The sequence below is a fragment of the Oryzihumus sp. genome (genome assembly GCF_054325275.1).
Genome location: NZ_JBTCWL010000025.1, coordinates 1 through 49,111 on the forward strand (window position 1 = coordinate 1; position 49,111 = coordinate 49,111).

Below are 49,111 nucleotides of genomic sequence, written 5' to 3' on the forward strand. Positions count from 1 at the left end.
CCGCGATCCGAGCGTCTGCCCGTGCGGGCCAGCCCACCTCACCCACAAGTACTACGTGGGTTGTGGAGCGCTCGTCCAAGCCGTGGAGCGGTGGTGGACCAGCTGGCACCACGCAGCGGACCCGCCCCGACGCCGGTGGCATCGGGACGGGCCCGCTGCGTGGTGCCGGTGGCCACCCCAATTCCCGGCTTGGACGAGCGCGCCGCCCCCGCGCGTAGTACTTGTGGGTGAGGTGGGCCGACCCGCACGGGCAGACGCTCGGATCGCGGGGGCCGGTCGCGACGAAGGAGCGCGGGATGAGCGAGGTCATGAACAACCCCCAGGGCCAGCCCGACGCTGACGCCGAGCGTCTGCAGAACCTGGGCTACACGCAGGAGCTCTCGCGGGTGCTGAGCCTGTTCGACAACTTCAGCGTCGCGTTCTCCTACCTCTCGCCGATGGTCGGGGTGTACTCCCTGTTCGTCCTCGGGCTCGGCTCCGCCGGGCCGCGCTACCTGTGGCTGATGCCGCTGGTCGTGCTCGGGATGCTCATGGTGGCGCTGGTGTTCGGCGAGCTCGGCAGCCACTACCCGGTGGCCGGGGCGATCTACCAGTACGGCAAGTACTCGGTCAGCGCGGGATACGGGTGGTGGGTGGGCTGGCTCTACGGCATGGCCCTGCTCGTCACTGTCGCCAGCGTCGACACCGGCGTGGTGGGCTACGTGACCGCCCTGTCGGACCAGTGGTTCGGCACCAAGATGGACCCGACGAACAGCACGACGATCCTCGTCATCACCATCGTCCTCATCCTCATCCAGACCACGATGAACGCCGTCGGCGCCAAGCTGATGAGCCGGGTGACCGCGCTGGGTGTCTACGTCGAGACGATCGGCACGTTCGGCGTCGCCATCGCCCTGGCCGTCGTGGGCTTCCACCACGGCTTCGGGTTCCTGTTCCAGACCGCCGGCGCGCAGTACGGCCCGACCAACCCGCTCGGCATGAACTTCCACGGCAACTGGCTGACCGGCGCCGCCCTGGTGGCGATCCTCGCCCACGTCTACATCTTCTACGGCTTCGAGTCCGCCGGTGACATCGCCGAGGAGACCAAGGACGCCTCCCGCCAGGTGCCGCGCGCGATGCGCTCGGCCCTCGTCTACGGCGGGGTCGCCTCGTTCGTCCTGGTCGCCGGTCTCATCCTGGCCACCCCGAGCAGCGCCAAGGGGTATGCCTCGGTGTTCGCCGGCGGTGGCGTCCCCGGCATCCTCAGCGAGCTGCCGCAGTGGCTGCAGGACTTCTTCCTCGTGATGGTCATCATCGCGTTCTTCTCCTGCGGCACCGCGGTCCAGGGCGCCGGCGCCCGGCTGGCGTTCTCCTTCGCCCGCGACGGCGCGGTGCCGGCTCACAAGTGGGTGGGCCACATCTCTCCGCGCTTCCACACGCCGGTCAACGCGATCATCATCGGCGCCATCGTCCCGATCGCGTTCTCCCTGATGGTCAACATCAACCCGTCCTCGGACGTCAAGATCCTCTGGTTCACCTACCCCAAGGGGATCAACGCCCTCTTCGTGCTGGTGTCGTTCGGCGTCTCCGGCATCTACCTGTCGTTCATGCTGACCGTCATCGGGTCGATGATCGCCCGGGCCCGGGGTTGGGTCCCCGAGGGCGCGTTCCGGCTCGGGCGGTGGGGCTGGCTGGTCAGCTGGCTGGCGCTGGCGTACCTGGTGGTGATGCTCATCAACATCGTGGCGCCGACGGGGCTGTCCAGCCCACGGGCGTTCTTCAACTACGACTGGATCACGTTCGTGGTCATGGTGGGGATCGCCCTTGTCGGCGGCATCTACTTCGTCATCGCCCGGCCCGACCGTGCGCTGAAGGCGCACCTGCACGACGAGCTCGAGCCGACCGCCGCCGAGCGCGAGTAACCCTCACCCGCCCTCGGCGCTCGCACCCCGACCGGGCGCGACAACCCCTCGACCGAACACGGCTTGACCCGCGTTTCCAGGGCTCCAAGGCCCTCAAACGCGGGCCAAGCCGTGTCCGGTGGGAAGAAGACGAGGGTCAGAGCGGCTCGAAGCCGGTGAGGTGGATGACCGCCTCGCCGAGCTCGTCGGAGGCGGCGAGGTCGACCTCGGCCGTGATCCCCCAGTCGTGGTCGCCCTCGGGGTCGTCGACGACCTGGCGGACCAGCCAGCGCCCGGGCTGCTCCTCCACCTGGAACATCTTCGGCCCGCGGGCATCGCCGTCCGTGCCGATCGAGTCGTGCTCGGCGTAGTAGGTCCCCAACGCCTCCTGCCAGCGGTCGGCGTCCCAGCCCGAGCCGGCGTCGAGCTCGCCGAGGTCGATCCACCGGCGCAACGCCGCCAGCTCGACCCGTCGGAACATCGCGTTGCGCACGAGCACACGAAAGGCCCTGTGGTTCTTGGTGATCGGGCGCGGCTGGTCGCCGACCTCGCCGGGGCGCGGCGCCTGTCCGGGCTCCAGCGACCCGTCGGTCAGCTGCTCCCACTCGTCGAGCAGGCTCGAGTCGGTCTGGCGCACCGTCTCCCCCAGCCACTCGATGAGGTCGGTCAGCTCCTCGGTCTTGAGGCTGTCCGGCACCGTCTGGCGCAGCGCCTTGTAGGCGTCGCTGAGGTAGCGCAGCACCGCCCCCTCCGAGCGGGCCAGGCCGTAGTAGCCGACCAGCTCGGTGAAGTTCATCGCCCGCTCGAACATGTCGCGCACCACCGACTTCGGTGACAGCGCGTCCTCGGACACCCACGGGTGGCCCTTGCGGTACATCGCCATCGCCGACTCCAGCAGCTCCACCAGCGGCTTGGGCCAGGTGACCTCGTCGAGCAGCTCGAGGCGCTCGTCGTACTCGATCCCCTCGGCCTTCATCTCCGCCACGGCCTCGCCGCGGGCCTTGAACTGCTGGGCCAGCAGCACCTGGCGCGGGTCGTCGAGCGTGGCCTCGACCACCGAGACCACGTCCAGGGCGAACGTCGGCGAGTCCTGGTCGAGGAGCTCGAACGCGGCCAGCGCGAAGGTGGACAGCGGCTGGTTGAGCGCGAAGTTGGCCTGCAGGTCGACGGTCAGGCGCACGGTGCGGCCGGTCTCGTCGGGCGGGTCGATCCGCTCGATGACCCCGGCGGTGAGGAGCGCGCGATACATCTGGATGGCGCGGCGGGCCAGGCGCGCCTGGCCGGGCCGCTCCGCGTGGTTGTCGCGCACCAGCTTGCGCATCGCCGCGAACGGGTCGCCGGGGCGGGTGATGACGTTGAGCAGCATCGAGTGGCTGACCCGCATGCGCGAGACCAGCGCCTCCGGGTCGGCGGCGACGAGGCGGTCGAAGGTCTGCTCGCTCCAGGTGACCGTGCCCTCCGGCGGCTTCTTGCGCTGGACCTTGCGCCGCTTCTTGGGGTCGTCGCCGGCCTTGGCCAGGGCGCGCTCGTTCTCGATGACGTGGTCGGGCGCCTGGACCACCACGGTGCCCGAGGTGTCGTAGCCGGCGCGTCCCGCCCGGCCGGCGATCTGGTGGAACTCCCGTGCCTTGAGCACCCGCTGGCGGGACCCGTCGAACTTGGTCAGGCCGGTCAGCACGACGGTGCGGATCGGCACGTTGATCCCCACGCCGAGCGTGTCCGTGCCGCAGATGACCTTCAAGAGGCCGGCCTGCGCGAGCTGCTCGACGAGGCGACGGTACTTCGGCAGCATCCCCGCGTGGTGGACGCCGATCCCGTGGCGCACCAGGCGGGACAGCGTCTTGCCGAAGCCCGCGGCGAAGCGGAACCCGCCGATGAGCTCGGCGATGCGGTCCTTCTCCTCGCGCGTGCACACGTTGAGGCTGAGCAGCGACTGGGCCCGCTCCAGCGCCGCCGCCTGGGTGAAGTGGACGACGTAGACCGGCGCCTGGTGGGTGGTGAGCAGCTCCTCGAGCGTCTCGTGCAGCGGGGTCAGCACGTAGCTGAACGACAGCGGCACGGGGCGCTCGGTGTTGGTGACCAGCGCCGTCGCTCGTCCGGTGCGCCGGGTCAGGTCGTCCTGGAAGCGCGAGACGTCGCCCAGGGTCGCCGACATCAGCAGGAACTGCGCCCGCGGCAGCTCCAGCAGTGGCACCTGCCACGCCCAGCCGCGGTCGGGCTCGGAGTAGAAGTGGAACTCGTCCCTGACGACCTGGCCGATGTCGGCGTGCGACCCCTCGCGCAGCGCGATGTTGGCCAGCACCTCGGCGGTGCAGCAGATGATCGGGGCCTGGGCGTTGACGCTGGCGTCGCCGGTCAGCATGCCGACGTTGGCCGCGCCGAACACCTCGCACAACGCGAAGAACTTCTCCGACACCAGCGCCTTGATCGGGGCGGTGTAGTAGGTGCGCTGCCCCTGGGCCAGGGCCGCGAAGTGGGCTCCGGTGGCGACCAGGCTCTTGCCCGAGCCGGTCGGCGTGGCCAGCACGACGTTGGCGCCACTGACCAGCTCGATCAGTGCCTCCTGCTGCGCCGGGTAGAGCTCGAGGCCCCGCTCACCGGCCCAGTCGGCGAAGGCGTCGAAGAGGGCGTCGGGCTCGGGCGGGGTCGGGATCCGGTCGGCGAGGCTCATGAGGACCCCATCGTCGCGGTTCGGCGGCGCAGAACACCAATCGGTAAGCCGCGCGGCCGGGGCTCCCCGACCGAAGGTCAGATTCGTGCCAATTCCGGACAATATCCCGCGAGTCGTATTTGACTGAATGACACCACTGTCAGCAAAGGCGTGGTCAAGAAAGGGAATTGAATTCCCCGCCCTATTCCACCCCTATTTCCAAACCTGAGTCAGGACTCGTCCAACCACGTCATTTGGAGGAGGCGGGCAGACCTAGCGTCCTCCTCAATCGCGGACCTCCCCGCGGGACCATCCGTCCCAGGAAGGGGCACCCCCCATGCTCGCTCGACTCGTCAAGCTCCAGCTCGCCCTGCAGTCCGACCGCGGCGCCACCGCCGTGGAGTACGGCCTGATGGTCGCGCTCATCGCCATCGTCATCATCGGCGCCGTCACCCTGCTCGGCGGCAACCTGTCGACCCTGTTCAACACCGCGTCCTCGAAGGTCACCGTCACCTCCTGAGGCCAGGACATGAGGCGCACGTCCCCCGGCCGGTCGTCAACCCCCTGCCGGCGGCCCGACCGGGGGCTGCGCCGTCCCATTGCCCGACCAAGCCAATATCGGGTGAAATCGTCCATATTGTCAACAGCTTTCTCATAGCCAAGCGAAACATTCCCCTGCCGGCGCCGAAGAATGCACCCCGAATTCACTTCGCGGCGACATTTCCTGCGGTTCCCCCCCGGTAGGGGAATTCCCTGGAGGAGGTGCCCGTGGCCCGACGGCTGATCGTCGTGCTGGCCGCCGTCGTCGCCGCCCTCGTCGGCTTCGTGGCGGTGGTCCTCTACGCACGGGGCGCCGACCAGCGCGCCCTGGCCGGGCAGAGCACCACCGAGGTCTACATCGCCCAGCAGGTCGTCCCGGCCGGCACCACCGCCGCCGACGCGGTCAGCCAGGGCCTGATCACCCGCACCCGGGTCATGACCGATGGCGTCCCCGCCGGGGCGCTGCAGACCGTCGACGACCGGACCCGCCCCCTCGTGGCCACCACCGACATCGCCGCCGGGGAGTTCGTCCTGGCGAGCCGCTTCGGCGCGATGCCGCTGGCGCAGAAGGCGATCGCCGTGCCCGCCGGGCAGGTGGCGGTCGCGGTGCAGCTGGCCGACCCCGCCAGGGTCGCCACGTTCCTCACGCCCGGCTCCCACGTGGTCCTCTACGACTCCTACGAGCCCGCCTCCGGCCAGCGGGCGACCCGCGTGCTGCTGCCCGACGTCCTCGTCATCGCCGTCGGCGCCAGCGTGCTCGCCCCGGGCAGCACCGCGCCGCCCGGGGGCGCTTCGGGTCCGGTCCCCCTCACTGTCGCCGTACCCCCCGCCTCCGCGCTGCGGCTCGTCCACGCCGTGCAGACCGGCACCCTGTATGCCGGGCTGCTCGGCGTCGACAGCCGCATCGACACCCGCGCCGAGGTCGACAACGCCACGCTCTTCCCCCGCTGACCAGGAGCCCCCTCATGACCGTCCTGTGGAGCACCGACCCCGCCGCCGCCGAGACCTACCACTACGCGATCGGCGGGCAGGTCCACGCCGCCGACGGCGCGCACGCCGTCTGGCGCGCGCTGACCACGACACCGGGCGAGCCGCTCGTCGTCGCCGGTCCGGAGATCGACCTGCTCGCCGTGTGCGAGCTCGCCGAACGGCTGCGCGTGGAGCTGCCCGAGGCCGGGGTGCTGCTGCTGCGCCGGCGCCTGGACATCTCGGTCCTGGCCCAGGCGCTGCGCGCGGGCATCCGGGAGGTCGTCGTGGCCGACGACCTCAGCGCCCTGTCCGTGGCCTGCGGTCGCAGCCTGGAGGTCTCCCGCCGGATGGTCAGCTCCACCGCCGGCCCCCAGTCCCGGCAGGGCACCATCGTCACGGTCTTCGCGGCCAAGGGCGGCTGCGGCAAGACGACCATCGCGACGAACCTCAGCGCCTACCTCGCCTCCCTGGGCCAGCGGGTGCTGATCGTCGACCTCGACCTGGCCTTCGGCGATGTGGCGATCAGCCTGCAGCTCGACCCGGAGCATTCCGCCGCCGACCTCATCGCCATGTCCGGCCACCTCGACCAGGCCGGCATCGCCTCGGTGGTGACCCGGCACGCCAGCGGCCTGGAGGCCATCTGCGCCCCGAGCAGCCCCGCGGACGCCGACCGGGTCCCCGCGACGACGACCTCCGAGCTGCTGCAGGTCGCCCGGCGCTCCTACGACTACGTCATCGTGGACACCCCGCCGGCGTTCACCGAGCACACCCTGGCGGCGTTCGACGTCAGCGACATCGCGATCATGCTGGCCACCCCGGACATCCCCGCAGTCAAGAACCTGCGCCTCGCCCTGAACACCCTGGACCTGCTCGGGCACCCCCAGGAGTCGCGGGTGGTGGTGCTCAACCGGGCGGACGCCAAGGTGGGGCTGCACGTGCCCGACGTGGTCAAGGCGATCCGGGCGCCGGTCGCCACCTCGCTGCCGAGCAGCCCGGCCGTCCCGGCCTCGGTCAACCGCGGCGTGGCCCTGGTGCTGGACGAGCCGAAGCATGAGTTCAGCACGGCCCTGCGGGCCCTGGCCGAGCGGCACGTCGTCACCCGGACCCCGGTGCCTCCGCTCGACGCCCCAGCGGCGATCGACCAGCAGCCCCTGCCCCGGCGCCGCGACCTGCGCCAGCGGCGCCGGAAGGTCCTGCGGTGAACCTCGCCGAGCGGCTCGAACGGCTCGCGCCCCCGGCGCCGGTCGGCCCGGGAGCTGCCGGTGGCTCGGCGCAACAGGTCGTGACCCTCCCGGTCCGGGACCCGTTCGCGGCCGTGAAGGCCAGCGTCCACCGCTCGCTGATGGACTCCCTGGGCCCCCAGCTCTACGACCCGCACCTGGACCAGGCCGAGCTCGACGTCCGCGTGCGGCACACCCTGCAGACCGTCCTGGACGCCGAGCAGACCCCGCTGTCGTCAGCGGACCGGACGCGGATCGCCCAGGAGGTGACCGACGAGATCCTCGGCCACGGGCCGCTGGAGCCGCTGCTGCGCGACAGCGAGATCACCGAGATCATGGTCAACGGCCCCGAGCACATCTTCGTCGAGCGGGCCGGGCACATCCACGCTGTCGAGGCGCAGTTCGTCGACGACGCCCACCTGCGCCGGACCATCGACAAGATCGTCGGTCGCATCGGCCGCCGCGTCGACGAGTCCAGCCCGATGGTCGATGCCCGCCTGGCCGACGGCTCCCGCGTCAACGCCGTCGTGGCCCCGATCGCGCTCGATGGCAGCCTGCTGACGATCCGCAAGTTCTCCCCCGACCCGTTCACCGACCGCGACCTCATCGCCTTCGGGACCATGACCCCGCAGGTGCGGGACTTCCTCGAGGCCTGTGTGCGGGGCCGGCGCAACATCGTCATCAGCGGCGGCACCGGCTCGGGCAAGACGACCCTGCTCAACGTCATGTCCGGCTTCATCCCCGACGACGAGCGCATCCTCACCATCGAGGACGCCGCCGAGCTGCAGCTGCGCCAGCGTCATGTGCTGCGGATGGAGGCCCGTCCGGCCAACGTCGAGGGGCGCGGGCACGTCAGCATCCGCGACCTCGTGCGCAACGCCCTGCGCATGCGCCCGGACCGGATCGTCGTCGGCGAGGTCCGCGACGGTGCGGCGCTGGACATGCTCCAGGCGATGAACACCGGCCACGACGGCTCCATCACCACGGTGCACGCCAACAGTCCCCGCGACAGCCTGTCCCGCCTGGAGACCATGGTGCTCATGGCCGGCGTCGAGCTGCCGGTCCGGGCGATCCGCGACCAGGTGGCCAGCGCGGTCGACCTCATCGTCCAGCAGGCCCGGCTCAAGGACGGCAGCCGCCGCATCACGGCGATCACCGAGGTCGAGGGCATGGAGTCCGACGTCATCACCCTCCAGGACCTGTTCGTCTTCGACTACTCCGCCGGGATGGACGAGACCGGCCGCTTCCGGGGCACCCTGGTCAGCACCGGCCTGCGCCCGAAGTTCGGCGGCCACCTGCAGGACCTCGGCATAGAGCTCAACCCGGCGATGTTCGTCCGGGGCCAGGGGTGAGCACCCCGGACCCCGCGTGGCTGGTCTGGGGCCCACCGGCGTTGGTCGGGTGCGCCCTGGCCGCGACCGTCCTCGCCCTCGGTATGCCGCGTGGCGGGTCCGCGGCGGACCGTCGCCTGCGGTCCATCGACCAGTACGTCCAGGGGACCGGCGGGGCGGCGGCCGCTGCCCGCACCGCGCGTGGCCCGAGCGGTCTGAGCACCGCGCTGGTCGACCTCGGGGACCGGGCCACCACCGGTCGCCCCTCCACCGCTCGCACCGCCGCCCTGCTGGAGCGCGCCGACCTGCCGCTGCGCGCCGGGGAGTGGGCGGTGCTGCGGGCGGTTGCCGTCCTCGCGGGAGCGGCGTTGGGGTTGTTGATGATTCACGGCAGCATCGGCGCGAACCTCATCGGCCTCCTCCTCGGCGGCGGCCTCGGCACGCTTGCTCCGGTGGTGTTCCTGCGGGTCTGCGCGAGCCGCCGGGCGCGGCGGTTCGAAGCCCAGCTGCCCGACGTCCTGACACTCGTGGCGAGCAGCCTGCAGACCGGCTTCTCCCTGCTCCAGGCACTCGACGCGGTCGCCCAGGACGTGGCCGAGCCCACGGCGAAGGAGCTCTCCCGGGCCCTGGCCGAGACGCGGATCGGCGCCGACATCGGCGACGCGCTGGACCGAATGGCCGACCGGATGGACAGCACCAACCTGCGCTGGACGAGCATGGCCATCGGCATCCAGCGCCAGGTCGGCGGCAACCTCGCCGAGACGCTGAAGACCACCGCAGCGACGCTGCGCGACCGCGAGTCACTGCACCGGCACGTGCGGGCGCTGTCCGCGGAGGGCCGGCTGTCGGCATACGTGCTCATCGCGATGCCCGTCGGGATCTTCCTCTACATGACCCGGATCAACTACGACTACGTGTCGCTGCTCTGGACCACCCCGCTCGGGCTGGCCATGTCGGCGGCCGGCGTGGTGATGCTCGGCATCGGGGTCGTGTGGATGCGCAAGGTCGTGGATGTGGAGGTCTAGCCGATGCTGGTCTGGGTCGCCGGGGGCGCGGTCGCGCTGAGCCTGCTGCTGCTCGTGGTGGCGACACAGGTGGGGCGGACGCCGCTGACCGGTATGGCGCGCAGCCTCGCCCTGATCGAGGGTCCGGTGTCCTCCCACGACGTCGCCCGGGCGGAGCTGTCCTTCGGCGACCGGGTGGCCGGGCCGTTCCTGGCCGCGATGCGCGGGCTGGCGCTGCGGCTGTCGCCCTCGGGGACGGCGGCCCGCCTCAACCGGCTGCTCGACGTGGCCGGCAACCCGCCGGCGTGGAGCCTGGAGCGCCTGCTCGCGGTCAAGGGCGCGGCGCTGCTCGTCGGGGCCGGCGCGGGGCTGCTGCTCGGCGGGATCGGGCCGCGCGGCGTGGTGTTCCTGCTCGCCGCCGGCGCCGCCGCCTTCCACCTGCCCGACCTGTTGCTCTACAACGCCGGCCTGCACCGGCAGGACGAGCTGCGCCGCGGGCTGGCCGACGCCCTCGACATGCTCACGGTCTGCGTCGAGGCCGGGCAGGGCTTCGACAGCGCGCTGAGCCAGGTCGCCCGCTCCGTCACCGGCCCGGTGGCCGGAGAGTTCGCCCGGGTGCTGCAGGAGATCCAGATCGGGCGGTCCCGCCCGCAGGCGTTCGCCTCGCTCGGCGAGCGCAGCACCGTGCCTGAGGTCAAGACGTTCGTCAGCACGCTGGTGCTGGCCGACCGGCTCGGCCTGCCCATCGGCGGGGTGCTGCGCGAGCAGGCCCACCAGATGCGACTGGTCCGGCGGCAGCGCGCGGAGGAGAAGGCGCAGAAGGTGCCGGTGAAGATCCTCTTCCCGATGCTGCTGGGCATCTTCCCCGCGCTGTTCATCGTCATCATCGGGCCGGGCGCGATCAAGATGATCGCGACGTTCAGCGGCCTGGGCGGCTGAGCCTTCACAGGCCCCGGGTCACTCGACCAGCCTGGTCGGGTCGCCCTCGATGCTGGCGGTCCACGAGGTCACGTCCGTCGGCTTCGACGACGTGCCGTAGGCGTAGGTGAGCCGCACCCAGCACGCGGTCGGGTCTGAGTCGGCACAGCGGTACGACGTTGGGATCGGCACAGACACCGTCTGCCACTTGCCGTTGAAGCTCGAGTCGGCCGTGAGGGAGCAACTCGGCATGCTGCCGGCCACCGGCCCGGCCCCGACGCAGCCGCTGAAGGTGGCGCCCGAGTCCGGCGGGGCGGAGATGGTGATGGTCCCCGACGTCGTGGAGTCGCCGATGTCATAGAGGCGGACGTTGAGCACCTCACCGGCCGCGCTGCTCGGCACCCGCGCCAGGTAGAACTCCGTGGTGGCACCGGGGGCGTTGGAGTAGATCCCCATCTTCTCCCGGCCGGAGATGGAGATCGCGCTGGTCGCGGTGGGGTCCGCGGAGGACCACGCCCGGATGCCGAACCGGTTGCCGTCATTGGCCGCATCGGTGCCCAGGCCGTTGGTGCGCACCTGGACGAGGTAGTCCCCCACGGCCGGGTTGGTGATCGAGCACAGCGTGGACCACCGGCGGAACGACGCGGCCAGGTCCGGGCGGTACGTGGGGGTCGAGGCCTTGTTGAGGGCCGCGTACAGAGAGCCGTCGTACCCGGCATACGTCCTGTCGCACCCGGTGTGGACCGGGAAGGTGGCCGGGTCCCACGGCGTCGTGCTGGGGTCGCGGACGGTGAACCGTGTGCTCATCACGGTCGCACCGCCGTAGGAGTTGTCACCGGTGCAGTAGGGGCTCGACGCCCCCGAGGCGTAGCGGGTCGCCGGGTCGCTGACCTGGTCGTTGACCGCCTTCGTGGCGGCGGTGCTGCCACTCCCGAACACCGACGTGACCGACGGACAGGTCAGCCCGACGTTGACCCACGCCGGGTCGAACAGCTGGATCGTGAGGTTGGCCATCGGCCGCGTGACCGAGACGGTGTAGTAGTAGCCGTCGGCGGTCCAGTCGGCGTTCGTCCCCGAGGCGCAACCGTCGGGCACAGGCGAACCCGAGAGCGTGCAGCCTTGCGACTGGTAGGCGTCGCCGTTGCCCTTGAACGAGCTCGGGGAGTTGACGCTGGCCCAGAACTGGCCGTTGACGCCGTTGCAGGTCGTGCCCTTGTAGCCCGTGGAGTCGGACGCGGGGTCGTTGCCGAACTCGTTGCAGGGGCTGCCCATCGGGACCGGGCCGGCGTAGTCGGCAACGGCGGTGCGGCTGACCGTCGTCGTCGGCAGTCCCAGGACCGGGCCGAAGATGTTGGCGACGGTGCGGCTCACCGTGACCCGGAGGCGGGTGGGCCGGCTGTCCACGCCGGCGACGACCGTCGTGCTCGCGACGCCGTTCTCGAAGCCGTTGACCTTGGCGAACTTCTGCGCGGTGCTGAACGCGGTCGCGGTGTCCGCCGGGAGGCTGGAGACGCCAGCGAGGGCGGCGGCGTCGGCGGCGCGCTGCTCTCGCTGGCCGACGAGGTACCAGTTGCCGACGTCGACCGCGAAGGCCGCGACGGCGAGGAAGACCACCAGGAGGAACGCCGTGAGCAGGGCGACGTATCCGCGGTCGCCCGAGCTCCGCAGGCGCGCCAGGCGGCTCACTTGCAGCCCGCCGAGAGGGGGACGGGCTCGAGGTTCATCACCGTGTGGTCGCGGATGTCGGTGCTACGGAAGAACATCCCGGTGATCGCCTGGTGCCGCACGGCGAGGTAGACGCCGACGCTGTCGTGCAGCGGGTCACCGACACAGGCGTTCTGGGACAACGCGCTCCACGTCGAGGACGTCTGCGTGAAGCCGGTCCCGTTCCACGTGAACTTCACGCACGCCGAGCAGGTGGAGAAGGTGGCGTCACCACCGACTGGCGTCCCGTCCGGCTGGGCCTTGTAGACCCACAGCGCCTCGAAGCCGCTCATGTCGAGGGCAGCCGCGCCGCGGGCGACCTGGCTCGCGGCGTCGGTGGCGAACGTCCCCCGCCGTGGCTCGGCAGAGGCCATGCGCACCCCGCCACGGATGGCGGAGCTGACCGACAGGGAGTCCTTGAAGACCAGGCCGAACTCGAGGACGGCGAAGACGAAGGCGATGAGGACGGGGGTGATGATCGCGGCCTCGACGGCCACGGCCCCCCGGTCGCGGGATCGCCCTGTGGCGCAACGGGATCGACGCGTCATCGCACGCCTCCTCCGGGTCAGGGCGGGGAGGGCACGCCTCCACTCTCGAGGGTAGGAACGCGAAGAGCCTCAGTGACGAGGGCTTACCAAAGGCTTGCCATGTCCGGCACGACCCCTGAACTGCAGATATGGACAAAGGCTGATCTGTCGGACATCCGGCCTCCGGACAGCGCAGAGCCCCACGGGACCACCCGTGGGGCTCTGCGGCATCCGGTCAAGCCGGGTCAGGACATGTAGGCCTTGGAGTAGGCGTAACCGTTCTCGAAGCCGACGGTGATGATGGCGCCCCGGGCACACGCCGTGTACCGGCGGAACTCGATGACCTGGTTGCCGAAGTCGTCGTAGGAGGTGCGGCTGCCCGCACTCTGCAGGATCTGCGTGACCGAGGCCCGGCTCGAGCCGTAGGTCTCGGGGTTGGCGAAGTCCGCCTTGACCCGCTGGAACTCGGCGTAGGTGGCGCAGCCCCGCGGCTTGGGTCGGGACTTGATGACCAGCCTCTGGGTGCGCTTCACCGTCCGGCTCCGGCCGTAGTGACGGGTCGAGACACGGACCGAGCGGGTGGTGGTCCTGGTCAGGTCGTGGTCGGTCATGACCTCGTCCGAGAACGTCGTCCCGACCAGCGTCATCACGTCGCTGCTGCTCGTCTCCACCGCGGTGGCCCCGAGCATCAGGGAGCCGCTCCACCCGCCGTCCCCGCTGGGCGTGACGTAGCCGTTGGAGCTGAAGCTGCCGTCGAAACCCTGCCCGGAGCACACCGCGGTGAAGTACGACACGTAGCTGTCGGGCTGGACGGAGTCGACCCGGCAGGTCACCGGGAGCGAGGTGTAGGCAGGAACGGTCGTCCTCTGCGTCACGTGCTTGGTGGAGTAGCTCAGCGTGAACGGGCGGTAGACCACGGCGGTCTGGACAGAGTAGGTACCAGCGGACAGCCGCGCCGAGGCACGGTTGCGGGCCACCACGTTCGCGCCACGCTTCACCGTGAAGCGCACCGAGCTGATGGTGGCGTTGCCCTGGACCCGCCCGATCGGACGGACGGTGGTGGAGCCCTTCCAGGGCACGGTCACGGACGCAATCGTCCCGATCGTCGCCGAGCCGGTGGCTGCCTCGGCCGTGCCCGCCGGGACGAGGCCCACGAGGCTGGTGGCGAGCATGGCAATGAGCACGCTGACGCGCTTGTTCTTCAACGGTTCCCCTGTGTCTTCACCCGCGGCCCTCCCGCGGTGCAGCGCAACGCTAGGACTGGGGTCTGACCGGCGTCCGGCGAACCGGGCGAATGCGACGTAGGTCTCAAATCGCCGTTCAGTCCGGGGTGATGCGCAGCAGGACCCGTCGGGCCTCGCCGGACCGGACCAGGCGCTCGACCGCCATGACCAGGCGGAACTCCAGCCCGTACTTGCTGCGGATGAGGTCCGTCAGCCGGCCCGTGGTCGCCTCGTCGGTGATGATCGCGGCGGTGCCCGTGACCGGCCGGGCCCCGGCGTCGACGCGGCCGCGGCGGTTGCAGGGCCGCAGCTCGACCCGCGCGTCGTGGCGCAGCCGCTTGACCTTGCCGCTGCCCTCCGGGGTGGTCACGACCAGCGCGTCACCGTCGCGGGCCACCCACACCGGGGTGGGCACGCCCACGCCCGAGCGGCGGAAGGTGGTCAGGGAGACGAACCGCTGGTCGCCCAGCCCGGCGAAGGTGGTGTCGGTCGGCATGGGGCGACGCTACCCGCGCACCGGCACGACGGCGCGCAGTCAGACCCCGGCCGTATCGCGGTCGCGCACCTCGGCGACCGGAGCGTCCACGTGCGTCGCGGCCAGGTAGCCGACGACGCCGGCGATGAGGACCGCCAGCGCCAGGGTGACCGGGCCGGTGCCCCAGCCCAGGCCCTGCCTCCAGGCCGGCACGCCCATCCAGTCGGCGAAGGACGCCCCCAGAGGCCGGGTCACGATGTAGGCGAACCAGAATGCGCTGACCGCACCGAGCCCGAGCTTCCAGTGCGCGAGTGCCGGCACGGCGATGACGACGGCGAACAGCACGCCGGAGGCCAGGTAGCCCAGGTGCAGCGTCGTGGCCGTCAGGTCGCCCGCGGCGGTGCCCAGCGCGAAGGTCGTCAGCACGGTGGTCCAGTAGAAGAGCTCGCGGCGGCGCGTGGTGATGGAGTGGATGGACAGCGTGCCCTCGGTCCGGCGCCACACGGCGAACACCGCGGCCAGGGTGAGGACGAACGCCACGGTCGACACGGCATACGGGATGCCGAGGATCACGTGGACCACGTCCGCCGCCATGGTGCCGAAGACGCTGACCATGGCCACGGCCAGCCAGTACACCCACGGGACGTAGCGGCGCGCGCGCAGCTGCAGCGCGAGCGCGGCCACCAGGCCGACCGCGCCCAGCCCGCCGGCCACGACCGGGTCGAGGTGGTGGGCGAGGAAGTCCGAGGCGGTCTCCCCCATCCCGGTGGTGAGCACCTTGGCCACCCAGAACAGGACCGTGACCTCGGGCACGGTGCTCAGGGCGGTGCGGGACTTCTCGGCGGCAGCGGTGGTTGTCGACACGGGGCGGGAGTGTGCCGAGGCAACCTGAGAGGTTGGTGAACAGCCCGCCGGCCGTGTGGCCGGTCAGGGGAGGTCGAGCTCGAGGCGCCAGATCGGCGTCCCCGGCTCCAGGAGCCAGAGCCGCTGGGCGTTGGCCCGGACCAGCCGGAGCGTGCCCAGGACCAGGAGGATGGCCAGGGGCAGCTCGAGCAGGAGGGCGGTGGCGATCGACTCCGGCAGGTCCGCACGCCTCGCGGTCAGCACGTCGAACCACGCGTCGCACACGAGCAGCACGCCGGAGGCGAACGACGTCAGGATGAGCAGCTGCCGCCGCAGCAGCGCGAACACCACGGTGGCGGCGAGCATCGCGGCCAGGAGCAGGTCGAAGCCGGCCCAGGTCAGGTCCCAGTGCCGCGCGTCGTAGCGGTTGGGCAGCACCACGGCCAGGTAGCCGATCCACGGCAGCATGACGATCACCGCAGCCGCCAGCAGCACCACCCGGCTCCGCCCCCGGAGCAGCCCACCGCGCTGGGGGCGTTCCGGGGCGGGCCGACTCAGCCGCCGGATCAGGTCCCGGCGTTCGGCCGGCGTCATGGTGCGGATCTGCTCGTCGGTCAGTCCTGGCTCGCCGTTCATGGCGCTCCGTCCTGTTGGGGGCATCGCACACCCACCCCAGCCCTCGACCCGGCGGGCGCAGGTGCCCTCGGGGCGTGGGGCGATGGTACGGACGGCACCTGTGGGCGGCCATCCCGACCGAGTCGCCCCGGTGGCGGTGGCGGCCGGTGCGGTCAGCCGACGTTCTCGGCGGCGGTGCCGGGCACCGGCTCGACCGGCGTCGGCTCGAGGGGCTGGGGTACGACCGGTCCCACCTGCCCCGGAGTCGGCTCGACCGACTGCGAAGTGATCTGACCCACGCGGTAGTCGCGGGGGTCCACGGCGTGCGTCTCGTCCCCGTCGACGTTCTCGAGCAGCAGCACGGCGAGGTCGTCGGTGAACCGGCCGCCCGGCACGTGCTCGCGCACGGCCCCCAGCACCCTGTCGAGCGCGTCCTCGACGGTGGACGTCCGAAGCATGGAGGCGAGCGGGAGCACCGGGAGGAACTCACCGCGCGCGTCCCGGGCCTCGCTGAGCCCGTCGGTGTAGAGCAGCACGCGGTCGCCGGGGGTCCACGGCACGGTGACCGCCTCGAAGGAGCGGCCGAGGCCGAGCGGCAGGCCGGACGGCAGGTCCACGAGGGTCGCTCCGTCGTGACAGGTGATGAGCAGTGGGTGCGGGTGCCCGCAGTTGACGAGCGTGATGTGGCCACGGTCGGTGACCTGCAGCAGCAGCGCGGTGACGAACTCCTCGTCGTCCAGGAACGGGTCGATGTAGGCGCTCATCTCGGCGGCGACGGTGGCCAGGTCTCCCCCGCCGGCGGCGGACTGGCGGAAGGCCCGGATGACCCGCGCCGCCTGCTCGACGGCGCTCACCCCCTTGCCGCGGACGTCCCCCACGATGAAGCAGACGCGGTGGTCGGAGTGGAACCAGTCATACAGGTCGCCACCGACCAGCGCGTCCTCCGCGGCAGACAGGTATCGCGCGCCGGCCGCCACCGTTCCCACGTGCGTGGGGACAAGGGGCAGCATGGCGCGCTGGGCCACCTCGGCGATGCGCACGATGCGGTCCAGCTGCGCCTCCCGACCGACACGCACCACGGCCAGGGCCACCGCGGCAAGGCTGACCATGGCGACGTCGGCGACCCGCAGCCACATCTGCGCCGTGCCCCACGTGCCGTTCCACACGCTGGTCAGCCCCACGAGCCCCACCGCGACCACGCCAAAACCAGCAGTGGGCAGCGGGTCCAGCACGGCACAGGCGATGAGGGGGCCGAGCGCGAACAGGATCGACGGGACGAAAGCGGGCTTCCCGGCCGAGAGCTCGGCAATGAGGACGACGAGGAACCACAGCGTCGCAAGCCCGGCGCCGACCAGCTCACCTCGGCGGTCGACCTTCATCACCTCATCCTCACCCTTTCAACGCCGTAAGTCCTCATCCCCACGGGTGGGAGTCTCCACCCGAACGGCCCTTCCGGTGCCCGGACGCGCGGCAGCTCCGTGAGCGGAGCCGCGCCGTAACGCGGCACGACGGACGTCGTTGCCCGGGTAGCCGTTCGCAGGAGCACCCGTCGCACGATCCGCCGAACCCGTGGAGCCCGACATGTCCCGCACGCTCGCCGTCGTCCTCGCCGCCGCTGCCGTCCTGGGCGGCACCGTGGCCTCCGCCCTTCCCTCGACCGCCGCGACCAGCCCGCTGCGCTACGTCGCCCTGGGCGACTCCTACAGCGCCGCGTCCGGCGTTCTGCCGCCCGACCCCACCGCCCCGCCGTCCTGCCTGCGGTCGACCAGGAACTACCCGCACGTCATCGCCGGCGCGACCCACGCCCAGCTCACCGACGTCACCTGCGGCGCCGCCCAGACCAAGGACTACGCCGGCGCGCAGTACCCGGGGGTCGCGCCCCAGCTGGACGCGGTCCGCCCGGACACCCAGCTGGTCACCATGACCATCGGCGGGAACGACAACAACACGTTCATCAACGCCATCACCCGTTGCGGGGCCGCGGGCCTCTCGACGCTGGGCACGGGCAGCCCGTGCCGGGACCGCTACGGCTCCTCGTTCGTCGACGACATCCGCACCAGCACCTACCCCGCCCTCGTCCGGGCGCTGTCGGCGGTGCGGGCAAAGGCGCCCGGGGCGCGGGTCGCGATCCTGGGCTATCCATGGATCCTGCCCGAGCGTCAGGGCTGCTTCGACCGGATGCCGATCGCCACCGGTGACGTGCCCTACCTGCGCGGGATCGAGGCGACCCTGAACGACGCCGTACGACGCGCGGCGGCGGCCACCGGCGTGACCTACGTCGACCTGAGCGCGGTCTCCGAGGGCCACGACGCCTGCCAGGCGATCGGGGTGCGCTGGGTGGAGCCGGTCCTCCAGGGCACCAACCCGGTCATCGTGCACCCCAACGCCCTGGGCGAGTCCCGGATGGCGATGCAGACGATGCGGGTGCTCGGGCTGGGCTGAGCGGCGGCTGACCGGCGGCGCCGTCCCACGGCGAGGACAGCCGACACGTTCACCCGCCGTGGGTGATGCCGCCGACGCGCGCGGACCGCATCGTGGAGCTGCGAGCGCAGGGCCTGTCGCGCGGCGGCGAGGGCCCGGCGCCCGCCCGTCCGCCGAGTGCGAGGAGCTGACGCCATGGGCCTCCCATCCACCCGGCGGAACGCACTGCAGCCGACGACAGTGGCGCGCCGATGAGCACGCCCGCCACGCCGGTTGACCCGCTGGAGCACTTCCGCAGCCGTCGCTACCTGGGGCTGCTCGTCCTGGCCGCGGTGCTGGGCGCACCGATCGCGGCGCTGGCCTACGGCTTCCTCAGCCTGACCTCCTCCCTCCAGCGATGGGTGTTCACGGATCTTCCGTCGGCGCTGGGCATCGACCCGACTGCTCTCTGGTGGCCGCTGGTCCCACTCCCTGTGGCCGGCCTGGTGGTGGGCCTGACCATCCGCTACCTGCCCGGCAAGGGCGGTGAGTCACCGGCCGACGGGATGCACACCGGTGGCGTGGCCCATCCTGCGGCGTTGCCGGGCATCGCGATCGCCGCGATCGCGAGCGTCGGCCTGGGAGCCGTGGTCGGACCCGAGGCCCCGCTGATCGCCCTGGGTGGCGGCCTGTCCTACCTCGCGGTGTGGTTGCGCCGGCGCGACCTGCCCGCGCAGACCGCCGCGGTCATCGCCGTCATCGGCAGCTTCGCCGCGGTCAGCACCCTGCTCGGCTCACCGCTGACGGGGGCGTTCCTGCTCATGGAGGCGGCCGGCCTGGGCGGCGTCACCGCCTCGCTGGTCCTGGTGCCCGGCCTGCTCGGCGCCGGCGTGGGCGCCCTCATCTTCGTCGGCCTGGGTTCGCTGACCGGGCACGGCACCTTCTCGCTGGCCATCCCCGACATCCCTGGCACGTCGGCCCCCACCGCCGCCGAGCTCGTGTGGGCCGTCGCGGTGGGCCTCGTCGCCGCCCCGTGCTGCCTCGCGATCCGCTGGCTGGCCCTCCGGACCCGGGCCCTCGTCTCCCCCCGCGTCGTCCTGCTCACCCCGGTGGCCGGCCTCGCCGTCGCCGCGCTGGCCGTCCTCTTCGCGTGGTCCACGGGCAAGCCGGCCAGCGACGTGCTCTTCTCCGGCCAGAGCGCCCTGCCCCAGCTCGTGGACCACAACGCGGCATACACGGTCGGGGCCCTGCTCCTGCTGATCGCGTGCAAGGGGCTGGCGTACGTCGTGTCGCTGGGCAGCTTCCGCGGCGGCCCCACCTTCCCGGCCATGTTCATCGGGGCGGCGGTCGGTATCGCGCTCTCCCACCTTCCGGGTCTGGCCGCGATCCCGGGGGTGGCCATCGGCATCGGCGCGTTCACCGCCGGGATGCTCCGCCTGCCCCTGACGTCCGTGCTGCTCACCAGCCTCTTCCTCGGCCAGGACGGCATCACCCTCATGCCGTTGACCATCATCGCGGTCGTGGTGTCGTACGTGCTGACCCAGCGGCTCACCCCCGTCCCGCAGCCGAGTGCGAGGGCCGACGCGGCGACCACCCGCACGTGACCGACCGGTGCCGTTCGGCGCCGTGGCCACCGAAGCCTTGTGGCCCCACCACGGGGGGGTTACGTTTCGGTGAGGCAGGAGACTTCTCGGGGAACGCGGTCAGGCACATGGGCACACGCCGCCGGCATCGGCCAATCGAGCAGCCGGGACGCCCCGCGCCACCCCCCGTGGACGTGACGTGACCACCCCGCCCACTGCGGCCGCCACGGTGCAGGTGGCCTACGGTGAGCCCCACGGCCGGTGGGTGCTGGCCGCCACCGTGCTCGGGTCGTCGCTAGCCTTCATCGACGCCACCGTGGTCAATGTCGCCCTGCCGCGGATCGGGGAGGCCCTGGGCGCCCGCCTGTCAGACCTCACCTGGGTGATCAACGCCTACACGCTCACCCTCGCGTCGTTGATCCTGCTCGGCGGCTCGCTCGGGGACCGCCTCGGCCGCCGACGGGTCTTCGTCGTCGGGGTGGTCTGGTTCGCCCTGGCGTCGCTGCTGTGCGGGCTCGCCCCCAACGTCCAGACCCTCATCGCGGCCCGGGGGCTCCAGGGCGTCGGCGGCGCGCTCCTGACGCCGGGCAGCCTGGCCATCCTGCAGTCCTCCTTCCGGCCGGAGGACCGGGGACGGGCGATCGGGGCCTGGTCGGGTCTCGCGGGGATCGGCGGCGCGGCCGGCCCGTTCATCGGTGGCTGGCTGGTGCAGGTGAGCTCCTGGCGATGGATCTTCTTCATCAACCTGCCCGTGGCCGTCGCCGTCGTGCTCATCGCCCAACGCCAGGTGCCCGAGACCCGCGACCCCATGGCCCCGCGGCACGTGGACGTGGCAGCGGCGGTGCTGGGGGCGGTCGGCCTGGGCGGCGTCACCAACGGGCTGATCGCCTGGCAGAACACGGGACCGGGCAACGCCGCCGTCCTGGCGTCGCTGCTGGCCGGCGTGGCCGGCCTCGTCGGGTTCGTCGTCCGCGAACGCACGGCCGCCGAGCCGATGCTCCCACTCGACATCTTCGCCTCCCCGATCTTCCGCGCGACCAACGCCGCGACGTTCGCCATCTACGCGGCGCTCGGCGGCGTGTTCTTCTGGCTCGTGCTCCAGCTCCAGGTGGTGGCCGGGTTCTCCCCCATCGCCGCCGGGCTGGCGTTGTTGCCCGTCACCGGCCTGATGCTCGTGCTGTCCGCGCGCATGGGTGGCCTCGCCCAGCGGATCGGTCCGCGGATCCCCATGACGGTGGGGCCGCTGCTGTGCGCGGTGGGGGTCGCCGGCCTCACCCGCCTGGGTGCCGGCGCGTCATACCTGACGGACGTGCTGCCGCCTGTAGTCATCTTCGGGCTGGGACTGTCGGCGACGGTCGCGCCGTTGACCGCGACAACCCTGGCCGCAGCCCCGGAGCAGCATGCCGGCCTCGCCAGCGGCGTCAACAACGCGGTGGCGCGGGTGGCGGGCCTGCTGTGCGTGGCGATCCTCCCCCTGGTCGCGGGCCTCAGCGGTGAGGCCTACCACGACCCTGCCCTGCTGGAGCCGGCCTTCCGGACCGCGATGTGGGTCTGCGCCGGGCTCCTGGTGGCCGGCGGGGTGCTGTCCGCGCTCTTCGTCCGGCAACCCGCGGCCGAGCCGTCGGAGCCCCCTGGGCGTCGCTACTGCCCGGTGGACGGGCCACCGTTGCAGGACTGCCCGCGGCGCGGGCCCCTGGCCGGGGCCGGGCGGGAGTCGGCGACCTGACCCGGCAAGGGCCGCCTCAGCCCGCATCCTCACGATCCAGGACACCAGGGCGTTCCTTTGATGCTTCTCTCAGGTTCCGGGGCCAGAGTGGCCGGTTCCCGTTGACCCATGGCACGTCGTGCCGAATGGAGGGCTTGTGAACTGGCGTGACAAGGCGGAATGCCTCCGCACGGACCCCGAGCTGTTCTTCCCGGTCGGGACGACCGGGCTGGCGCTCATCCAGGCCGAGGCGGCCAAGCGGGTGTGCCAGCGGTGCCCGGTGCAGGACGAGTGTCTGCGCTGGGCCCTGGACAGCCGCCAGGAGACCGGCATCTGGGGTGGCACCGACGAGGAGGAGCGGCGGCTCATCCGCCGCCGGCAGTCCCGGGAGGCGCGCCGGGTCGCCTCCTGACCGGGGTCTGGACGCCCCGGCGCCTCACCCAGGGCGGTCCGGCGATCCCGGCGGCCCGGACCGGCGGACCGCCAACGCGGCGACGTCGTCGTCCCGGGAGGCGTCCCGCAGGTCGGTGACCAGCTCGTGCAGGGCCACGGACAGGTCAGTGCCGGTCAGGAGCGCCATCGCCGCATCCATGCGCTGCTGTCCCCGGTCGATGTCCTCGTCCCGCCGCTCGATGAGACCGTCGGTGAAGGCCACCAGGGTGTCGCCGCCTTCGAGAGGCACCGTCAGCTCCTGGCGAGGCTCCTCCGAGATGCCGAGCGGCGGCCCGCTGGCGAGCGGAAGCTGCTCGGGGGTTCCGTCCCGGCGCAGCAGCACCGGAGGTGGGTGACCGGCGTTGGCCACCACGAGCTCTCCCCGCACCGGGTCGGCAACCATGTACACCAGGGTGACCAGCTGCTCCGTGGGGTACTGCGCGAACATCAGGTCGAGCCGCCCCGTCACGGTCGCCGGGGCTGGGTCCAGGGCCGCGTAGGCCCGGACGGCGGCCCTCATCTGGGCCATCGCGGCCGCGGCGCCAACGCCACGGCCCATGACGTCACCGACGAAGAGGACCAGGCGGCCGTCGCTGAGGGGGATGGCGTCGTAGAAGTCGCCGCCGACCTCGGTGCGCCCGGAGGGGCTGTAGTAGCTGGCCAGCTCCCAGCCTGGGACGACGGGCAGCGCTTCGGGCAACACGGCGTGCTGGAGCTGGTCTGCCGCGGCCACGGTCTGGCTGTGGAGCTCGGCGTTGTCGATGGCGATCGCGGCCCGCTTGGCCAGGTCCTCCGCGAGGGCGAGGTCGTCGGGTCCGTAGAGCCGGTCGGACTCCGCCGAGACCCAGGTGATCACCCCCAGCACGCGTCCCCGGGCCACCAGCGGCACCGTCAGCCCACTGCGCAGCTGCAGCTCGCGGGCGATACGCAGGTGCTCCTCGTCGATCGCGGCGGCGACCAGCATCTCGTCGGTGACCTCGCGGACCAGCTCGCTGCGACCGGTGCGCATCACGTTCCAGGCCCCACTCGGGGCGTCCGGGTCGGCGGGGTAGCGCTGCTCGAGGTCGATCGCGAGCTGGACCTTGGCCGGGTCCACGTGCTCCACCGCGAGACGGTTGAGGCGACCGTCCTCGACCAGGTCGATGGCGCACCAGTCGGCGAAGGTCGGGACGGCCAGCCGGGCGACCCTGGCCAGCGTTGTCTGGTAGTCCAGGCTGCTGCTCAGCTCCGTGGCGGCATCGGCGAGGAAGACCAGCTTGGCGGTCTGCTTCGCCGCCTCCTCCTGGGCGCCGATGCGCTCGAGGGCCTGGGCACAGGTGTCGGCCAGGATCTCGAAGAACTCCAGCTCGGCCGAGTCCACGGTCCGCGCCCCCGGGAAGGAGAGCCCGATCGCCCCGATGGTCCGTGTGCTCACCTTCAGGGGCAGGCAGACGATGGACCGCTCACCGCGGTCGGCGTCGGGGTAGCGCTCCGCGATCGCTGCCGCCCCCGTCAGGACGATGCGCTGCCCCGTGCGGACCACGTCGCTGACCGGCGTCCGGCTCGCGAGGGGGAAGCTCGCCCACTGCTCCGCATCACCCTCGTCGCCGCCCCGCAGGCCCACCAGTCGCAGCGTCTCCGTGCCGTCGCGCAGGGTCAGCGAGGCCATCGTGGCTCCCACCGCATCCGCGCTGTGGGTGATGACGATCTTGGTCACCGCATCGACCGTGTCGGCGGTGGCCAGCTCTGCGGTGACTCGGGCCAGGCGCGTCAGCCGGTCTCCCAGGTGGCGCGCCGCCCGCGAGCCGCCTTCGCTCGGGGAGTCCGGAAGCACCGGCCCATCATGCCGGGTAGCCCGTGGCCCGTGTCCACTCCTCGAAAGCTTTCCCTTGAGCTGTCGCCAGCCCGCCCGGCACGCCATCCGGCGTGAGAGCATCGGCATCGGGTGCGCTCCTCAGGCACCCCGAGCCCTGGCTGAGGGGTCGGACGCGGGTCCCGAAGGGGGCGAAGATGTGCCACCACGCCACCAAGCCGTTGCCGCCTGAGCCTCACTCGACCCCGGCAGCACGCAAGTTCCTGCGCCGCTGCCTCAGCGACTGGGGGCTGATGGCGATGGTCGAGGACTCCGAGCTGGCCCTGTCCGAGCTGGTGACGAACGCCGTGCTGCATGCCCGCACCCCGCTGCTGGTGAGCATCAGCTGCGCTGACTCGATCATCGAGCTGGCTGTCTTCGACGGCACGCCGACGCGGCCGACGATGCGACCGCACCGATCGGACCTGGCCGGGGACCTGGCGGCGGCCCACGCCCTCGAGGCCGAGCTGGAGGAGGTGCCGCACGAGCGGGACCCGCGGCTGCACGTGGGGCCGGCCGGGTCGGTCACCGGCGGGCGCGGCCTGCTCGTCGTGGACGCCGTGGCCGCCCAGTGGGGGGTCAGCCCGCTCAGCGACGGCAAGGCGGTCTGGGCCCGCACCCCGGTGTTCGACGGCTGGGAGCCGGCCGCCCCCTGCCCGTGCTCCGCCTCGGACCAGGCGCTCACCCTGGCCTCCGGCCACCCTGTCGCCGAGCGCTGACGCACCCTCGCGCCGGGGTGGCCCCCGGACGCCGGCGAGCTCAACCAGGTGGGGACCACCCTCATCGACAACGCCGTCGACGGGATGGGCGGTGCCGGCGCCCTCCAGGTGACCACCTGGGGCGAGTCCCTGGGTGGGCGGTCCGGGGCCGGGAGGTCAGGCTGGCCGGGCCGCCGCACAGGTGATGCAGGTCCGGGCCGCGGGACGGGCTTCGAGCCGTGCCGCCCCGATCGTCCCGCCACACCGCTCGCAGACCCCGTAGGTGCCTGCCGCCAGACGCTCCTGCGCCAGGTCGCAGTCGGCCAGGTGGCTGCGGGCCTGTTCCAGGAGCGCAGCCACCTGGGCCCGCTCGTAGGCGATGGTCGCACCGTCCGGATCGTGCTCGTCATCGGTGGAGACGTCCTGGGAGGCCTCGATGATCACGTCCACGTCCCGGCTCAGCGACGCGATGCGCGAAACCAGCTCCTGGCGCTCCTCGGCGAGCACGGCACGCGCGGCCGTGAAGTCATCGGCCGGAACGGCCGGCACTGCAGGTTCGGACTGGGCTGTCATGGCGTGTCCAACGGACCGCGCCGACCAGCCGTTCCTCCCCTCCCGGGAAGAACGGGCACGGCTGCGGCGTTGGAAGGAGTGCCGGCCCTGGATGCGTGTGTGGTTGAGCCGCCGACAGACGACGTCATCACGACGTGGCAGTCGAGCTTGGGCGATGCGAGGGGTTCGATTCCTCTCGACGGCACGTGAGACGGACGGGCGCCTACGGGCGCCCGTCCGTCGTCCTTTCCGGCGGGCCCCGGCTAGTGCAGCCGGGACCGCCAGTCGGTCGGGACGCGCCCCTCCGGCCCGGGGACGCCCTGCTGCGCCGGGTGGGAGCCGGGCGGCGCCAGCTGCGGCCCCTCGAGCCAGTCCCCCGTGGCGTAGTCGTAGAACCAGTCCTCGTCGGGCTCGTAGCTCTGGACCACCCGGTGCCCTGTCGCGCGGTAGTGCGCCGAGGCGTGCTGGGCGGGTGAGGAGTCGCAGCAGCCGACGTGGCCGCAGCGGGCGCACCGACGCAGGTGCAGCCACCAGCCGGGCGGGGCCTGCGCCTCACAGTCGGCGCAGCCAGGACCGCTCGGCGGGACCCCGGGCCGGACCTCGACCTCAGGCCTGATCTCACTGCCGTCGCCCACGTGCCGCCCCCTCTCACCGATGCGGCCCCGCGTCACGGCAGTCTCGTCGCGGTGGCCGCCGGGATCCTCATGCACTTCGCGTAGCGGGGGCGGCTGGCGCTTCCTGCACGTCAACGCCCCGCCGGGATCCCGGCGGGGCGCTGCGGTGGAGTGTGACCGGCCGCGTCGGCGTCAGGCGGCCGGCTCCAGCACGCGCGCCTCCGCCTCCAGCGGCGCCACCACGGGCCGCGGGGAGCGACGCCGTACCGCCAGCGACAGCACGAGCACCACGGCGATGGCGATGAGGCCGGCCGCGACCCCGAACCCGCGGTCCGCACCCAGGACGAACAGCTCCTTGGCATGGGCGGAGGCCGCCGGTGAGGACGCCGCCCCGGGCCCAGCCGTGGCGAAGACCGTCACGAGCACCGCCAGGCCCACCGCTCCCCCGACCTGCTGGGTGACGTTGACCAGACCGGACGCGATACCGACCTCGTGGGACGGCACGCGGGCCATGCCCGCGTCGGTGAGCGGGACGAAGGCGGTGCCGTTGCCGAACGCGAAGAGCACCATCGAGCCGACGAGCTGCGCATATGTGCTGTCGACCCCGAGTCGTGTCAGCAGGGCAAGCCCCGCCACGGACAGTGCCATCCCCACGAGCATCACCGCGCGGGTGCCGACCCGCGGCCCGAACACCCGGGTGGCCAGCTGCGAGCTGACGAAGACGCTCACCGGGAACGGCACGAAGGCCATCCCGGTCCGCACCGGCGACCAACCGAGGACGAGCTGGAAGTACTGGCTGAGGAAGAAGAACGCGCCCATGCTGCCGGCGACGAGGAGCAGCCGCGCGACATACGCACTCGCGCGCTCCCGGTCGGCGAACAGGTGCAGCGGGGTGATGGGGTGCTCGACACTGCGCTCGACGAGGACGAAGGCGCTCATCAGGACCAGCGCGGCCGCGAAGGAGGCCAGGGCCACGCCGCTCCCCCAGCCGTCGGCCGCGGCGCGGATGAAGCCGTAGACGAGGGCGGTCATGCCCGCCGTGGACAGCAGGCTCCCGGCAACGTCGATGCGGCCGGCCTGGCCGCGACCGCGGGGCAGCGCCACGCGGGACAGCGCCAGCACGGCGAGCCCGATGGGCACGTTGACGAACATCACCCATCGCCAGGAGGCGTACGAGGTGAGCAGGCCGCCGGCGATGAGCCCGATGGCGGCCCCACTCGCCGAGACGATCGTGTAGTAGCCCACGGCGCGGGTACGGTCCCTCGGCTCGGGGTAGAGGCCCATGAGGATGGCGAGGGCCGACGGCGCCACGAGAGCCGCGCCGACACCCTGCGCGGCGCGCGCCAGGAAGAGGTCCGTGCCGGCATCGGCGAAGCCGCCGAGCAGCGAGGCTGCAGTGAACAGGAGCATGCCGACCGCGAAGACGGTACGGCGCCCGAACAGGTCACCGGCGCGGGCTCCGAGCAGCAGCAGCCCGCCGAAGGCGAGGGTGTAGGCGTTGACGACCCAGGACAGGTTCGCGGGCTGGATGTGCAGGGCCTGCTGCATGTCCGGCAATGCGATGTTCACGATCGCCGAGTCGAGGACGATCATCATCTGGGTGGTGAGGACGACGGCAAGGGGCAGCCAGGTCCGGGTGGGCGTGGCAGTGCGGGAGCTCATGGATGGGAGGTCCTTCCCGGCAGGCGGGGCTATCATGGTGACGAAAGCGGAGGATCCCTCCGCGCCGTGACGAGATGGGAATCGGAGATTCCCTCCGCTTAATCGACTATACGGAGGATGGCTCCGTTTATGCAAGGTGGTGACTCGGGTGTCCCCTGAGGAGGGCAAGGCGCTACGCGCCGATGCCGCCCGCAACCGCGCGCGGCTCCTCGACGCGGCGACGAGGCAATTCGCCGAACGCGGCGTCGAGACGTCGCTCGACGACGTCGCCAAGGCCGCGGGGGTGGGCATCGGGACCCTCTACCGCCATTTCCCCACCCGCGAGGACCTCGTCCTGGCGGTCTACGGCGCCCAGATCGACGCCCTCGACGAACGCTCCCGGGAGCTGGCGACGCGCGAGGACCCGGGCGAGGCGCTGCGCGAGTGGATGCGCGGGTTCGTCGACTTCTACGCGGTCAAGCAGGGCATGGTGACCCTGCTGCGCACGATGATGGACGGCGGCCGCTCGGAGCACTTCGCGCAGACCCGGGAGACGCTGCGCCTCGCCGCCGAGCGCATGCTCGCCCCCGCCATCAAGGCCGGGGTGGTCCGCCAGGACGTCGCCGCCCCAGAGCTGATCCGGGCCCTGGGCGGCATCTGCCTCACCAGCGACCCGAAGGCGACCCCGGCGTCATCGACCCTGGCCCTGGTCGACCTCGTGTATGACGGGCTGCGCTACGGTGCGCCGGTGGCCGCGACCCGCGGCTGACGACGGCTCAGGCTGGGGGAACGTGGGACAGCGCAGGCCCAGCCATGTCTGGCAGGCACCGCCGGGCTGGCCGGCGCCACCACCGGGCTGGACTCCGCCACTGGGGTGGGTGTCAAGGCCGGACCTGCCCCCGCCACCGCCGGGCTGGCGCTGGTGGCGCCGGACGCGCGCCGGCCGGGTGCGCCTGACGGCTGTGGTCGTTGGCCTGGCTCTGCTCGTCCCGGCCGGGACCGCGGGAATGGTCCTCGGGCTCGGGGCACTCATGTCCGACCCGGCCGGCAGTGCCTCCGGCGTCGTTTTCGTCAACGACACCGCGAGCACCTGGCAGGTGCTGGCCTGCACCGGCAACTACTACCCGGACGCCGGGCCGCTGCGCCCCGGACAGGACTGGTTCCCCGAGGACTGGCCGAACCAGGACGACCCGGGAGCCGGGTGCTGGCTCGCGCCCCGGGACGACGCCGGCCACCTCGGCCCGGGCGTCTGCCTGGCTGTGCCGGAGACCCCGCAGGTCACGTTCCGGGTCAGCCGGGCGCATCCGTCGTCCCTGGCCGCGTGCATGGACCGCAGCAACCCCAGCCTGTGAGCCGCGCACGACCTTTCGCCCACCGGCCCCGCGCTCGAGCTAGCCAGCGAGGTGACCCCAGCTGTCGGCGAGCTCGTGCCACGCCCCGACCGCGGCGACCCGTCCCTCCACCAACACGACCACGCGGTCGGCCTGGGCGAGCGCCGCGCGCTTGGACGTGGCCCCGATGACGGTGGCGCCGCGCTCGCGCAGGGCGGTCCACAGCTCGATCTCGGTGGCGGAGTCGAGCGCCGAGGAGACATCGTCGGCGAGCAGCAGCTCGGCCTCGCACGCCAGAGCGCGGGCCAGGGCAAGGCGCTGCACCTGACCGCCGGAGAGGCGCACGCCGCGATGCCCGACCAGCGCGTCCGGCCCGCCGGCCGACTGGACGTCGGAGACGAGACGGGCGGTCTCGAGGGCCGGGCGCACGGCACGGCCCGGGTGGTCCAGCCGGACGTTGTCGGTGAAGGTGCCCGACAGGACCCTCGGCACCTGGGCGACATGGGCGACTCGACCCGGCCGCAGGAACGTCTGCGGCTCGGCCACCGGCTCTCCGTTCCAGCGGATCTCACCCGTGCTGGACACCAGGCCGGCCAGGGCGGAGAGCAGGCTGGACTTGCCCGACCCGACCTGCCCGAGCAGCAGCACCAGCTCGCCGGCGCCCACCGCCAGGTCCACGTCGGTGGCCCCGAGGGTGCCGTCGTCGTGCACTGCCGTGACGCCGGCCAGCTCGAGGCTGCGCAGCGGCTCCCGCGGCGCTGACTCCGGCACCGGGGCGGCGCCCTGCACGAGGTCGACACCGGCCGGCACGCGCATGAGGTCGCCGCCCCCGGCGAGCCGGCTGGTGGTCTGCATCCAGGCGCGGGTGCCCGGCGCCTCGGTGATGACCGATCCCGCGACCCGCCCGAACCAGTCGAAGCCGTTGACCGCGCCGGCCACCAGCAGCGCCGTGGCCAGGCCCCAGCCACCGGCGACGAGGACCGCCCAGGCCGTCACGACGCCGCACTGGACCATGACGATCGGGACGCCGTCGAGCAGGGCCTGCACACGGTGCTCGCGCACCGCGGCCGCCACGCGGCCGCCGTCGACCTCCCGCAGGTGAGCGTGCACGCTGGGCGTCGACGCGGCGAGCTTCACCGTGCGCACCGAGTCCAGGGCCGAGACCAGCGAGCGGCCGAACTGGGCCCGGGCAGCGGCGGAGGCCGCCGCGGACCGCCCGGCCACGCGTCGCCCCAGGGACGAGGCGAGCGCGGAGGCAATCATGACGGCGAGCAGGACGCCACCGGCCAGCAGGCTCCGCGCGGCCACCGCGGTCACCGCGGCGATGGCGAGGCCGTTGACGAAGTCGACCCAGCGGTCGGCGTAGCGCGCCAGGCGGTCGGCGTCCATGGTCCGGGCCACGACCTCACCGGGAGGAGTCCGCTCCAGGCGGTGCTGCGCCGTCTGGCCGACCAGCACGGCCGAGCGCACGCGCAGCATCACGGCGACCCACCACCGCGGGTAGCGCCGGAAGGACTCGGCGAGCAGCAGCGGCGACAGGAGCAGCGAGACCACGAGCGCGGCGGTCAGCGCCACCGGGCTCTCGCCGTCGCGGAGGGCGACCACGAGGTGTCCCCAGATCCAGCCGGTGACGGCGCCGAACGCCCCCGAGAGCGCCGCGGCCAGGAAGAGTCCGACGCTGACCAGGCCCCACTGCGGCTCGATGAGCAGCGCCGAGGCCGTCGCCCGGGCCAGGCCGGGCACGTGGTCCAGCTGTGGGGCGGCCGGCGGCGCCCCGGCGCGGCGGGCCGTCCCGACCCTGCCGGTGGCCGTGGCTGCGTCCGCGGGCGTCCCGGCGGCGGTCGCGGCGGGCTTCGCCGCGTCAGCGGGCGCGGCGGCATCCTCCTCCGCGGCCGCCTCCAGCAGCTGCCGAAATGGCCCCGGCTGGGCGGCGAGCCGGGCGCGTGACCCCTGTTGCACGACCCGCCCAGCGTCCAGCACCGCGACGTGCTCGGCGCGGCGGGTCGTGGACAGCCGGTGGGCGACCAGTAGTCCGGTGCGCCCCGAGAGGAGCCGCTCGGCGGCTCGCACCACGTTGGCCTCGGTGACCGGGTCCATGCGTGCGGTGGCCTCGTCGAGGACCACGACACGGACGTCGCGCACCAGCAGTCGCGCGAAGGCGACGAGCTGTTCCTCGCCGGAGGACAAGGTGGTGCCGCCCGGGCCGAGCGGGGTGTCCAGCCCCTCGGGCAGGCCCGCCACCCAGTCCTCGAGGCCGAGCTCGGCGACTGCGCGCTCGACCTCGGCGCGAGGGACCGGCTCGAAGAGCGTGATGTTCTCTGCCAGGGTGCCGGCGAGGATCTCGGTCCGCTGAGTCACGACGCCGACGGCGGAGCGCAGCCGCTGCAGGTCGACGTCGAGCACGTCGACGCCGCCGATCAGGACCGAGCCACGCTCGGGCTCGACGGCCCGGGAGAGCAGCGAGGCCAGCGTCGACTTGCCCGAGCCGGTGCGCCCCACCAGGGCGCACGTGGTGCCCGCGGCGACGTCCACGTTGACCTGCTGGAGGGCGAAACGCCCCTCGGCGTAGCTGAAGTGCAGGTCGCGGAACTCGATGTCCAGCGGGCCGGCCGGCAGGTCGTCGCCGCCCAGGGGCTCGGACTCGGCGCCGAGCAGGCCCCGCAGCCGCAGCACAGCGCCGAAGCCGGCCTGCAGGTCGGGCAGGTGCCGCGCCAGCATGTCGGTCTGCCCCACGAACATGGTGGTGACCAGGAACAGCGTGACCAGCTCGGCGGTGTCGAGCCGGGCGTTGACCACCAGCGTCACCCCGACGACCGCGGTGGCTGCCAGCACCGCGTGCAGCAGCGTGCCGGTGCGCCGGCCGATCCGGCTCTCCAGCTCGAGGACGCCGGCGAACCTCTTGTGCACCTCGGCGGCGAGCTCGGTGCAGCGCCGGACCACGTGGGCCTGGCCCAGGCTGGCACGCAGGTCGTCACGCCCGGCGACGCCCTCCTCCATGGCCGCGGCGTGGTCGGTCCACGCCGCCTCCTCCACGACCTTGCGGGCCGAGAGCGTCGGGAGCAGCGGACGGACGGTGACCAGGGCGGCCATACCGGCCAGGGGGAACAGGAAGAAGGCGGGCCACCAGGTGGTCCCGGCCACGATCCACAGCGGGCCGGACGCGAACAGCGTGCGGATCGCCTGCCACGCGCTCTGGCGCAGCAGGGTGCCGACCTCGTGGGTGTCGTCGTCGATCCGGTCCAGCACCTCCCCGACCGCCTGCTCGGTGAGCGTCGGCAGCGGCTGGTGCAGCGCCGCGTCGAGGAGGTCGGCGCGCAGCCGGCCCTCGGCCCGGTCGACCACTCCGGCCCACAACGTGCGCGCGGCGGTGTCGAGCACCGAAGCCCCGACGACACAGGCGGCGAGCAGCACGACCAGCCGCTCGGTGGCGTGCTCGGCCAGCTGTCCGGCGACGAGCGTGCCGAGGGAGGTGCCCACGGCGGCGACGGCGCACGCGAGCAGCGCCCACGCTGCCACCGGGGTGCGCAGCCTGCGCCAGTCGACCGTGCGGTGGTCGTCTGGCTCTGTCGTCGGGGCGAGCACCGTGCGGACGGCCTCGAGCTGGGTCAGCGGCATCGCCTCGCACGCTACGACCTGGCACCGACGGTCGTCGCGTGGTTATTCGGCGGCTCGCGTGCAGCGTCCGCACGCCGGAAGGGCCGACCCTGTATGCGCGGCCGCGGACCGGTCGCGCACATCCCCGGCTCACGCGATGGGCAGGTCCACCCATGAGCTGCCGGTAGCCTTGGCGGCCGCCGAGGCCGGTGCGCGGGGATCGTGCCTGCGCCGGCCAGTCCCCTCGCGCCCGCGATGACGTGCGGCCAACTCGCCAAGACCTGGAGCAAGCCCTGTGACTGACCTGACCACTGCCACCAGCAGTGCCGGTGCTGACACCGCCAGCTCCGCGCCAGAGGCACAGCCCACCGGCGCCCCCAGACCTGTCGGCGCCGCGCTGCTGCTCGCGGCCCTCGGCGTCGTCTTCGGTGACATCGGCACCAGCCCGCTGTACGCCCTGCAGACCGTGTTCTCCCTCGACCACGGCATCGTGCGGCCCACCGCCGACGACGTCTACGGCGTCGTCTCCCTGATGTTCTGGTCGGTCACGCTCATCGTGTCCACCAAGTACGTCATGGTGCTGATGCGGGCCGACAACGACGGCGAGGGTGGCGTCATGGCCCTGGCGGCGCTCGCCCGCCGCCTCTACGCCAAGCGCGGCGGCCGCACCGGCCTGCTGATGGCGCTGGGCATCCTCGGCGTCTCGCTCTTCTACGGTGACTCCGTCATCACCCCGGCCATCAGCGTGCTCTCGGCCGTCGAGGGCCTGAAGGTGGCTGCGCCGAGCCTCGCGCACCTCGTGGTCCCCGTCGCCGCGGTCATCCTGACCGGGCTGTTCGCCGCGCAGCGGTTCGGCACCGGCAAGGTCGGGGCGCTCTTCGGGCCGGTCACCCTGCTCTGGTTCGCCGCGCTGGCGGCGGCGGGCATCCCGCAGGTCGTGGCCCACCCGAACGTGCTCGCTGGCCTGTCGCCCACCTATGCGGTGGCGTTCGTGGCCGCACACCCCGGTATCGCGTTCGTCGCCATGGGCGCGGTCGTCCTGGTCATCACCGGGGCCGAGGCGTTGTACGCGGACATGGGCCACTTCGGGCGGATGCCGATCCTGCGCGCCTGGTTCTTGGTCGTGTTCCCGGCGCTGACGCTGAACTACCTCGGCCAGGCCGCGCTCATCCTGCACCACCCCGGTGCGACCGCGAACCCGTTCTTCCTGCTGCTGCCCGGCTGGTCGCAGGTCCCGATGGTGATCCTGGCGACGGCCGCGACGGTCATCGCCAGCCAGGCGGTGATCTCCGGCGCGTTCTCCCTGTCCAGGCAGGCGATGCAGCTGGGGATGCTCCCCGCGCTGAGGGTGCGCCAGACCTCCGAGCACGAGGCCGGGCAGATCTACCTGCCCGGCATCAACGGGGCCTTGTTCGTCGGCGTGCTCGCGCTGATGTTCGCGTTCCGCTCGTCGGCCAGGCTCGCCACGGCATACGGGGTGTCCGTCACCGGCGCCCTCGTCATCGACACGATCCTGCTGCTGCTCGTGGCCAGGGTCCTGTGGGACTGGCCGGCGTGGAAGCTGGCCGCGGCCGGCGTCGGGTTCGGCGGCATCGAGCTGACGTTCCTGGCGGGGAACCTCTCCAAGGTCGCGCACGGTGGCTGGCTGCCGCTGCTCATCGCCGCCTGCGTGTTCACCGTCATGACCACGTGGCAGAAGGGCCGGGCGGTAGTGGCGACGAACCGCCGGCGCAAGGAAGGGCCGCTGCAGGAGTTCATCGACCTCGTCCACGAGCGCGGCGTGCCCCGGGTTCCCGGCACCGCGGTGTTCCCGCACCCCGGCAAGGACACGACGCCGCTGGCGATGCGCGCCACCGTCGAGCACAACCACGTCCTGCACGAGCACGTCATCGTCATCTCCGCGACCGCGGTGAACGTGCCGCACGTCCCGCCGGCAGAGCGGCTGACGGTCGACGACCTCGGCTACGCGGACGACGGCATCCTCCACCTGTCGGTGCGCTACGGCTTCGCCGACCACGTGGACCTGCCGGCCGCGCTGCGCCAGGCCTGCGCCGACGACCTCATCGGACCGGGCATCGACATCGACGGCGCGTCCTACTTCCTGTCCCGCGGCACGATCACCCTCGGCCGGGAGAAGGTGATGGCGACCTGGCGCAAGCGGCTCTTCGCCCAGCTCGCCCGGCACGCTGCCGACCCGGCCGAGTACTTCGGCCTGCCGGGCCAGCGGATTGTGACGATGGGAAGTCACGTCACGTTGTAGGAGCCACGGCATCCGCCGCCGTTGCTGGCGGGCTACTCGGGCCGGGCTTCCTCGCGGACATCCCGATGTGTCCGGGCGGCGGCACGCAGCTCGTCGTCCGGTGCCGCCTCGAGCGTGATCATCGACTTGTCCGCGCCCGGCAGTGAGCGCAGGATCTCGTCGAGCTTGCGCTGCGTCGCGGCCTGCTCACGGGCCTGGGTGTGCTGGATGACGAACACCATGGCCAACGTCACCGCTGCCACCATCGTCTGGAACACGGACTCCAAGCGGGTCGGGAACTCGAAACGGGCCGAGAAGACGACCCAGAGCAGGTCGAGGGCGACCACGGTCACGGCAATCGATGGTCGTGAGGCCACCCAGTCCAGCCCGTGAAGCACCCGCGAGGCGGGGTGCCGGGACCATCGGGGACCAGACCTCACCCATGACCACATGCCAGCCATCCTCGCGCCTCAGCCCGTGCCGGGGGGACCGCCCCTTCGGTCCCTGACCCGGGCGTTGCTCACTCGGCGGGGGCCTCCTGGCCGGTGCGTGCCCTGACCCGGCTGGCGGCGGCCACCAGCGCGTGCGAGACGTCGAGCAGCTCGTCGGCCTGCTCGTCCCGCAGCTTGCTGAGCTGGCGGAGCTGCTCCTCCAGGGCCGCGACCTCACGGTCCGCCGCGCTGGTCCGTGCGGTGGCCGCCTCCTCGGCGGCGGAGACGATCTCCGCGGCCCGCTGCTCGGCCTCCTGGAGCACCGAGGTGGCCTTGGCCTCCGAGGCCGTGCGCGTGGCCTCGGCGGTCTGGAGGGACCGCGCGACGGTCCAGTCGGCCACGGTGTGGGCGCGCTCGAGCAGCGTGGCCGAGAGCTGAGCGACCTGAGAGGAGTCGCGCAGTGCGGCCACGTAGGTGTTGACCTCCGCCGGGTCGTAACCGTTGGATACCCGGCTGAACCGGGCAGCAGACTGCGGCGCAGTGTCGGTGGCCATCGCCGTCCTCTCTTCGCTGACGCTCGGGCCGACCTCTGGTGGTGGTGTTTGCGGCCACCCTCCCTATCGGGGCGATGCGGCCGCTCCTGAACGATTCTTCAGAACTCACGGCGCAGCGGGCTGCGAACCGGGCACCCCAACGGGCGCGACGCGCTGCGCGTCGACGGAGCGATCCGGCCTATCGGGGCTTGACGGCCCTCGGCCTCATCGGGGGTTGACGGACCTCGCGTGCGCGACCGCATGCCTCGTGGGCCGGTGCAGCGACGACGAGCTGGTGACGGGCACCGTGACGGGGTGGTCGTCCCGGCGGTGGAGGTGGTGGAACGGCACCCCGAACCACCAGGCGCTGAACCACGCCAGGACGATGGCACCGATGACGCAGCCACCCATGGTGCCCACCACGAAGCTGGTGGCGAACATGACCGCCGCCGACACGCCCACGACCATCAGGGCCAGTCCGACGATGGCGAAGCGGTTGGCGCCCCGGACGATGTCGGGTCGGCGCCGACGCCGGAACAGGATGCGGTGGAACGCGACGGGCGCGATCAGCATGGACGCCGCCCCGACGGTGGCCAGCAGGGCGGTGAGGTAGACCGCGCGGTCGGGCGCGCTGGCACTGTGGAACCCCGAGGTGAAGGGCAGCGAGAGGAGGAAGGCGAAGAGGATCTGGACCCCGGTCTGAGCGACGCGGATCTCCTGCAGGATCTCGCCGAGGTTGCGGTCGAGGACGTCGGGCTGGTCGTACGAGGGCATGCTTTTCTCCCAAGGACCGGCTGGGGCAGGGGGACCCCGGACAGGCTTGCCGGTCGGTTAGCCAAGAGATGTTGCCACCTCGGGCTGGGCGACGCAACGCTGTGACCTGCATCAAAGCGCTATGCCCGCATCCGCCAGGTGTTCTAGGGGCCAATACGTCACCCAACCTCTGGACGGGGCCAAGTTGCCTTGCCTACGGTGGAGTTCGGGGCCGTTGCAGCCGCCCCACCGCGCTGCAGAGAACATCGGCTCTCAGATGAATGCCGGGGCCCTACCCCTCGCCCCGCGAACGTTGGAAGCCGCCCTTCGTTCACCCCTTCGAAGTTCACGCGACTTCCTTGAGACGCCCATATTGGCTGCGCGCAGGATCTGGGTCGGCGCAGGGACGCGCAGTCGGGAGGGGGACTGAATGCGCGACCTGTCGCAAGCCAAGTTCAGTTTCGTCACGCGGGGACTGGGTGCACGAGACCTGACCCTCGGGGTAGCCCGACAGCCAACCCAGGGGGACCTGGTGTTCGCCCGGGTCGAGCTGCTCGGCCAGCACCGGGCGCTGGAGGACCGGCACGGCCGCCGGGTCCGCCTCTACGCCGGCGATCTGGTCGCCGGCGCGTACGGCAGCCGTTACGCGACGGACTTCTACGAGGGCTACGTCCCCACCGGCCCCCACACGCACCTGCTAACCGCCGGCGGCGTCATCGGCACCGTCGCGTCGTCGCACGTCAGGCGCGCGCCGCCGACACAGCTTGAGGTGATCGGTGCTGTAGCGGACGGCGACGGCGTCCCGATGACGCTGGCCGAACTCACTCGCCCGACCTCACCCGTGGCAAGCCCGCGCCCGGCCACCGTCGTCGTGGTGGGCTCGTCGATGAACGCCGGCAAGACCACCACCGCCGCCGGCATCATCCGCGGGTGGGCTCGTGCCGGTCTGAGGGTGGGAGCCGGCAAGGCCACCGGGTCGGGCAGCGGCAAGGATCGCTGGGTCTACGCCGACGCCGGCGCGCACACTGTCGTGGACTTCCTGGACTTCGGTATGCCGTCCACCTTCGGCTATCCGACGGCTCAGCTGGTCTCGACGATGCATCGCATCCGTGACGCCCTGGCCGCGGACGGCGCCACTCATGTCGTCATTGAGATCGCCGACGGCCTCCTGCAGTCCCAGACGCACGAGCTGCTGGCCGCCCTGCCCGAGTTCGCGGACTCAGTGCTGGTCGCGGTCGGCGACGCCCTCAGCGCCGTGGGCGCCCAGAGCGTCCTGGCCGCCGCAGGAGTCCGCGTCAGCGCGTTGAGCGGCCTCGTGTCGGCCAGCCCGCTCGCCGCCCGCGAAGCCGAGGCCGCCACGGGCCTGCCGGTCGCGACGCCGGACGAGCTCGCCCGCGGCGCGGCACTGGACCTCCTGCGGACCGCACAATGGGCATGACCACGGTCGCCGCCTATGTCGCGTGCGACGGCCCGCCTCCAGGTCGGCTGGGACGGGTGCCGCTCGACATACGCCAGCTGCGGCCAAGCGCACTTGTGGTGCCCGGCCTGATCGTGGCCGACGCCCGCGGCGAGCCCCTGCTCTCAGGCGAGGACGACCTGCGAAGCGACCCGGGCCGCGGCGGCGGCCCACTGAGCGGACCCACACTCGACGCCGGCGCGCGAGCGTTCGCGCTGACCAACGTCGCCGCGTGCGCCCGCCGGCTCCTCGATCGCGTCGAGGCCGAGCTGGACAGGACACTGCCACCGCTGAGGATCCTGGTCGGCTGTCACGAAGTGGGGCCGCAGCGCTGGGGCGGAGGTCACTACCGCCTCCCCGCGTCGAGCTACAGCGAGCTCCCCGAGGTCGCTCCCGTCGACCCCGCGGGGGAGGTGCACCTCGGCTCGGGTCGGTTGTACGTCGAGCACGCCGGCTCGCGGTACCTGCACGCACCGGGTCACAACGTGGCCGTGGTGACCCATGAGGTCGCGCATCACGTGTGCCGGCACGTTGCCGACTTCCGGCTCAACCGGTTGCGCCCGCCGCAGGACCAGACGAACCGCCGGACCGCTGTCGAGGAAGGGACCTGCGACTACCTGGCCGCCGCGATGCTCGGACACCCGGACATCTACGGCTGGCACCGAGGCCACATCCCCTTGAGCGACCCGCGCCGACGGTATCTGGCTTCGCATCGGACCATGACCGACTTCAGGGGTGGGCACGACGCCGACCCGCACGCGGACGGGTCGATCTGGGCCAGCGCCCTGTGGGACGCGCGGTCGCACGCGGATCGGGCCGGCCACCCCGCCGAGTCAGTGGACAGCGTGCTCCTGCGCGGGCTGGCCCGGCTGGGCCAGGACGACACGCTCGACCGCAGCCCGGAGGCCCGCCGTGCGCGGAAGTACTTCGGGACCCTGCTGTCGGCCATGCTCGAGGTCAGCCGCGACGATGCCCTCACGGCGCACCTGGAGCGCGTGCTGTCCGCGCGGGGCATCCACGCGGGCTGGTCCAACGCTCGCGCCCGGGAGGCGGCGCGACAGTGCGCCTGACCGAGCGCGCGGAGCCGACCCTGCTGTCGACCCTGTGGCGGTTTCGTTCCTACGGCGTCCCCCATCGGGGCCGTCTGGCCCTGGGTGTGCTGTGCCGAGTCGGTGAGCTGCTCGCCGACCTCGCCGTCCCCTGGCCCATCGCGCTCGTCATCGACGGTGTCCTGGGGCACCACCGCCTGCACGGCCCCCAGGCGGTGATCGTCGACCGCACCGGCGTCTCGGGGGGAGGCCTGCTGGTCGTTGCTGCCGCCGCCTCGCTGCTGTTCACCCTGCTGTCCGGCGCGCTGGACTACCTTGGCGACCGGCTGATGAATGGTGCGGGAGAGCGCATCACGGCAAACATCCGCGCCGACGTGTTCAGCCACCTGCTCCGGCTGCCCATGACCTTCCACGACCGCCGCAGCGTCGGCGAGCTCACGAGTCGCATGTCTTCTGACACCAACCGGATCGAGGACAGCCTGGTCGACGTCTTCTCCACGTTGCTGCCCGGTGTGCTGACCATCGTCGGGCTGGCTGCCGTCATCACCGCCCTGGACTGGCGCCTCGGCCTGGTTGCGCTGAGCGCCGCCCCGCTGGTCTTCTTCGCCGCCAAGCGGTACAGCCGGCTCACCCGTGATGCGGCGCGGAAGCGTCGCGCGGCGGAAGGGCAGCTGGCCGCACTCACCGCCGAGACGATCACCGGCATACGGACGGTCCACGTGGTGGGCACCCAGGACGTGCACGAGGAAGAGTTCGCCGGCTACAACGGCGCCGCACTCCGGGCGGGGCTCCGGTCGGTCGACCTGCGGGCCCGGTTCACCCCCCTGCTCGAAGCCACCTCCGCCTGCGGCACCGCCGCCCTGCTGCTCGTAGGCGGGTACGGCGCCCTGCAGGGGTGGTGGACCGCCGGCATCCTCGTGGTCGCGCTGGCCTACTTCCGAGACATGCTGCGCCCGCTACGGTCCCTGTCACGCCTGTCGCTCACCCTCACCGCCGGAGCCGCGTCCGCCGAACGCGTGGCCGAGATCCTCGACGTTCCGACCCACCGTCGAACGGTTCGGGCCCCCTCCCGGGTCGAGGCGTCAGTCCGCCTCGAGAACGTGCGGCTCGACTACGGCAGGGGGCAGGTGCTCACCGATCTGGACCTGGACGTCACGGCCGGCAGCCGGGTGGCCCTGTCCGGCCCGAACGGGGCAGGCAAGTCGTCCGTCCTGGCGCTTGTTGCCGGCCTCTATCGGCCAACCGCGGGGCGTGTCCTCATCGGAGGCCTGGATCTCGAGACGCTCGAGCCCAGCTTCCTGCGCCGCCACATCGCGGTCGTGCTTCAGGACACCTTCCTCTTCTCCGGGTCGGTCTTTGCCAACGTCCTTCTCGGGCGCCCGGACGCCTCGACGGATGAGGTGGTGCAGGCCTGCGCGGCGGCGGGTGTGCTGGAGTTCGCCGACGGACTCCCCGAGGGTCTCGCCACCCAACTGGGCGACCGCGGAGTGGGCCTTTCCGGCGGGCAGCGTCAGCGCGTAGGGATAGCCAGGGCGCTCCTGCGAAACTCGCCCATTGTCCTGCTCGACGAGCCGACCTCCGGCCTCGACCTGGCTGCCGAACGGGCACTCGTGGACGCGCTGATGCGGCTGATGAACGGCCGAACCGTGCTCATGACCACCCACCGCCCAGCCCTGCTCGGCCTCGCCGACCGCATAGAGACGCTGGTCGATGGGCGGCTCCTGCCGCAGGGCGCGCCCATCCTCAGCGCTCCGCAGCCATTCAGTGCCACCGCCCGGCCGGTCTAGCACCTCCGATCCGGACGGAAACCAGTACCTCACGGAGCTCACGCGCACCGGTGGATGAGTCCCGGGCCTTCAGGAGTCCAGCTCGCGAGCTCAACGGACAGATGGCGGCAGCAGCGGGGAATCACGCGGGCAGCCCGTGGGAAGGCGTGGCGCTCACCGTGGCGTGGTCAGTCCGACTACGTCCCGGAGCGCACCATGGCCCAGGTTCAGAACCCCCATCCCCTCACGTCTCGTCAGGTCGACCCGCTCGGAGCCCGCCTTCCTGACGGCACGACCGTCACCCTCAGGCCGCTCGTCCACGGCGAGACCGCGCCGCTGCTCGGCGTGTTCGAGGGCATGTCGATGGTCTCCCGGTGGATGCGCTACCTCTCCGGCCTTCCCCGTCTGTCACCGGGGATGCTGTCCGGGCTCACGGACGTCGACGGTGACCACCACGTCGCCTGGCTGGCGTCCCTGGACGACGAACCCGTCGGGATCGCTCGTTACGTCCGCCTGAAGGACCGCCCGACGACGGCCGAGCTTGCCTTCGAGGTCGTGGACCGACTGCAGCGTCGCGGCCTCGGGACCGTGCTCCTCGACACGATCACGACCGTGGCTGCCGCTCGCGGCATCCGCCGCGTCCAGGCCACGCTGGCGCCCTCCAACACCGCGTCGAGGCGGCTGCTGGCCAGGATCGGCGCGACGGCCCGGCATGTCGACGGGCTCCTGGAGGCACAGGGACCCCTCCGCCTCCTCGACCCTCCGGCGGTGGACAGGTCGGCCTTGCTCCGCCTGCTGTGCGCCGGCTCCTGGGACGCCGCCCTCGACATCGGCTGAACTGGCGCGACAATGGTCTCTGGAGGACCGCCAGTGCTGGTGCGCATATTGGGCGCAGTCGAGCTCGTCGGGAGCGGTGGAGTCACGGTCCCGCTTCCGGGGACGCGCCAATCTGCCCTCCTCGCGGCCCTCTCTGCACGCGCCGGCGAGGTGGTCAGCATCGACCGGCTGGTCACGTTGCTGTGGGGAGACGACCTGCCGGACAACCCGGAGGCGTCGCTGCACAGCGCGGTGTTCAAGCTGCGCCGCGCGCTCCGCACGGTGAGTGAGCGCGAGGTGCTCCTGACCCGGGATCGTGGTTACCAGCTCGCCTTGTCGCCCGGCGACCTCGACGCCGACCTGTTCGGCGAGCTCGTGAGCCGGGCCGCGGGGCAGCCGCCGGAGGAGGCGGCAGGCACCCTGGCGGAGGCCCTCGGACTGTGGCGGGGGCAGGCGTATGCCGGCTTCGCGGACACCGAGGTCGCCCAGCTCGAGGCGATCCGGCTGGAGGAGAGTCGCCGCACGGCCGTCGAGCGCCGGGCTGAGGCGTTGCTGGCCTGCGGCCGGGCCGCCGACGTGGTGCCCATGCTCGAGCCGTTCGTGGCAGAACACCCCCTGCGAGAGAGTGCGAGAGCGTCGCTGATGCGGGCACTCCACCAGACGGGGCGCACTGTGGAAGCACTGGGCCACTACCGGAGCCACCGCGACCACCTCGGCGAGGACCTCGGCCTCGAGCCGTCACGGGTCATGCAGTCGTTGCAGGTCGAGCTCTTGCAGGAGCCCCCCGATGCGGACGCGACAACGCAGATGGGGCAGGCCACCGCTGTCGTGACACGGCGCGGCCTCTGCGCTCTCCAGGTCCGTTACCTGCGCACCAGAGCCGGGGACGTCGTGGCCCATGGCAGCACGGGCACCGGACCGCCGCTCGTGGTGCTGCTCGGCTGGATCTCCAACCTGGACGTCATCGCGTCCGGCCGGGATCCTCGCTCGTCGTTGCTGGAGCGGCTCACCGACGACTTCGCGCTGACGCTGTACGACCGGGTGGGGACGGGCCTCTCCCCCGGGCCGGTCAGGGACTTCGGCCTGGCGGCGAGTGTGGCGGAGCTCGCCGACGTGGTACGCGCGGTGGGGCCCCCGGTCTCGCTCCTCGCCATGTCGGGTGCCGGTCCGATCGCGGTGTCCCTGGCCGCAGGACAGCCTGAGCTGGTCGCGTCGCTCGTGCTGTTCGGCACCTTCGCCGACGGCCCGGGGACCTTCACCGACAAGCAGCTCCGCGACATGGTCGTGCAGATCACGCGGACCCACTGGAGCATGGGCTCGAAGCTTCTCGCCGACCTGTATCGGCCGGGGGCCAGCGACGAAGCCGCCTGGCACCTGTCAGAGGTGTTCAGGGAGTCGGCCCGACCCGACGTGGCGGCTGACTACCTGGCCTCGCTGTACGAGCACAACGTCGTGGACAGGTTGCCCACCGTCACGGCGCCGGCACTCGTCCTGCACTACCGGGGCGACCGACTGATCCCCTTCCGGGGTGCGCAACAGCTCGTCGCGGGCCTCCGTAACGCCAGGCTCGTGGTGCTCGAGGGGCGGGTCCACCTGCCCGACGCCAACGACCTCGACCAGATCCAGAAGAACATCGTCGAGCACGTCCGCGGGGCACTTCGCACTCAGCCGGGTCGAGCCCGGCTGAGCAGGTCGCCCTGATCGGAATCGGCTTGATTCACAGGCACGTGGGGGCCCCAGCGTCCTTTCGCGCCGGGGGTCCTGCCGTCGATGGCGCTGGCAGAAGGGCCCGAACCCCACGGGCCGCGCCCTGTGTGACGTTGATCGCACGGTGCCCGCCCATCGGCGCGGACGAGCACGAGGTGCCCACCGCTCATTCAGGTTCGTTCAGGTTGGGTCAGGAGTCTGCGCGCCATGACCGACGCAATCGATGCCCGAACCCGCCGACGGCAGATGCTCAACAAGGTTCCCGAGGTAACCATCTACTTCTGGATCATCAAGGTCCTCTGCACGACCGTGGGCGAGAGCTTCGCCGACTACATCAACGAGACCCTGGGCTTCGGCCTGACCAACACCACGGTGGTGTTCTCGGCCGCCCTGGTCGTCTTGCTGCTGGTCCAGTTCCGGCTGCGGCGTTACGTGCCAGCGATCTACTGGCTCAACGTCGTGCTCATCAGCGTGGTGGGCACCCTGCTGACGGACAACCTCACCGACGGCCAGAACGTCCCGCTGTGGATCAGCACCACCGTCTTCGGCGTCCTGCTCGCCGTGGTGTTCGGCATCTGGTACGCCCGCGAGGGAACCCTGTCGATCCACAGCATCGTCACCACGCCGCGCGAGGCGTTCTACTGGCTCACCGTCCTGGTGACCTTCGCCCTCGGCACCGCCGCCGGCGACTGGACCCTGGACCTCACCGGCTGGGGCCCCGGGGCCTCCGTGCTGCTGCCGCTGGCCCTGATCGCGGCCGTATTCATCGCGTGGCGACTGGGCGCCGGCGCCGTCCTGTCCTTCTGGCTCGCCTACATCCTCACCCGGCCTCTGGGCGCCAACATCGGCGACTTCCTCGGGTCGGACCGCTCCGAGGGTGGCCTCGGCCTGGGGACTCTCTGGACCAGCGTGCTCTTCCTTGGCACGATCCTGCTGGTGGTGGTCTACCTGTCGGTCACGCACAAGGACCGGATCGAGGACGGCCCCGCCGCAGTGACCAGGGAGCGCCAGGGTGTCCTGGAGGGCAACCGCCGGTAACCCCTCTGGGGTGGCCGCGATGGCCCCGGGCGTGGTCACCACCTGCCGCAGGTGGTGACCGCGCCACCGCACCCTGGATCGAGCTGCCTCCGCCCCGGCCCCCTGGACGAGCTCGGCGGTGCAGAACGCGCACCGACTGGCGCCGATGTGGATGGACGACAGGCATTGAGGGCAGACCTGCGTGGCCGCCGGCTCCTCGGCGGACGGCTTGTATCGCGCCATGAGCTTGTTGACGGGGATGACGACGAAGAAGTAGATCGCCGCGGCGATCAGCAGGAACGCCAGGACGGCGTTGATGAAGTCCCCGTAGAGGAAACGACTGCCGTTAACGGTGAAGTACAGCCCGGAGAAGTTGGGCGTGCCGCCGGGCGCCCCGATGATCGGCGTGATCCGGTCCTTGACGAGAGCGGTGACCAGCGCCCCGAATGCCGCGCCGATAACGATGCCGACGGCAAAGTCGACCACGTTGCCCCGGCCGGGCGCCGCCCAGGTGTCGCCCTCCCGCACCTCGCGCGCGGGCGGGCTGCCGTGATGCTTCACTCTCGGCTGTGGACACTCCCGAACTCGCCGCTCTGGTGCCCGACCTCATGACGCGGCACCCGGGTTGTGAGTGGACCCTTCTCTCGGGGCGGGTCCTGGGAGAGGACCTCGTGATCGAGCTGCACCCTCGGGCGGGGCCCGAGCGGGTCGCCACTGTCCAGATCAACTCCGCGGCGGAGGTCTTCAGCTTCGCGTTCGCGGGCCACGTGGGCCACGACTTCGCTTATGAGGACGTGGACCGGCCCGAAGCCCTGCGAGAGCGAATCGACCTCGCGGTCGACGCCGCCAGCGGACCGACACGAGTCATCCGTCGACGCCGTGGCGGCATGACGCTGGAAAGCACTCTGGTGCTGGATCCCGATGGGCCACACCCACACCGGGACACGGTCAGCTACCCCGTGCGACGCCTCAGGTCGCGCGTGCGAGGGGGCCGCACCACACGAGAGGTGGAGGACTTCCCCGGGTTGCCGGACTCACCCGCCCTGCGAGAGTGATCCCTACCGAAGCCACCTTGGAGGTGCGACCCATGAGCCAGCCCCCGGACTACCCACCACCGCCGCCGGCACCCCCGGCCCAGGCGTACGGTCGTCCGCCGGAGAACGGTCTTGGCCTGGCCGCGATGATCGTCGGCATCGCCAGCTTCTTCGTCCTGGCCCCGCTGAGCTCGACGGGCGCGATAATCCTCGGCGTCATCGGCCTTCGCAAGGTCCGGACCGGCCAGGCGACGAACCGCGGCCAGGCGCTCACCGGGGTGATCTGCGGCGCGGTCAGCCTGGTGCTGGGCCTGGTCGTCATCATCTACGTCGTTGCCGTCCTGTCGCACGGCGTCAACACGTCCCCCTAGACCGCACCTCGGGTCACGCGCGGCAGAACCCGGCGATGCCCATCGGGACCTCAGGGGACGCCTCGCTGTGATGCAGGATTCCCGCCAAAGCAGGGCCAGGTCCCGCCACATTCGACGCCTCATGCGTGAACCGGAGTCCTCGCGCCAACGGGCGCTGCAAGATCCGGGTCATGACCAACATCCACTCCCGGCTCCTGCTCGCCGAGCGGGACAGCCTGCTCCCGCTGCTGCGGCGGACCCCCGAGGCGGCCTTCGACCTGCCCACCGTGTGCACGCAATGGTCGGTGCGCGACGTGATCGCGCACTGCGCCTCCGCCCTCATCCGGGTGGTGACCGGCACCGAGCACAGCTTCAGCCCGGCGGACAACCAGGGCGATGTCGACGAGCGCAAGGGCTGGCCGCTGTCGGAGCTCCTCGGCGAGCTGGAGCGCGCCTACGCCCTCGCCGCGGCCGCACCCTCGGTGGCTCGCATCGCGTTCGGGGAGTGGGTGCACGGCGGCGACATCCGAGAGGCCCTCGGAGAACCCGACGCCTACGCGAGCCCCGGGGTCGAAGACGCCCTGGTCATCCTGTCGGGGTACACCGCACGACTGGGCCTCCCGCCGACCGACGCGCATCTGAGTGACAGGCCCGAGCTGGGCGTGCTGCGGCTCGGTGACCCGGACGCCCGCGCGCTCGGGCAGCTGCGCACCTCGACCGCCGGCGTGTTCCGCGTGACGGCCCACCGGCGCCCAGAGCTCGCCGTCGACGAGCTCGTGGGCGTCACCCTCGAGGACCTGCGCGTCTTCTCCTGACGAGGGAAGAGCGCAGCTGGGCCGCACGCCGAGCCGCAGCCGGGCTGGGAGGCCGGCACCGGCATACCGGAGCTGCAGCGAGCTGGCAGCGACCCGGGTCAGCCCATCCGCTCGGCCAGCGAGACGACGATCCCCTCCGGCCCCCGCACGTACGCCATGCGCCAGATGTCCTCGTGCTGACCGATACCGCCGACCAGCCCGTAGCCGTCCTCGGCCAGAAGGTCGACGGTCGCCTGGAGGTCGTCGACCTCGAAGCAGACGTTGCGCAGACCCAGCTCGTTGGCCATCGCGCTGGGCGACCCGGGCTCGTGGTCGGGCCGGACAAAGCTCGAGAGCTCGATCGCGGTCCCTCCGCCGGGTGGCCGCAGCATGACGATCTGCGTTCGCGAGTCCGGGATGCCGATCACCGTGTCGATGAACTCGCCCTCCACGAACATGCTGCCCTCGACCTCGAGACCCAGGCCGACGAAGAACGCCGTGACCGACTCGAGGTCGGCGACAGTGATCCCGACGTGGTCGAACCTGACGCGTGCCATGACTGCCATCCTCACGTGCTCGTCTCGTCTGTGGTCCGGGGCCGAAGCCGGCCGTCAGTCGTCCATCGCCTCGATCCCGAGCTCGGCCAGCTCGGCCATCCGCTGGCGCATGTGCGCGATCAGCTCCGGCGCAGGTCGCTCCCAGCCGGTGATCTCCTCCATGACCCGCAGTGGCTCGGTCGTTCGGTAGGACCGGGTCGGGTTCCCGGGGAAGCGCTTGTCGGTCACGTTCGGGTCGTCCTCGATCGTGCCGAGTGGCTCGACCCGGTATACCCGCCCGGGCCCATCGCCGCGGGCGAGCTCGGCGGCCAGTGGCGCGCCCTCGCGCGTGGCCGTCAGGTAGATGTGCCTGGCCTGACGCCCCGAGCCGTAGTTCGAACGCCAGCCCGGCGTGAGCAGGTCACCCGGACGCAGGTCGGCTCTGGTCCCGTGGAAGAACGGCCCTGGGTCGTCGACCATGCGCGGCGTCGGACGTGGATCCCGCAGCAGGCTGTCGAGCCGTGCCATGAGGACCGCGACCCGGGTGCGCCCCTTCGGCGCCCGCGGATAGCGGGTCAGCACGTCCAGGACGACCGGCGTGACCCGCTTGGCGGCGGCGGTGACCACGTACTCCGCGACCACCGGGTCATCGCCCCGTGCCAGCTCGGCCGCCCGGGCGGCGTTGGCGGCCGCCCCCAGGATGTGGCGCACCTGCGTCGCCTTCGCCAGTGGATGGAGGTATGCCGCCGCCGCGGCTTCTCCTGCAGCGCTCGCTGCGTGCCGGGCAGCTTCGGTCGTCGCGTCCGTGGCTGCGCGGTGGGCGTCGACCGCGGCGGTCCGCTGGAGGCGTGAACGGGGGGCACCCTCGGCGAAGACGCGCGCGGCCTCGAGGGCGGCCGCAGGGCGAGGGTCGTCGGGACGGTCCTTCTGGAAGACCACAAGGGCAGGTTCGGCGCACGCCACGGCGTACCCCGCAACCGCCCGCAGCTCGTCCAGCGTCAACTCGAAGTCACCCGAGTGTGTCTGCATCTCCTGGAGTTTCGCACAACGCGCCGGCCGGCGTCCGGACACCCGACCGCCCCGAGCGGGTGACCGGCGTGGCGTTCGGTGTGGCGTTCGGTGTGGCCGGCGGAGGGTCTTGGCAAGCGGGTCGGACAGTGCTATCCCGGTGATATCACTTTTCAAGGAGGCTCTCATGAGTGACACCGAGCAGCCGATCCCCACACCGGCCCCGCGCGCGGAGCCCGTCGGGCACCAGGGGGCCCGGGTCGACGTCACGCAGCGACCTGCCCTCGCGATCACCGGCTGGGCCGGCATCGTGGTGCTGATCGCGCTGGGTTGGTGGTCCTACTCCGCGGTGAAGGCGTCGTCCGCCTGGACCTGGCTGCCGATCCTGCTGTTCGTGTTGGTCGCCACCTCGCTCGTGGTGGTGCCGCCCGGTCAGAGCTACGTGATCCAGTTCTTCGGCACCTACGTCGGCACCGTCCGCAAGCCCGGCTTCTGGTGGGTGCTGCCGCTGACCATTCGACGCCGGGTCAGCATCCGGGTCCGCAACTTCGAGACCAACAGGCTGAAGGTCAACGACTCCGACGGAAACCCCGTCGACATCGCTGCGATCGTGGTCTGGCAGGTCGCCGACACAGCGCGGTCGACGTACGCCGTCGACAGCTACGAGAACTTCGTCTCCGTGCAGTCGGAGTCCGCGCTGCGCCACGTCGCCAACACCCACCCCTACGACAATGCGGAGGAGGCCGGCGCCTCGCTGCGCGGCGCGACCGATGTGGTCGCCGCGGAGCTCGCCCACGAGGTGGCCGAGCGGGTCTCCATCGCCGGGGTGGAGATCGTCGAGGTCCGGATCTCCCACCTTGCCTACGCCCAGGAGATCGCCCAGGCCATGCTGCGCCGCCAGCAGGCCAACGCCGTGGTCGCCGCCCGCAGCCGGATCGTCGAGGGCGCCGTCGGCATGGTGGAGATGGCCCTCAACCGGCTCAGCGAAGGCCAGGTCGTCGAGCTCGACGAGGAACGAAAGGCGAGCATGGTCAGCAACCTGATGGTCGTTCTGTGCGGTGACCAGCCGCCGTCGCCGGTCGTCAACACCGGCTCGCTCTACAGCTGAGGGGGCGAGCCCTTGAGCGAACGACGGCAGGTGCTGCTGCGGGTCGATCCGGCGGTCCACGACGCCCTGATCCGGTGGGCCGACGACGAGTTCCGCAGCGTCAACGCCCACATCGAGATGTTGCTCCGCCGCGCCCTCACCGAGGCCGGCCGGATGCCGAGCAAGGCCGGCCCCATCCGAAAGCGTGGCCGGCCACGCACCCGCGACGCCTGCGCGGCCACGGCCGTGGACGCC

At 71.9% G+C, this 49,111-nt stretch carries 44 protein-coding genes and 1 pseudogene; 26 read left to right on the forward strand and 19 right to left on the reverse strand.

The annotated features are described in order from the left end of the window. Positions 1 to 296 precede the first annotated feature (296 nt). On the forward strand, positions 297 to 1,901 hold the full coding sequence (locus tag ACXVGS_RS08440) for an APC family permease (protein ID WP_458530782.1): 1,605 nt from the start codon (positions 297 to 299) through the stop codon (positions 1,899 to 1,901). 136 nt (positions 1,902 to 2,037) lie between these two features. On the opposite strand, the gene ACXVGS_RS08445 is transcribed toward ACXVGS_RS08440, so the two are convergent. Then, entirely contained in the window at positions 2,038 to 4,551 is a 2,514-nt protein-coding gene (locus tag ACXVGS_RS08445) for a DEAD/DEAH box helicase (RefSeq protein ID WP_458536837.1), read from the reverse strand. 316 nt (positions 4,552 to 4,867) lie between these two features. On the opposite strand from ACXVGS_RS08445, the gene ACXVGS_RS08450 reads away from it, so the two are divergent. The 6 genes from ACXVGS_RS08450 to ACXVGS_RS08475 all read left to right on the forward strand — a co-directional run bounded on the left by ACXVGS_RS08450 (position 4,868) and on the right by ACXVGS_RS08475 (position 10,533). Further along, positions 4,868 to 5,050 (forward strand): Flp family type IVb pilin, encoded by a 183-nt coding sequence (locus ACXVGS_RS08450; protein ID WP_458530780.1) that lies wholly within the window; start codon positions 4,868 to 4,870, stop codon positions 5,048 to 5,050. A 248-nt stretch (positions 5,051 to 5,298) separates the two neighbouring features. Further along, positions 5,299 to 6,021, forward strand: a complete 723-nt coding sequence (locus ACXVGS_RS08455; RefSeq protein ID WP_458531421.1) for an RcpC/CpaB family pilus assembly protein — start codon at positions 5,299 to 5,301, stop codon at positions 6,019 to 6,021. A gap of 14 nt (positions 6,022 to 6,035) precedes the next feature. Next, the gene (locus tag ACXVGS_RS08460; protein ID WP_458530778.1) at positions 6,036 to 7,241 is read left to right on the forward strand and encodes an AAA family ATPase; all 1,206 of its coding nucleotides are present in this window, start codon (positions 6,036 to 6,038) and stop codon (positions 7,239 to 7,241) included. After that, positions 7,238 to 8,611: a CpaF family protein gene (locus ACXVGS_RS08465; RefSeq protein ID WP_458530777.1), complete on the forward strand. Its 1,374-nt coding sequence runs from the start codon at positions 7,238 to 7,240 to the stop codon at positions 8,609 to 8,611. The genes ACXVGS_RS08460 and ACXVGS_RS08465 overlap by 4 nt, the downstream gene beginning before the upstream one ends. Further along, a complete protein-coding gene (locus ACXVGS_RS08470; protein WP_458531419.1) occupies positions 8,608 to 9,615 on the forward strand; it encodes a type II secretion system F family protein in 1,008 nt (335 codons plus the stop codon). The genes ACXVGS_RS08465 and ACXVGS_RS08470 overlap by 4 nt, the downstream gene beginning before the upstream one ends. A gap of 3 nt (positions 9,616 to 9,618) precedes the next feature. Then, a complete protein-coding gene (locus ACXVGS_RS08475; protein ID WP_458536838.1) occupies positions 9,619 to 10,533 on the forward strand; it encodes a type II secretion system F family protein in 915 nt (304 codons plus the stop codon). A gap of 18 nt (positions 10,534 to 10,551) precedes the next feature. Here the strand turns inward: ACXVGS_RS08475 and ACXVGS_RS08480 are convergent, their stop codons facing one another. From ACXVGS_RS08480 to ACXVGS_RS08510, 7 genes are all read right to left on the reverse strand, one after another. Next, entirely contained in the window at positions 10,552 to 12,198 is a 1,647-nt protein-coding gene (locus tag ACXVGS_RS08480; protein WP_458530774.1) for a pilus assembly protein TadG-related protein, read from the reverse strand. Continuing rightward, positions 12,195 to 12,764, reverse strand: coding sequence for a TadE/TadG family type IV pilus assembly protein (locus ACXVGS_RS08485; protein WP_458530773.1), 570 nt, complete (start codon positions 12,762 to 12,764; stop codon positions 12,195 to 12,197). Before ACXVGS_RS08485 ends, ACXVGS_RS08480 begins: the two co-directional genes overlap by 4 nt. Before the next feature lie 224 nt (positions 12,765 to 12,988). Continuing rightward, positions 12,989 to 13,948: a hypothetical protein gene (locus ACXVGS_RS08490; protein WP_458533438.1), complete on the reverse strand. Its 960-nt coding sequence runs from the start codon at positions 13,946 to 13,948 to the stop codon at positions 12,989 to 12,991. A gap of 115 nt (positions 13,949 to 14,063) precedes the next feature. Next, positions 14,064 to 14,462 carry a PPOX class F420-dependent oxidoreductase gene (locus ACXVGS_RS08495; RefSeq protein ID WP_458531418.1) on the reverse strand — a complete coding sequence of 133 codons (399 nt, stop codon included), beginning with the start codon at positions 14,460 to 14,462 and terminating at the stop codon, positions 14,064 to 14,066. A gap of 39 nt (positions 14,463 to 14,501) precedes the next feature. Further along, the gene (locus ACXVGS_RS08500) at positions 14,502 to 15,305 is read right to left on the reverse strand and encodes a COG4705 family protein (protein WP_458536839.1); all 804 of its coding nucleotides are present in this window, start codon (positions 15,303 to 15,305) and stop codon (positions 14,502 to 14,504) included. Positions 15,306 to 15,368: 63 nt separating this feature from the next. Next, complete coding sequence (locus ACXVGS_RS08505) at positions 15,369 to 15,920, reverse strand: hypothetical protein (RefSeq protein WP_458528884.1); 552 nt, start codon at positions 15,918 to 15,920, stop codon at positions 15,369 to 15,371. Between the two features lie 152 nt (positions 15,921 to 16,072). Then, entirely contained in the window at positions 16,073 to 17,278 is a 1,206-nt protein-coding gene (locus tag ACXVGS_RS08510; RefSeq protein WP_458528883.1) for a PP2C family protein-serine/threonine phosphatase, read from the reverse strand. Between the two features lie 202 nt (positions 17,279 to 17,480). Here ACXVGS_RS08510 and ACXVGS_RS08515 point away from each other — a divergent pair, with 202 nt between their 5' ends. The 4 genes from ACXVGS_RS08515 to ACXVGS_RS08530 all read left to right on the forward strand — a co-directional run bounded on the left by ACXVGS_RS08515 (position 17,481) and on the right by ACXVGS_RS08530 (position 21,999). Next, entirely contained in the window at positions 17,481 to 18,341 is an 861-nt protein-coding gene (locus ACXVGS_RS08515; protein ID WP_458528882.1) for an SGNH/GDSL hydrolase family protein, read from the forward strand. 230 nt (positions 18,342 to 18,571) lie between these two features. After that, positions 18,572 to 19,903 (forward strand): chloride channel protein, encoded by a 1,332-nt coding sequence (locus tag ACXVGS_RS08520; protein ID WP_458528881.1) that lies wholly within the window; start codon positions 18,572 to 18,574, stop codon positions 19,901 to 19,903. Between the two features lie 178 nt (positions 19,904 to 20,081). After that, entirely contained in the window at positions 20,082 to 21,608 is a 1,527-nt protein-coding gene (locus tag ACXVGS_RS08525) for an MFS transporter (RefSeq protein ID WP_458528880.1), read from the forward strand. A 136-nt stretch (positions 21,609 to 21,744) separates the two neighbouring features. Then, positions 21,745 to 21,999, forward strand: coding sequence for a WhiB family transcriptional regulator (locus ACXVGS_RS08530; RefSeq protein WP_458528879.1), 255 nt, complete (start codon positions 21,745 to 21,747; stop codon positions 21,997 to 21,999). A 24-nt stretch (positions 22,000 to 22,023) separates the two neighbouring features. Here ACXVGS_RS08530 and ACXVGS_RS08535 read toward each other — a convergent pair whose 3' ends face one another. Then, positions 22,024 to 23,832 carry a GAF domain-containing SpoIIE family protein phosphatase gene (locus ACXVGS_RS08535; protein ID WP_458531417.1) on the reverse strand — a complete coding sequence of 603 codons (1,809 nt, stop codon included), beginning with the start codon at positions 23,830 to 23,832 and terminating at the stop codon, positions 22,024 to 22,026. A 176-nt stretch (positions 23,833 to 24,008) separates the two neighbouring features. On the opposite strand from ACXVGS_RS08535, the gene ACXVGS_RS08540 reads away from it, so the two are divergent. Continuing rightward, the gene (locus ACXVGS_RS08540) at positions 24,009 to 24,569 is read left to right on the forward strand and encodes an ATP-binding protein (RefSeq protein ID WP_458528877.1); all 561 of its coding nucleotides are present in this window, start codon (positions 24,009 to 24,011) and stop codon (positions 24,567 to 24,569) included. A 156-nt stretch (positions 24,570 to 24,725) separates the two neighbouring features. Here the strand turns inward: ACXVGS_RS08540 and ACXVGS_RS08545 are convergent, their stop codons facing one another. From ACXVGS_RS08545 to ACXVGS_RS08555, 3 genes are all read right to left on the reverse strand, one after another. Continuing rightward, positions 24,726 to 25,121, reverse strand: a complete 396-nt coding sequence (locus ACXVGS_RS08545; RefSeq protein ID WP_458528876.1) for a TraR/DksA family transcriptional regulator — start codon at positions 25,119 to 25,121, stop codon at positions 24,726 to 24,728. Positions 25,122 to 25,363: 242 nt separating this feature from the next. Then, positions 25,364 to 25,735, reverse strand: coding sequence for a UBP-type zinc finger domain-containing protein (locus tag ACXVGS_RS08550; RefSeq protein ID WP_458528875.1), 372 nt, complete (start codon positions 25,733 to 25,735; stop codon positions 25,364 to 25,366). 171 nt (positions 25,736 to 25,906) lie between these two features. Continuing rightward, positions 25,907 to 27,376, reverse strand: a complete 1,470-nt coding sequence (locus ACXVGS_RS08555; protein WP_458536840.1) for an MFS transporter — start codon at positions 27,374 to 27,376, stop codon at positions 25,907 to 25,909. Between the two features lie 148 nt (positions 27,377 to 27,524). Between ACXVGS_RS08555 and ACXVGS_RS08560 the strand changes: the two genes are divergently transcribed. Together ACXVGS_RS08560 and ACXVGS_RS08565 are read left to right on the forward strand one after the other, a co-directional pair. After that, positions 27,525 to 28,124, forward strand: a complete 600-nt coding sequence (locus ACXVGS_RS08560) for a TetR/AcrR family transcriptional regulator (RefSeq protein ID WP_458528873.1) — start codon at positions 27,525 to 27,527, stop codon at positions 28,122 to 28,124. A gap of 109 nt (positions 28,125 to 28,233) precedes the next feature. Then, complete coding sequence (locus ACXVGS_RS08565; protein WP_458533434.1) at positions 28,234 to 28,707, forward strand: hypothetical protein; 474 nt, start codon at positions 28,234 to 28,236, stop codon at positions 28,705 to 28,707. 39 nt (positions 28,708 to 28,746) lie between these two features. Here the strand turns inward: ACXVGS_RS08565 and ACXVGS_RS08570 are convergent, their stop codons facing one another. Next, entirely contained in the window at positions 28,747 to 32,301 is a 3,555-nt protein-coding gene (locus tag ACXVGS_RS08570; protein WP_458536841.1) for an ATP-binding cassette domain-containing protein, read from the reverse strand. Between the two features lie 274 nt (positions 32,302 to 32,575). On the opposite strand from ACXVGS_RS08570, the gene ACXVGS_RS08575 reads away from it, so the two are divergent. After that, positions 32,576 to 34,540 (forward strand): potassium transporter Kup, encoded by a 1,965-nt coding sequence (locus tag ACXVGS_RS08575; protein WP_458531415.1) that lies wholly within the window; start codon positions 32,576 to 32,578, stop codon positions 34,538 to 34,540. 32 nt (positions 34,541 to 34,572) lie between these two features. Here the strand turns inward: ACXVGS_RS08575 and ACXVGS_RS08580 are convergent, their stop codons facing one another. The 3 genes from ACXVGS_RS08580 to ACXVGS_RS08590 form a co-directional block, all read right to left on the reverse strand. Then, positions 34,573 to 34,980 carry a low affinity iron permease family protein gene (locus ACXVGS_RS08580; protein ID WP_458534329.1) on the reverse strand — a complete coding sequence of 136 codons (408 nt, stop codon included), beginning with the start codon at positions 34,978 to 34,980 and terminating at the stop codon, positions 34,573 to 34,575. 59 nt (positions 34,981 to 35,039) lie between these two features. Continuing rightward, positions 35,040 to 35,504, reverse strand: a complete 465-nt coding sequence (locus ACXVGS_RS08585) for a hypothetical protein (RefSeq protein ID WP_458528868.1) — start codon at positions 35,502 to 35,504, stop codon at positions 35,040 to 35,042. A 204-nt stretch (positions 35,505 to 35,708) separates the two neighbouring features. Beyond that, on the reverse strand, positions 35,709 to 36,257 hold the full coding sequence (locus ACXVGS_RS08590) for a DUF6328 family protein (protein ID WP_458528867.1): 549 nt from the start codon (positions 36,255 to 36,257) through the stop codon (positions 35,709 to 35,711). Positions 36,258 to 36,666: 409 nt separating this feature from the next. Between ACXVGS_RS08590 and ACXVGS_RS08595 the strand changes: the two genes are divergently transcribed. The 6 genes from ACXVGS_RS08595 (at position 36,667) to ACXVGS_RS08620 (ending at position 44,068) form a co-directional block, all read left to right on the forward strand. Beyond that, complete coding sequence (locus tag ACXVGS_RS08595) at positions 36,667 to 37,674, forward strand: DUF1611 domain-containing protein (RefSeq protein ID WP_458531414.1); 1,008 nt, start codon at positions 36,667 to 36,669, stop codon at positions 37,672 to 37,674. Between the two features lie 98 nt (positions 37,675 to 37,772). After that, positions 37,773 to 38,762: a hypothetical protein gene (locus ACXVGS_RS08600; protein WP_458528865.1), complete on the forward strand. Its 990-nt coding sequence runs from the start codon at positions 37,773 to 37,775 to the stop codon at positions 38,760 to 38,762. Further along, the gene (locus ACXVGS_RS08605; protein ID WP_458531413.1) at positions 38,753 to 40,528 is read left to right on the forward strand and encodes an ABC transporter ATP-binding protein; all 1,776 of its coding nucleotides are present in this window, start codon (positions 38,753 to 38,755) and stop codon (positions 40,526 to 40,528) included. The genes ACXVGS_RS08600 and ACXVGS_RS08605 overlap by 10 nt, the downstream gene beginning before the upstream one ends. 195 nt (positions 40,529 to 40,723) lie before the next feature. Then, positions 40,724 to 41,344, forward strand: coding sequence for an N-acetyltransferase family protein (locus ACXVGS_RS08610; protein WP_458528863.1), 621 nt, complete (start codon positions 40,724 to 40,726; stop codon positions 41,342 to 41,344). A 12-nt stretch (positions 41,345 to 41,356) separates the two neighbouring features. After that, positions 41,357 to 43,024, forward strand: coding sequence for an alpha/beta fold hydrolase (locus ACXVGS_RS08615; protein WP_458536842.1), 1,668 nt, complete (start codon positions 41,357 to 41,359; stop codon positions 43,022 to 43,024). Between the two features lie 213 nt (positions 43,025 to 43,237). Further along, on the forward strand, positions 43,238 to 44,068 hold the full coding sequence (locus ACXVGS_RS08620; protein ID WP_458531411.1) for a COG4705 family protein: 831 nt from the start codon (positions 43,238 to 43,240) through the stop codon (positions 44,066 to 44,068). A gap of 162 nt (positions 44,069 to 44,230) precedes the next feature. Here the strand turns inward: ACXVGS_RS08620 and mscL are convergent. Continuing rightward, positions 44,231 to 44,608: pseudogene (mscL, locus tag ACXVGS_RS08625) on the reverse strand (large conductance mechanosensitive channel protein MscL); the annotation flags it as partial. 110 nt (positions 44,609 to 44,718) lie between these two features. Between mscL and ACXVGS_RS08630 the strand changes: the two are divergent. The 3 genes from ACXVGS_RS08630 to ACXVGS_RS08640 all read left to right on the forward strand — a co-directional run bounded on the left by ACXVGS_RS08630 (position 44,719) and on the right by ACXVGS_RS08640 (position 46,246). After that, on the forward strand, positions 44,719 to 45,102 hold the full coding sequence (locus tag ACXVGS_RS08630; RefSeq protein WP_458528860.1) for a hypothetical protein: 384 nt from the start codon (positions 44,719 to 44,721) through the stop codon (positions 45,100 to 45,102). A 32-nt stretch (positions 45,103 to 45,134) separates the two neighbouring features. Beyond that, the gene (locus tag ACXVGS_RS08635; protein ID WP_458528859.1) at positions 45,135 to 45,452 is read left to right on the forward strand and encodes a DUF4190 domain-containing protein; all 318 of its coding nucleotides are present in this window, start codon (positions 45,135 to 45,137) and stop codon (positions 45,450 to 45,452) included. 170 nt (positions 45,453 to 45,622) lie between these two features. Continuing rightward, entirely contained in the window at positions 45,623 to 46,246 is a 624-nt protein-coding gene (locus ACXVGS_RS08640) for a maleylpyruvate isomerase family mycothiol-dependent enzyme (RefSeq protein WP_458528858.1), read from the forward strand. A gap of 98 nt (positions 46,247 to 46,344) precedes the next feature. On the opposite strand, the gene ACXVGS_RS08645 is transcribed toward ACXVGS_RS08640, so the two are convergent. Then, positions 46,345 to 46,782, reverse strand: coding sequence for a VOC family protein (locus ACXVGS_RS08645; protein ID WP_458528857.1), 438 nt, complete (start codon positions 46,780 to 46,782; stop codon positions 46,345 to 46,347). Positions 46,783 to 46,836: 54 nt separating this feature from the next. Beyond that, positions 46,837 to 47,790: an NAD(+)--rifampin ADP-ribosyltransferase gene (gene arr / locus ACXVGS_RS08650; RefSeq protein WP_458528856.1), complete on the reverse strand. Its 954-nt coding sequence runs from the start codon at positions 47,788 to 47,790 to the stop codon at positions 46,837 to 46,839. Between the two features lie 166 nt (positions 47,791 to 47,956). On the opposite strand from arr, the gene ACXVGS_RS08655 reads away from it, so the two are divergent. Together ACXVGS_RS08655 and ACXVGS_RS08660 are read left to right on the forward strand one after the other, a co-directional pair. Beyond that, positions 47,957 to 48,877, forward strand: a complete 921-nt coding sequence (locus ACXVGS_RS08655) for an SPFH domain-containing protein (protein WP_458528855.1) — start codon at positions 47,957 to 47,959, stop codon at positions 48,875 to 48,877. 12 nt (positions 48,878 to 48,889) lie between these two features. Next, positions 48,890 to 49,111: hypothetical protein (locus tag ACXVGS_RS08660; protein ID WP_458536843.1), on the forward strand; the 222-nt coding region annotated here is incomplete at its 3' end.

Bases quoted from the DNA above. Each gene is read 5' to 3' on its own strand.
- ACXVGS_RS08655 (WP_458528855.1), top strand. From the start codon at position 47,957: ATGAGTGACACCGAGCAGCCGATCCCCACACCGGCCCCGCGCGCGGAG.
- ACXVGS_RS08595 (WP_458531414.1), top strand. From the start codon at position 36,667: ATGCGCGACCTGTCGCAAGCCAAGTTCAGTTTCGTCACGCGGGGACTG.
- ACXVGS_RS08485 (WP_458530773.1), bottom strand. From the start codon at position 12,764: ATGACGCGTCGATCCCGTTGCGCCACAGGGCGATCCCGCGACCGGGGG.
- ACXVGS_RS08590 (WP_458528867.1), bottom strand. From the start codon at position 36,257: ATGCCCTCGTACGACCAGCCCGACGTCCTCGACCGCAACCTCGGCGAG.
- ACXVGS_RS08580 (WP_458534329.1), bottom strand. From the start codon at position 34,980: ATGGCTGGCATGTGGTCATGGGTGAGGTCTGGTCCCCGATGGTCCCGG.
- ACXVGS_RS08450 (WP_458530780.1), top strand. From the start codon at position 4,868: ATGCTCGCTCGACTCGTCAAGCTCCAGCTCGCCCTGCAGTCCGACCGC.
- ACXVGS_RS08615 (WP_458536842.1), top strand. From the start codon at position 41,357: ATGGTCTCTGGAGGACCGCCAGTGCTGGTGCGCATATTGGGCGCAGTC.
- ACXVGS_RS08640 (WP_458528858.1), top strand. From the start codon at position 45,623: ATGACCAACATCCACTCCCGGCTCCTGCTCGCCGAGCGGGACAGCCTG.
- ACXVGS_RS08635 (WP_458528859.1), top strand. From the start codon at position 45,135: ATGAGCCAGCCCCCGGACTACCCACCACCGCCGCCGGCACCCCCGGCC.
- ACXVGS_RS08555 (WP_458536840.1), bottom strand. From the start codon at position 27,376: ATGAGCTCCCGCACTGCCACGCCCACCCGGACCTGGCTGCCCCTTGCC.
- arr (WP_458528856.1), bottom strand. From the start codon at position 47,790: ATGCAGACACACTCGGGTGACTTCGAGTTGACGCTGGACGAGCTGCGG.
- ACXVGS_RS08495 (WP_458531418.1), bottom strand. From the start codon at position 14,462: ATGCCGACCGACACCACCTTCGCCGGGCTGGGCGACCAGCGGTTCGTC.
- ACXVGS_RS08545 (WP_458528876.1), bottom strand. From the start codon at position 25,121: ATGACAGCCCAGTCCGAACCTGCAGTGCCGGCCGTTCCGGCCGATGAC.
- ACXVGS_RS08540 (WP_458528877.1), top strand. From the start codon at position 24,009: ATGTGCCACCACGCCACCAAGCCGTTGCCGCCTGAGCCTCACTCGACC.
- ACXVGS_RS08585 (WP_458528868.1), bottom strand. From the start codon at position 35,504: ATGGCCACCGACACTGCGCCGCAGTCTGCTGCCCGGTTCAGCCGGGTA.
- ACXVGS_RS08510 (WP_458528883.1), bottom strand. From the start codon at position 17,278: ATGAAGGTCGACCGCCGAGGTGAGCTGGTCGGCGCCGGGCTTGCGACG.
- ACXVGS_RS08570 (WP_458536841.1), bottom strand. From the start codon at position 32,301: ATGCCGCTGACCCAGCTCGAGGCCGTCCGCACGGTGCTCGCCCCGACG.
- ACXVGS_RS08445 (WP_458536837.1), bottom strand. From the start codon at position 4,551: ATGAGCCTCGCCGACCGGATCCCGACCCCGCCCGAGCCCGACGCCCTC.
- ACXVGS_RS08610 (WP_458528863.1), top strand. From the start codon at position 40,724: ATGGCCCAGGTTCAGAACCCCCATCCCCTCACGTCTCGTCAGGTCGAC.
- ACXVGS_RS08520 (WP_458528881.1), top strand. From the start codon at position 18,572: ATGAGCACGCCCGCCACGCCGGTTGACCCGCTGGAGCACTTCCGCAGC.
- ACXVGS_RS08620 (WP_458531411.1), top strand. From the start codon at position 43,238: ATGACCGACGCAATCGATGCCCGAACCCGCCGACGGCAGATGCTCAAC.
- ACXVGS_RS08460 (WP_458530778.1), top strand. From the start codon at position 6,036: ATGACCGTCCTGTGGAGCACCGACCCCGCCGCCGCCGAGACCTACCAC.
- ACXVGS_RS08515 (WP_458528882.1), top strand. From the start codon at position 17,481: ATGTCCCGCACGCTCGCCGTCGTCCTCGCCGCCGCTGCCGTCCTGGGC.
- ACXVGS_RS08645 (WP_458528857.1), bottom strand. From the start codon at position 46,782: ATGGCACGCGTCAGGTTCGACCACGTCGGGATCACTGTCGCCGACCTC.
- ACXVGS_RS08440 (WP_458530782.1), top strand. From the start codon at position 297: ATGAGCGAGGTCATGAACAACCCCCAGGGCCAGCCCGACGCTGACGCC.
- ACXVGS_RS08505 (WP_458528884.1), bottom strand. From the start codon at position 15,920: ATGAACGGCGAGCCAGGACTGACCGACGAGCAGATCCGCACCATGACG.
- ACXVGS_RS08475 (WP_458536838.1), top strand. From the start codon at position 9,619: ATGCTGGTCTGGGTCGCCGGGGGCGCGGTCGCGCTGAGCCTGCTGCTG.